46 protein-coding genes and 1 other RNA gene (1 of these 47 only partly in view) are annotated in these 47024 nt (G+C 48.5%); 6 read left to right on the forward strand and 41 right to left on the reverse strand.

The genetic code is table 11. The features are described from left to right. The 6 genes from C557_RS0117950 to C557_RS0117975 form a co-directional block, all read right to left on the reverse strand. On the reverse strand, nucleotides 1-278 hold the beginning of the coding sequence (locus C557_RS0117950) for an ABC transporter permease (RefSeq protein WP_018753267.1). 685 nt of this gene lie to the left of the window's left edge; 278 of the gene's 963 nt are visible here — the first part of the coding sequence; its start codon is at nucleotides 276-278; its stop codon lies off the left edge, out of view. 6 nt (nucleotides 279-284) lie between these two features. Further along, the gene (locus C557_RS0117955) at nucleotides 285-1217 is read right to left on the reverse strand and encodes an ABC transporter permease (RefSeq protein ID WP_018753268.1); all 933 of its coding nucleotides are present in this window, start codon (nucleotides 1215-1217) and stop codon (nucleotides 285-287) included. Between the two features lie 205 nt (nucleotides 1218-1422). Beyond that, nucleotides 1423-3132: a peptide ABC transporter substrate-binding protein gene (locus tag C557_RS0117960; protein WP_018753269.1), complete on the reverse strand. Its 1710-nt coding sequence runs from the start codon at nucleotides 3130-3132 to the stop codon at nucleotides 1423-1425. Nucleotides 3133-3353: 221 nt separating this feature from the next. Beyond that, nucleotides 3354-3737 (reverse strand): DUF3397 domain-containing protein, encoded by a 384-nt coding sequence (locus C557_RS0117965; protein WP_018753270.1) that lies wholly within the window; start codon nucleotides 3735-3737, stop codon nucleotides 3354-3356. 290 nt (nucleotides 3738-4027) lie between these two features. Continuing rightward, nucleotides 4028-4999 (reverse strand): ketopantoate reductase family protein, encoded by a 972-nt coding sequence (locus C557_RS0117970; protein WP_018753271.1) that lies wholly within the window; start codon nucleotides 4997-4999, stop codon nucleotides 4028-4030. 116 nt (nucleotides 5000-5115) lie between these two features. Further along, nucleotides 5116-5769 carry an RsfA family transcriptional regulator gene (locus tag C557_RS0117975; protein ID WP_018753272.1) on the reverse strand — a complete coding sequence of 218 codons (654 nt, stop codon included), beginning with the start codon at nucleotides 5767-5769 and terminating at the stop codon, nucleotides 5116-5118. Between the two features lie 338 nt (nucleotides 5770-6107). Here C557_RS0117975 and C557_RS0117980 point away from each other — a divergent pair, with 338 nt between their 5' ends. Both C557_RS0117980 and C557_RS0117985 read left to right on the forward strand, forming a co-directional pair. Further along, complete coding sequence (locus C557_RS0117980; RefSeq protein ID WP_018753273.1) at nucleotides 6108-6344, forward strand: DUF2626 family protein; 237 nt, start codon at nucleotides 6108-6110, stop codon at nucleotides 6342-6344. Between the two features lie 127 nt (nucleotides 6345-6471). Then, a complete protein-coding gene (locus C557_RS0117985) occupies nucleotides 6472-7548 on the forward strand; it encodes a coiled-coil domain-containing protein (RefSeq protein WP_018753274.1) in 1077 nt (358 codons plus the stop codon). A 16-nt stretch (nucleotides 7549-7564) separates the two neighbouring features. On the opposite strand, the gene C557_RS0117990 is transcribed toward C557_RS0117985, so the two are convergent. Continuing rightward, nucleotides 7565-8845 carry an extracellular solute-binding protein gene (locus C557_RS0117990; RefSeq protein WP_018753275.1) on the reverse strand — a complete coding sequence of 427 codons (1281 nt, stop codon included), beginning with the start codon at nucleotides 8843-8845 and terminating at the stop codon, nucleotides 7565-7567. Between the two features lie 187 nt (nucleotides 8846-9032). Beyond that, nucleotides 9033-10364 carry a PhoH family protein gene (locus tag C557_RS0117995; RefSeq protein WP_026263555.1) on the reverse strand — a complete coding sequence of 444 codons (1332 nt, stop codon included), beginning with the start codon at nucleotides 10362-10364 and terminating at the stop codon, nucleotides 9033-9035. A 134-nt stretch (nucleotides 10365-10498) separates the two neighbouring features. Between C557_RS0117995 and C557_RS0118000 the strand changes: the two genes are divergently transcribed. Then, nucleotides 10499-11086, forward strand: coding sequence for a YhcN/YlaJ family sporulation lipoprotein (locus C557_RS0118000; protein ID WP_018753277.1), 588 nt, complete (start codon nucleotides 10499-10501; stop codon nucleotides 11084-11086). 208 nt (nucleotides 11087-11294) lie between these two features. Here the strand turns inward: C557_RS0118000 and C557_RS0118005 are convergent, their stop codons facing one another. From C557_RS0118005 to C557_RS0118025, 5 genes are all read right to left on the reverse strand, one after another. Further along, nucleotides 11295-12383, reverse strand: coding sequence for an LCP family protein (locus C557_RS0118005; protein ID WP_018753278.1), 1089 nt, complete (start codon nucleotides 12381-12383; stop codon nucleotides 11295-11297). A 98-nt stretch (nucleotides 12384-12481) separates the two neighbouring features. Beyond that, nucleotides 12482-12781 (reverse strand): YlaH-like family protein, encoded by a 300-nt coding sequence (locus tag C557_RS0118010; RefSeq protein WP_018753279.1) that lies wholly within the window; start codon nucleotides 12779-12781, stop codon nucleotides 12482-12484. Nucleotides 12782-12865: 84 nt separating this feature from the next. Further along, entirely contained in the window at nucleotides 12866-14707 is a 1842-nt protein-coding gene (gene typA / locus C557_RS0118015; protein WP_018753280.1) for a translational GTPase TypA, read from the reverse strand. Nucleotides 14708-14866: 159 nt separating this feature from the next. Then, nucleotides 14867-15361 (reverse strand): hypothetical protein, encoded by a 495-nt coding sequence (locus C557_RS0118020; RefSeq protein ID WP_018753281.1) that lies wholly within the window; start codon nucleotides 15359-15361, stop codon nucleotides 14867-14869. A 105-nt stretch (nucleotides 15362-15466) separates the two neighbouring features. Further along, nucleotides 15467-16126, reverse strand: coding sequence for a TerC family protein (locus C557_RS0118025; protein WP_026263556.1), 660 nt, complete (start codon nucleotides 16124-16126; stop codon nucleotides 15467-15469). 130 nt (nucleotides 16127-16256) lie between these two features. Between C557_RS0118025 and C557_RS0118030 the strand changes: the two genes are divergently transcribed. Beyond that, nucleotides 16257-16958: a TerC family protein gene (locus C557_RS0118030; protein WP_018753283.1), complete on the forward strand. Its 702-nt coding sequence runs from the start codon at nucleotides 16257-16259 to the stop codon at nucleotides 16956-16958. A gap of 86 nt (nucleotides 16959-17044) precedes the next feature. Here the strand turns inward: C557_RS0118030 and thiI are convergent, their stop codons facing one another. The 7 genes from thiI to C557_RS0118065 all read right to left on the reverse strand — a co-directional run bounded on the left by thiI (nucleotide 17045) and on the right by C557_RS0118065 (nucleotide 24558). Next, nucleotides 17045-18280, reverse strand: coding sequence for a tRNA uracil 4-sulfurtransferase ThiI (thiI, locus tag C557_RS0118035; RefSeq protein ID WP_026263557.1), 1236 nt, complete (start codon nucleotides 18278-18280; stop codon nucleotides 17045-17047). A gap of 16 nt (nucleotides 18281-18296) precedes the next feature. Next, on the reverse strand, nucleotides 18297-19436 hold the full coding sequence (locus C557_RS0118040) for a cysteine desulfurase family protein (RefSeq protein ID WP_018753285.1): 1140 nt from the start codon (nucleotides 19434-19436) through the stop codon (nucleotides 18297-18299). A 131-nt stretch (nucleotides 19437-19567) separates the two neighbouring features. After that, entirely contained in the window at nucleotides 19568-20326 is a 759-nt protein-coding gene (locus C557_RS0118045) for a lytic transglycosylase domain-containing protein (protein WP_018753286.1), read from the reverse strand. 178 nt (nucleotides 20327-20504) lie between these two features. After that, nucleotides 20505-21452, reverse strand: coding sequence for a nucleoside hydrolase (locus tag C557_RS0118050; protein ID WP_018753287.1), 948 nt, complete (start codon nucleotides 21450-21452; stop codon nucleotides 20505-20507). 34 nt (nucleotides 21453-21486) lie between these two features. Next, the gene (locus tag C557_RS0118055; protein ID WP_018753288.1) at nucleotides 21487-22320 is read right to left on the reverse strand and encodes a carbohydrate ABC transporter permease; all 834 of its coding nucleotides are present in this window, start codon (nucleotides 22318-22320) and stop codon (nucleotides 21487-21489) included. Beyond that, nucleotides 22320-23201 carry a carbohydrate ABC transporter permease gene (locus C557_RS0118060; RefSeq protein ID WP_018753289.1) on the reverse strand — a complete coding sequence of 294 codons (882 nt, stop codon included), beginning with the start codon at nucleotides 23199-23201 and terminating at the stop codon, nucleotides 22320-22322. Before C557_RS0118060 ends, C557_RS0118055 begins: the two co-directional genes overlap by 1 nt. A gap of 4 nt (nucleotides 23202-23205) precedes the next feature. Beyond that, complete coding sequence (locus tag C557_RS0118065) at nucleotides 23206-24558, reverse strand: ABC transporter substrate-binding protein (RefSeq protein ID WP_018753290.1); 1353 nt, start codon at nucleotides 24556-24558, stop codon at nucleotides 23206-23208. Nucleotides 24559-24733: 175 nt separating this feature from the next. Between C557_RS0118065 and C557_RS0118070 the strand changes: the two genes are divergently transcribed. Continuing rightward, nucleotides 24734-25483 (forward strand): AraC family transcriptional regulator, encoded by a 750-nt coding sequence (locus C557_RS0118070; protein WP_018753291.1) that lies wholly within the window; start codon nucleotides 24734-24736, stop codon nucleotides 25481-25483. Nucleotides 25484-25554: 71 nt separating this feature from the next. Here C557_RS0118070 and C557_RS0118075 read toward each other — a convergent pair whose 3' ends face one another. The 3 genes from C557_RS0118075 to C557_RS0118085 all read right to left on the reverse strand — a co-directional run bounded on the left by C557_RS0118075 (nucleotide 25555) and on the right by C557_RS0118085 (nucleotide 26857). Continuing rightward, entirely contained in the window at nucleotides 25555-25965 is a 411-nt protein-coding gene (locus C557_RS0118075; protein ID WP_018753292.1) for a hypothetical protein, read from the reverse strand. A gap of 23 nt (nucleotides 25966-25988) precedes the next feature. Continuing rightward, on the reverse strand, nucleotides 25989-26264 hold the full coding sequence (locus C557_RS0118080) for a DUF1540 domain-containing protein (RefSeq protein ID WP_018753293.1): 276 nt from the start codon (nucleotides 26262-26264) through the stop codon (nucleotides 25989-25991). Between the two features lie 86 nt (nucleotides 26265-26350). Further along, nucleotides 26351-26857, reverse strand: coding sequence for a YpuI family protein (locus tag C557_RS0118085; RefSeq protein ID WP_018753294.1), 507 nt, complete (start codon nucleotides 26855-26857; stop codon nucleotides 26351-26353). A gap of 272 nt (nucleotides 26858-27129) precedes the next feature. Here C557_RS0118085 and C557_RS0118090 point away from each other — a divergent pair, with 272 nt between their 5' ends. After that, the gene (locus C557_RS0118090; RefSeq protein ID WP_018753295.1) at nucleotides 27130-29034 is read left to right on the forward strand and encodes a S8 family peptidase; all 1905 of its coding nucleotides are present in this window, start codon (nucleotides 27130-27132) and stop codon (nucleotides 29032-29034) included. Nucleotides 29035-29126: 92 nt separating this feature from the next. On the opposite strand, the gene rnpB is transcribed toward C557_RS0118090, so the two are convergent. The 18 genes from rnpB to yqfC all read right to left on the reverse strand — a co-directional run bounded on the left by rnpB (nucleotide 29127) and on the right by yqfC (nucleotide 46861). Beyond that, an RNA gene (rnpB, locus tag C557_RS24250) (RNase P RNA component class A) lies at nucleotides 29127-29529 on the reverse strand. Nucleotides 29530-29636: 107 nt separating this feature from the next. Continuing rightward, a complete protein-coding gene (locus C557_RS0118095; RefSeq protein ID WP_018753296.1) occupies nucleotides 29637-30752 on the reverse strand; it encodes a Nif3-like dinuclear metal center hexameric protein in 1116 nt (371 codons plus the stop codon). Beyond that, a complete protein-coding gene (locus tag C557_RS0118100) occupies nucleotides 30728-31489 on the reverse strand; it encodes a tRNA (adenine(22)-N(1))-methyltransferase (protein WP_018753297.1) in 762 nt (253 codons plus the stop codon). The genes C557_RS0118095 and C557_RS0118100 overlap by 25 nt, the downstream gene beginning before the upstream one ends. A gap of 216 nt (nucleotides 31490-31705) precedes the next feature. Then, nucleotides 31706-32830: an RNA polymerase sigma factor RpoD gene (gene rpoD, locus C557_RS0118105; RefSeq protein WP_018753298.1), complete on the reverse strand. Its 1125-nt coding sequence runs from the start codon at nucleotides 32828-32830 to the stop codon at nucleotides 31706-31708. Nucleotides 32831-32875: 45 nt separating this feature from the next. Then, nucleotides 32876-34696, reverse strand: coding sequence for a DNA primase (dnaG, locus tag C557_RS0118110; protein WP_018753299.1), 1821 nt, complete (start codon nucleotides 34694-34696; stop codon nucleotides 32876-32878). A 107-nt stretch (nucleotides 34697-34803) separates the two neighbouring features. Beyond that, nucleotides 34804-35253, reverse strand: a complete 450-nt coding sequence (locus tag C557_RS0118115) for a YaiI/YqxD family protein (RefSeq protein WP_018753300.1) — start codon at nucleotides 35251-35253, stop codon at nucleotides 34804-34806. A 146-nt stretch (nucleotides 35254-35399) separates the two neighbouring features. Beyond that, entirely contained in the window at nucleotides 35400-37481 is a 2082-nt protein-coding gene (glyS, locus tag C557_RS0118120) for a glycine--tRNA ligase subunit beta (protein WP_018753301.1), read from the reverse strand. Further along, the gene (gene glyQ / locus C557_RS0118125; RefSeq protein ID WP_026263559.1) at nucleotides 37474-38361 is read right to left on the reverse strand and encodes a glycine--tRNA ligase subunit alpha; all 888 of its coding nucleotides are present in this window, start codon (nucleotides 38359-38361) and stop codon (nucleotides 37474-37476) included. The genes glyS and glyQ overlap by 8 nt, the downstream gene beginning before the upstream one ends. A gap of 374 nt (nucleotides 38362-38735) precedes the next feature. Next, complete coding sequence (recO, locus tag C557_RS0118130) at nucleotides 38736-39485, reverse strand: DNA repair protein RecO (protein ID WP_018753303.1); 750 nt, start codon at nucleotides 39483-39485, stop codon at nucleotides 38736-38738. Between the two features lie 20 nt (nucleotides 39486-39505). Further along, complete coding sequence (locus C557_RS24565; RefSeq protein WP_018753304.1) at nucleotides 39506-39643, reverse strand: YqzL family protein; 138 nt, start codon at nucleotides 39641-39643, stop codon at nucleotides 39506-39508. Nucleotides 39644-39810: 167 nt separating this feature from the next. Further along, nucleotides 39811-40713, reverse strand: coding sequence for a GTPase Era (era, locus tag C557_RS0118140; protein ID WP_018753305.1), 903 nt, complete (start codon nucleotides 40711-40713; stop codon nucleotides 39811-39813). Between the two features lie 87 nt (nucleotides 40714-40800). Then, nucleotides 40801-41214 (reverse strand): cytidine deaminase, encoded by a 414-nt coding sequence (locus tag C557_RS0118145; RefSeq protein ID WP_018753306.1) that lies wholly within the window; start codon nucleotides 41212-41214, stop codon nucleotides 40801-40803. 16 nt (nucleotides 41215-41230) lie between these two features. Next, entirely contained in the window at nucleotides 41231-41602 is a 372-nt protein-coding gene (locus C557_RS0118150) for a diacylglycerol kinase family protein (RefSeq protein ID WP_018753307.1), read from the reverse strand. After that, on the reverse strand, nucleotides 41602-42099 hold the full coding sequence (ybeY, locus tag C557_RS0118155) for an rRNA maturation RNase YbeY (RefSeq protein WP_018753308.1): 498 nt from the start codon (nucleotides 42097-42099) through the stop codon (nucleotides 41602-41604). The genes C557_RS0118150 and ybeY overlap by 1 nt, the downstream gene beginning before the upstream one ends. After that, nucleotides 42096-44363: an HD family phosphohydrolase gene (locus C557_RS0118160; RefSeq protein ID WP_018753309.1), complete on the reverse strand. Its 2268-nt coding sequence runs from the start codon at nucleotides 44361-44363 to the stop codon at nucleotides 42096-42098. The genes ybeY and C557_RS0118160 overlap by 4 nt, the downstream gene beginning before the upstream one ends. A gap of 47 nt (nucleotides 44364-44410) precedes the next feature. Beyond that, nucleotides 44411-45382 (reverse strand): PhoH family protein, encoded by a 972-nt coding sequence (locus C557_RS0118165; protein ID WP_018753310.1) that lies wholly within the window; start codon nucleotides 45380-45382, stop codon nucleotides 44411-44413. Nucleotides 45383-45388: 6 nt separating this feature from the next. Continuing rightward, entirely contained in the window at nucleotides 45389-46570 is a 1182-nt protein-coding gene (gene yqfD, locus C557_RS0118170; RefSeq protein ID WP_018753311.1) for a sporulation protein YqfD, read from the reverse strand. Between the two features lie 3 nt (nucleotides 46571-46573). Further along, entirely contained in the window at nucleotides 46574-46861 is a 288-nt protein-coding gene (yqfC, locus tag C557_RS0118175) for a sporulation protein YqfC (RefSeq protein ID WP_018753312.1), read from the reverse strand. Nucleotides 46862-47024 lie beyond the last annotated feature (163 nt).

Consider the following 47024-nt stretch of genomic DNA (forward strand, 5'->3'; position numbering starts at 1 on the left):
TTGTTCGTATTCAGCAGATCGTTGGAATAATAGTTATAACCGTAAATTTTACCAACCAGCCACGGAGCAATCCAGGCTGCTAACACAACTAATATCAAGATGACCAATGCAGTCATGGCCAATTTATTCTCACGCAAACGTTGCCAAGCATCACGCCACGCTGAAATACTCTCGCGTTGAATAACCTCTGCTTCCTTCTCATCTGTTCCGATCTTGCGGAAATCCTCAGGTCTCAGGTCGGCCGGAGAAGGCATCACTTTCATCGGGTTCGTATCCATACTCCGTTAGCCCTCCTTCCCTTTTGTAAGCTTAATCCGAGGATCCACGAACACATAAGCAATATCCGTGATAAAACGGGCCAGCATAAGCAAAATACCGTAAAAGATTGTGATCCCCATGATGATGGGATAATCCCGCCCGCTAATCGCTTGCACAAATTGTTTCCCGATACCGCCAATACCGAAGATTTGTTCAATAACAACCGAGCCAGTTACGATATTGGCCGTCATTGGCCCCATATAAGTAATGACCGGCATAATCCCGTTCCGAATGACATGACGGGACAAGATAGCCATCCAGCCCAATCCTTTAGCTTTAGCTGTCTTGATGTAATCAGCGTGTAATACTTCCAGCATGCTTGAACGGGTCAGACGCGCGATAAACGCAATAGGTTGTGCCGTCAAAGCCGCCACAGGCAAGACATAGTACAAGGGCCCTTTAAAGCCCATGGTCGGCAACCAGTGTAGCTTGGACGCAAATACATACTGCAACAACGATGCAACTACAAAGCTTGGCACCGCAATCCCCAGCACCGCAAGCACCATCGCGGCATTATCGATTAACTTGCGATGATACAACGACGCCAGCATACCGAGCAGGACGCCAACCACTACCGCTACAACAATAGCTACCAATCCAAGCTTCAGTGAAGCGGAGAAGGTTTGACTGATAATTTTCGATACATCCTGGTTAATCATCTTCATGGAAATACCGAAGTCACCTTGTACAACATCACCCAGGTACTTAAAATATTGTTGATAAACGGGCTTGTCCAGACCGTATTGCTCATACAGACGTTCTTGAATCGCAGCGGGTACCTTTTTCTCCGATGTAAAAGGATCGCCCGGAATGGCTTTCATCAGAAAGAAGGTGGCTGAGATCAAAATAAACAGCGAGACCAACATGTAAAAAAACTTATTAGCTACATAACGTACCACGCCCGTCCACACCTCCTCAACTCAAAATTTTCGACACAAATCGATTTTAGGTGAAAAAACTCACTTTGTCTATTCCATATATTTGTACAAAGACAAAATAGCTGGAAGTAGACCACACACAAAAAAAACGGGATACATATGGAATACCCACATATATATCCCGAAATCTCTATTCAATTTATTGACGTTCAGCCGCTCTCACGGATTATTGCTCAGTAAGGTAAGCACGAGAGTAATCGACCGCACCGCTAAAGTCAAGCTGTACACCCTTCAAGTAAGGTTTTGTAGCCGATACGTTAGTGTAGTAGTAAATCGGCATCAATACTTGCTCATCACCAATAAGAATTTGTTCTGCCTTTTTAAAGTTTTCTTGCCGTTTTGCCAGATCTTCCTCACCTTTTGCTTCTTGAATCAGTTTGTCGTACTCTGCATTCGAGAAGAACGCATCATTGTTGCCACCATCAGTTACCCACATGTCCATGAAGGTCATTGGATCATTGTAGTCAGCTGTCCAGCCTGCACGTGCAACTTGATAGTTGCCGCTTTGGCGGTTCCCAAGGAACACAGCCCATTCCTGGTTTTCAGTTTGTACGTCAACACCCAGATTCTTTTTCCACATGTCCGCGACAGCCAAAGCGATTTTCTTATGTGCTTCACTGGAGTTATAGATCAAAGTAATTTCAGGCAATGTTGTGTAGCCTGCTTCTTTCATACCTTCTTCAAGCAGCTTTTTGGCTTCTTCAACATTTTCGGTAAAGTAATCGTCTTTGTTCTCTGTACGGAACTCATCTTCCAGTCCCTTGATACCCGGAGGAACAAAACCAAAGGCAGAAACCTGTCCACCCAAAGTTACGTTATCAACAATCGCTTGACGATCAATCGCCATGGAGAACGCCTTACGGATTTTTGCATTATCGAAAGGTTTAGCTGTTACGTTAAATTCATAATAGTACGTACTTGCAATCCCTTTAATTTGCAATTCGTCTTTTAATTGATCTTTCAGAATTGGAATTTGATCGGTTGGGATTTCACCATTAGGGTGACCTGCACGATCCAATTCTCCGTTTTGGTAACTTGCCAGCTCAGTAGCACTGCTGTTAACCAAAGACATATTAATTTTGCTCAGCTTGATGTTGTCTTTATCCCAATAGTTTTCATTTTTAGTCAACTCAATCGTTTGACCTTTAATCCAGCTTGTCAAGGTAAATTCGCCGTTCACGATCATTTTGCTTTGATCAACAGCCCATTTCGCATCATCCTTAACAGATTGATGTACCGGGAAGAGCGTATAGAAAGATGTCAGACCAAGGAAATAAGGAGTAGGTGCAACCAATTCTACTTCAAGTGTGTGATCATCCACTGCTTTTACACCAACTTGACTAAAATCAGTTACTTTTTCTTTATTATATTCTTCTGCATTTTTAATGTAATACAATTGGTAAGAATATGGAGGTGCCGGAGTTGTCTTCGGATTGAGCACACGTTCCCAGGCAAACACGAAGTCATTGGCCGTTACAGGATCGCCGTTGCTCCATACCGCATCCTTACGAAGATGGAAGGTGTATTTGGCACCGTCAATATCCCAGCTTTCAGCAGCTGCAGGAACGGATTGACCGGACTCATCCATACGAGTTAATCCATCATACATCAAGTTCAAGACAGTGTTAGCTTGGCTATCTTGAGCTTGGCCAGGGTCGAAAGTTGGCGGTTCAGCACTCAAGTTGATTCTAAGCGTTTGGTCGGCAGCCAGTTTTTCTTCACCGCTGTTTCCACTATCAGTGGCCGTATTGTTGCCTCCGTTTGCTGCGTCGCTATTAGTAGCACCATTTCCGCCATTCGATCCGCAAGCGGCAAGCAAAGTGCCCACTGCAAGAACGAGCGTCAGAAGAAGCAAAAGACTTTTGTTCTTCTTCATCTAGCAATTTCCCCCTTAAAATATTGTGGTATATGTTTTTAGATTATACAACCAGCGGTCAAAAAAATCCAACACAAATTTTAAGATTCTATATTTTATTTGACAAAATCAACGTTTTTCCTTAACAAAATAGTCCAATATACCATATTGACAATTGTTTTCCTTAACAATTAACCCCCTATGTCACTGATTTATTCGTCATTCGCTTGATCTAGCTTAACCTAAATTGAAGAAATATATGTAATAATGCTGATCATGAACAATAAAATATAGGCGATGCCCGTTCCGGCAAATGCCAGCCGCCATACGACGCGCAGCAATTTCCGTACATCGACTTTCCCCTTCACACGCGTCTGCATCCCTCCGATCAGCCCACCAGTGATCAACAATATGATTACAATAAGATAAAAACCGAAGGTTGAGTTAAATACATTGTTAAACAACGCCGATACGGAAAAGATTAAAAATAGCGTGGTGACATCCATCGCCAGCTTAAACGCCGCTTTCTTATCATGCCGGAGAGAGAAATGAATGAAATAAACCAGGAAGAACGGGACGAATGGGACGATAGCCAACACAATAAAGGAAGAGACTAAAGCTTTCAATGCCACACCTCCTTCAATAGAATATAAACGGCAAGAAAGACCTCACCTGATAAGTAAACGACTTGATTTTTATATACATGTTAGGTTATAAATATAAATCTATCCGATGACAAAGTATACGCTATAAGTATTTTCGACAAAAGGCCAGGAAATCCTGCCGTTCCCCGTGGGATAATCGAGTTTTTCCCAATCCTGGAGGAATCAAAAAGAGTCATTACATGGTATCTTGTAACTTTCCTTCATTAATATATAATTGAATCCATAATTATCCATGAATTCTCATTTCAGTGTTATTTACCCTCAAAACCACGAATTAATCTCCAAACCATATGATGGCCCGGTGCAGGGATATTTTTGGCACAAGCCATATCAACCAACCGTCCATTAATGTTATCAATTTCCGTAGGTTTCCCTTCCATTACATCCTTGAGCATAGAAGATGTATTCGCAGAAGTCGCTTCGCATACGGCTACGATCTGCTCATGCAGCCCTGTACCAATAGCAATCCCATAAGCAGCACATATCTGCTCGCCTTCATGACTTAACTGCCAGAGCATCGCTCTGCGTTCTTTCGTAGCCAACAATTCCCCATTGGGAACTCTCCATAAAGCGGTAAGCGGATTGATTGTGGCATTAATTATTAATTTCCGATAAATCTCTCTATTGATATCTTGGGATACCGTTGCAGTAAACCCCGCTTTTTGCAACAAATGTACTACAGTCTCTTCCGCAATAGCAACAGACGATAACTCTTTACTAGGTAACCCCTCAATGATTCCACCAATTTTTGTAGCTCCATGACCAGCACGAGTTACACTTCTGCTATCCGTCCGCTTCGCTCCCTCCGTTGTAATTGCAGAAAGCAATACAACTTCAGGCAGCACTTGCCTGATTTTCTCCAAATGGCCAATTCCATTTTGGAAACATACCCAATTGGTGTTAGGCCGACTTCCCTCTTTGAGCTTGCGCAATAAACGATCATCTATATCCCTTTGCTTTAGAGTGAGAAACAACCACTCCTCCTCCAATAGCGGCAACGCTTCTTCTGTGAACTGACTCAGACAATCAGCCTCGAATTTTTGTCCCTGAATTACCTGTGGTCTGCCACCTGCTTCAGTCAGGCGAATCCCCTCTGCCTTCAGAAGAACTGACTGTTCCGGGGTCCTTGTCCAGAACCTCACCTTTTCTCCCGCTGCTATCAGCTTGCTGCCAAACAGCAAACCTAGCGCTCCCGCCCCAATAATGTTTATTCTCATACCCATATCGCCCTCTCCATCAACATCCCCAACTCATTGCTTCTATTATTGTATATAACAGACCTGCCCCTCTGCACGCAAAAAAACCGCCTTGCCGGCGGATTTTCGCGTACTAACTTATCTTATTCAATACGTTCCAGATTTCCATTGGCATCCATCTTGAACCTCGACTTGCTCTCATCTTCTTCTTCATTCAAGAATGCCAGGCGTCTGGCTCGATCCATAATTTGAATCAATGCCTTGTAATCATCGTTCACAACCCGGTAATCAGTCTGAACCTCGCTGACATGAGCCGACAAGCGCTCATTCTCTTCCCTTAGGGCAGCAAGCTCCTCATCCTTCTCTTGAAGCTCTTTCTCAAGCAGCTTCACATGACGGTTCGTATCCTGAACCGTATTCTTCCACCCCCGCAAGAAACGGATAACTGCATCGATGGAGATCGTTTCTTCCGTGACGACATCACTCCGGTATCCCCCATCATCCACCTCTGTCGAAGTCAAAGAAGCAATACCCGAATTCGCTGAGAGCGGAGCCTGCTTCTTCAAGTAATTACGTTTTTGTCGCTGGGCCTTGGCGATACCAATGGCTGCTTCGTATTTCTTGCGAACACAACTGTTCCAACGAAACCCGCAAGCGGCAGCCGTTCTGCCAATACGCTCCCCTACCTCTTCAAAGGCTGTTAATTGTGTACTGCCCTCTCGAATATGCCGAAGCGTTACCTCGGCCAAAATCAAATCATCTTCGGTACTCCATGCATCTTGTCTCACCGCTGTCATGCTATAAAAACCTCCTAACGACATCCTAATCTGACCGTCTGATCACCAGTATTTGGTGAGCGTATGGATAAAATGCTTCTTATTTCATTTCTATGCCCCTCATAGAGTTCATAGAATCTATTTGATACTAAAATGTATTTCCAAAATCAAGGTTGTCCATACATGACATAAGCCGAAATAAAATTCCTTATATCATTTATCTATTGAGCAACATTACATAAATCACAATTGGCACTTAAATATCATTATAATATTGACTTTTCGTTTACACTTACCGACCCAAAGAGTATAATTAGGAAAAAATAGGTTGTCGTGATACATAAGAAAGGGGGATTTTCGTGGCACGCATGTTCCGTGTTCTTGGTTTCTTCACCCTGATCATTGGACTAATGGCGTTTGCGGGTAATCTGACAGAAATGGCTTTGCTTTTCTTCATGCAAACGGCGTTTTTCGTTCTCTTCGGTTACCTTAAGTTTACGGAAAAAACCTACATTTTGCTTTTTTGGGGGTACATGATTGTCGCTTTCACCGGATTTAGCTACTGGACGGTTTTCAAGATGGGCCTGCCACTTTAATTGAAAATTGGTACGCAGTAAAAAGACGCTTTGGTCTTAGACCAAAACGTCTTTTTTTATATCTGCTGCTATTTTTGATGCCTGCCCACATATATATAGTACAACTAAGAACAGGAGAGGATCGCTTTTGAGAAATCGCAGATTATCCTTGTTTCTGCTGCTATTCCTATTCGCTACCTATCCTTTCTCCACGACCCTTCTGGCCGCACCTTACTCCACACAGGAGCAACAAGTGCTTGAGCAAAGCTTATCCGTCAAAGAAATTGACCGGGAAATTCAACGGATTGAGATACAACAAAACCAAATACAAATCGATCTTGAGAATTTGGAGGAACGCCTGGAGATTAAAAATAAACAAATCCACACCAGTCGTGAACGGGCTGGAGCGAGACTACGCGCTTATTATATGGGAGAACAGCAGAACTTCCTGGTTGCATTGCTCTCTGCCGGCAGTTTAAAGGACTTCTTTGCCATAATCGATTACTATAACATCATTTTAGAACGTGATCGTGTGGTATTGCAGGATTATCAAAGCGAGTACGCCTCGCTATCCACCATTAAGCAGCAGCTGGGCAACCGTCTGCTTGAATTGGATCGTTCCAGAACCGAATTAGAACGGCAGCGAAGCAGAGCGGCCTCATTACGTCAATATATAGATGAATCAATTGCGCTTAGTGCAAATCCCGAGAAGCTGCAAGCCATGATTGAAGAGTTGACCGCCTACTGGGAGCATACCGGACTACTTGAGCTGCGCAAATATTTCCAGGCTCTGGCCTCTGCTATGTCACAGTTCCCCAGCTTTCTAACTCAGTATGAGAACAGTCTTGTCCCTGAGAAAGGCGGATACCAGCTTGTAATTCAAGAAAAAGAACTCAATGAATATTTACATGGCCAAAATAAACTGCTACAAGATATGTATTTTCAATTTGAGCAAGACAAAATTGTTGTCCAGGGCAGTCAAGAGGGATTAAAGCTTAGAGTTGAGGGCCATTATACAGTAGAACAGGAACCTGTCAATTCTATCACCTTCCATGTCGACCGCTTGCTGTTCAACGGGCTCGCCTTGCCTGATACGACACGCCAGGAATTGGAGCATGATTTTGACTTGGGCTTTTATCCTAAAAAAATAGTTCCCTTTGTAGAAGCAACCGCCGTGGCCGTCTCTAAGGGAACACTAATTGTTAACCTGAAGTTATCGTTATAATTGCCGTTACTCCATCCTATTTGCCAATCTGGATCAACGAAGCACGATATTGCTTTGCGTTAATCTCTCCCACTAGATAGGTTGATGTAGCTTGCGCCAGTTGCTGCATTTGCTTGGGCAACGAAGGCCCGGCAGGCAATGCCCCGCTGGAATCGGCAGCAAGCGAAGGCGGAACCCAGCTTGGCAACATAGGATTGCCCGCTTCATAGTACATCGTCTTTAAGACCGGGAGATGCCCGGTAGATTCGTACCAGCGAAGCTGATTCAATGCAGAAGTCATCTCGGAAATCCACATGCCAGCGGCTTCGGGATGCTCTGTCTGCGAGGATACTACATAACTTCTTCCCGAGATCCAAGATGTCCTCATTTTCGGCTGGATATCTGGCAACCAAATCGATATGGAAGCCGGGCCAGCCACATGCTTGCTTATCTCTGAAGCTCGCGTCAAAATGATAGGCAATTTCCCCGCCAATAAGGGCTGCCAAGCATCCCTGCCTAACGATGGCTCTCCGTTCAAATCAACCAAGCCAGGCCGCAGCAGTTCCAACTGCTGCACCAGCAGCGATACTTTTTCATCCGCCACAAAGGGGAAAGTCGTATGTTCTGAAGCTGCGCCTCCGCCAAGCTGCCACAATAAAGTCATAGCAGCATACGGGTCCTGGAAATCCAGGCCCAGGAGAGACGAGTCAGCATTCCCCTTCTTCTGATAAGCTGCGAGCAACGTTGTCCAATCGGCCTCAGAGATAGGAGCATGCTCCAAGTCGAATGACTTCAGTTGAGCAGCGTCGTACACAAACACATAAGGATCGATATCCAGCGGCACTCCCCATACATAGCCATTCCACTCATTAGGAAGTAAGGATAAACCAAGCACCTCCCCCGACAAAGAACCAGCGTAATAACCTTCAGTCGGGAGCAAGTATCCATCCGCGGCAAACTGGCGAACCGATGTATTATCCATTAGCAGAACATCAGGTGATTCTCCCAGCTTCATCAACCGTCGTTGATAAGTCTCATATGTCTCCGTAGAAGAAACGTTAATCAACTCGACTTCTACTGCATAATTGTCCATAAATTGACGGTTCATCTCGTCAAGCCGCCGAAAGTCAGGCTCGTCCATCTGTACAGCAACGCGAATTTGCCCCGTCTCTTCCTGGGTTTGCTGCTCTGGAGGGCGAACAGGCTGGGACTCTCCACGATCCTGGGAACGAATCAACGTTGTTTCTTCGCTAGGGGACAAGCTAATCAATGCGAGCAGCAAAACAGCAAATAGCAATCCATGGTTTTTTCGCTTCACACCAGTTCTTCCTCTCCGCAATGTAGGAGCGTAAGCCAATATGTTATCCGTTACTCCACATTGTAGCAAATCAAAGCTTGCCTTGTCCCGTAAATAATTGCTATATAGCCTAATAGATATAGCCCGACAAAGGCCATGCTGCCAATTTGCCGGGCTCGTGTGTTTTAGAGGTGGTTCAACAAGTCATTTACAGTAAATCGGCGGCTTGCTGCGCCAGCCTGGAGCGTTCGCCCTTCTCCAGTGTGATATGCCCGCTTAGACCTTGATCGCGGAAGCGATCTACAAGACTCGTTAGTCCATTACTGGAAAAATCAAGATAAGGATGATCGATCTGCTCCGGGTCGCCCATGAGAATAATTTTGCTGCCCTCCCCAACCCGTGATACGATCGTCTTCACTTCGTGACGCGACAGGTTCTGTGCTTCATCCACGATAATGAATTGTCCGGGAATGGAACGGCCGCGAATATACGTCAGAGCTTCTACCTGAATACTGCCCAGCCCCATCAATATTTTATCAATATCTCCGGATTTCTTGGTATCGAACAGAAATTCCAGGTTATCATAAATCGGCTGCATCCAGGGTCGCAGCTTCTCCTCCTTTTCTCCCGGAAGATAACCTATGTCCTTACCCATCGGGACAACTGGCCGGGCAATCAACAGCTTCTTATACTTGTGCTCATCCTCAACCTTAAGGAGCCCGGCGGCTAGGGCCAATAACGTTTTTCCCGTTCCCGCCTTGCCGGTTATTGTAACCAGAGGAATGTCATCATTCAGCAGCAACTCCAGGGCCATTCGTTGTTGTGCGTTGCGCGCGCTGATTCCCCAAACTGGCTCATTGCTCAAATACAGCGGCTCCATCCGTGTAGCATCTTCGTTAACCTTTAGCAAAGCGGATTTTCCGCTGCCCATTTCATCCTTCAGAATAACAAACTCATGGGGGTAAAGTGTATAATTTAAGCCCATTGGCTTGATCGGCAATGAACGGTAAGTATAAAATTCATCAATGACCGATGGGTGCACCTTAATGGTTGAATAGCCTGCATACATATCGCTTGGCCCTACGGTACGGTCCGATAAATAATCTTCGGCCGTCAGCCCCAGAACGTCGGCTTTAATTCGCACGAGGACGTCCTTGCTGACCAGCACGACCGCTCGCGGCTCAGGCTGCTCGGCTTCCTCCAAATGATAATTCAGTGCCACAGCAAGAATCCGGTTATCGTTCGTGGCCTCTCCAAACATCTCCTGAACCTTAACGAAGCTGCGATGATTCATCTCTACCTTGATTCGTCCGCCGCCATTAACCGGCACTCCATCATGTAAATGCCCCGTCTCACGAAGTCCATCGAGCAACCGGGATACCCCTCGGGCGTTGCGGCCAATTTCGTCCGCATTACGTTTCTTGGTATCGATTTCCTCCAGCACAACTGCCGGAATAACCACCTCATGCTCCTCAAAGGCGAATATAGCATTTGGATCATGCAGCAGAACATTGGTATCCAATACGAAGATCTTTCTCACCATTATCCCCTCCACCGCGGTCATTGCAGCCTCTTTGAATTCGTACATAATTTTTGCCGTCCCGGGAAATCTAAGCTTGAATGTTAGAGCCTTCTAATAACCCAATAGTTCAATTCCGAAAGGACGGATGAAATATGCGAATTTGGCTGTGTTTGCTATTGTTGGCTTCCCTGCTGACGAGCTGCGTTACTAATACTGAAAAGGCATCACCCTCTCCACAAGATCAAACGGAGAATGTTCCCCGCGCACAAAGTGCAGATTTAAATACCTACAATTTGGCGAACGAAGAGAACCTGAAAGATCGAGACAAACAAATCTATTTAGAGAAGCTTGTCACCAAGGTACCTGGCGTTAAGGGCGCACATTGCGTCATCATGGGCAAGACCGCCGTCGTTGGAATCGATGTAGACAGCAAGCTTGAACGAGCTCGCGTCGGAAGCATCAAATATACGGTAGCCGAAACTTTGCGCAAAGATAAACATGGTGCTAACGCCATTGTTACAGCAGACATCGATTTGAATCAACGCATTGCGGAGATTGGGCAAAAGATTCGGGAAGGCCACCCCATCTCCGGCTTTGCCACTGAGCTGGCAGACATCATCGGTCGAATCGTGCCGCAGATGCCTAACGATACCCAGCCACCGGAAGGTATAAATCCCAAGCAAATGCCTAAAACTCCTGGAGGAATACAGCAACAACAGAACCCTAAAAACCAACGTTAGTTAGTCCTTAACAGGAAAAAGCCCAGCAAATAAATCGCTAGGCTTTTTTCATTGAGGGACGAGCAGTGAATCGGATAATTGAGTAACCATTTCAGACATAACGACCAGCCCTCCTGTACAATATCCATTCATGGCTTGAACTGAAGACGTGTATCTGTCCTGTTAAGTTAATTGTATTATATCATGGAGCAAAACTTGCATTCAATCATCAGTTGCCTGCCGAGGGTTCAGCCGCTTCCGTATCATCAGTCACAGTTGCAGGCTTTGTTCCGGCAAGCTCATTTCTCAGAGCCTGCTTGGCCGCCTCCAGTTCACTCTCATGCAAGTATACATAAGGGCTCTTCCAATCCCCTGTTATCGGCATAAAATCAACGTTTTCCTTTGATATGCTCCAGTAAGCCTGAATCATATTTTTCATTTGCTGCGACTCCAGGTCAGTCTCCATATTCTTGCCAACTGACTCAATTACTTTTCCGGCTCCCATCACGCCATTTAATGATTTCGCCTGATCAATCAAGGCATGAAGCACCTCATTCTGACGACGGTTGCGATCAAAGTCATCGGAGCCCTTGGTCTTCGGCTTGCAGTTCGACTTGCGATAGCGGACAAAGCCAAGCGCATCTTCTCCGTTCAAATGCTGCAGGCCTTGCTTCAAGTTGATATCCGTGCCGTCAGCCCGATCCCGGTAGCACATATCCGCATCAACGTTGACATCCACACCACCCAGCGAATCTACTACATCGCGGAAGCCCTGGAAGTTTAGTACGGTGATGTAATCGATGGAAATTTCAAAAAATTTGCTCATCATCGCCTTCATTTCCTGCTCTGCAGAAGTCCCCGACTTCTTCTCGGCAGCCAGAAAGTTCGGATAGAAGGCATTAATTTTGTTTGTCTTATACCCGTCAAGCTCAAGCTTGGTATCCCTTGGCAATGAAACCACCGTTGCTGATTTGGTCTCCGGATTCATCGAAATGACCATCATCACATCGCTGAGATGCGTTCCCGTTTCCGGACGATAATCTGTACCCAGCAGCAGCATCGTAATGGGCTTGACCTTAGCCGATTTCTCCGGTGCCACATTCTCGGAAGTGCCGGTAGCATCTATCACCTGATCAGCGGTATAAAACAAATAACCTGCATACAGTCCAACCCCGATAATTCCGATGATCATAAGTGTCAGCGCAAACTTCAAAAAGCGAGCAAAGCCGCCGGATTTCTTTTTGTTTCTTCCCGTTTTTTTTGAAGACCCTTTGGGCCCTTTGCCCCGGGGAGGTAGAGCCTGATGGTTAGAACTCATGAAATCAAACACCTTTTTCTTTGGAATTAGTTGCAATTATAAAGACGTGATGAGCATCGGAAAAGTTACCGGGTGCACTGCAGGGTCACTCATACGCTCTAACTGCCGGAAGCTGAATCCGATTTGCCCCGTTTGCTTCGGCGCCCTTCGACAAAGTAGCGAATTCGCACCATTAGCATAAGAATAACGGCGACAAGCAGACATTGAATAATCGGCAGCTTGTCGATTTGGAAGATAAGCAGCATAAATGAACCAAGCGCCATCAGAAGGTACAGGATCGTCTCTTTCCATAGCGGAAGCTTCTGCTGAGCGCGGAATACTTTGTTGTATACAAAGACCACTAGCAAGAATATCAACACGTAGGAAATCACCGGATGTTGCGCAAGCCATGCCTGCAAGACAATCCCCCTCCTCCAAAGAGCGCATCAAGCTTGAGTTATAGCGTTCAACACGTCATCTATACTCGAACTTATATATAGTTATTATAGATTGGACTCTGACATTTTGCGATGTTTTTCAGCCCGTTCACGTTCGTTCTTGTTCAGAATCTTCTTCCGCAAGCGAATGGATTTTGGTGTAATTTCGCAGTATTCATCATCGTTTAAATACTCCAGGGCTTGTTCCAACGAGAACAACCGTGGTGTTTTCATCTTGACTGTATCGTCCTTGGTAGCGGAACGAATATTAGTCAGTTGCTTCTCCTTGCAAATGTTGACGACGATATCATTATCACGGGTATGCTCACCCACAATCATACCTTCGTAAATATCTGTAGACGGCTCTACAAATAAAATACCGCGATCCTCAATCGACAAAATACCATATAGTGTAGATACACCATTATCGTTTGAGACAAGAACTCCTTCATGACGGCCGCCAACCTGCCCGCCAACCAGCGGACCATAGCTATCGAAGGCATGGTTCATGACGCCGTAGCCACGGGTCAAGGTGAGAAAGTGAGTTCTGTATCCAATCAGGCCGCGAGCAGGAATCAGGAATTCCAGACGGACCTGGCCAGTTCCGTTATTGACCATATTAACCATTTCGGCCTTACGGGACCCCAGGCTTTCCATGACTGCACCCATGCTCTCCTCGGGAACATCAATCATAAGACGTTCAATTGGCTCCATCTTAAAGCCATCGACTTCTTTCACGATAACCTCTGGCTTGGATACCTGCAGTTCATAGCCTTCACGGCGCATATTCTCAATCAGGATACCGAGGTGAAGCTCGCCACGGCCGGATACGATAAAGGCATCGGGGCTGTCCGTTTCATCCACACGCAGAGAAACATCCGTTTCCAGCTCTTTGAACAAGCGTTCGCGAAGCTTGCGGGAAGTTACCCATTTGCCTTCACGGCCAGCAAACGGACTATTGTTTACGAGGAAGGTCATTTGGAGTGTAGGCTCGTCAATTTTCAACACCGGTAAAGCCTCCGGCTGATTCGGATCGGCGATGGTTTCACCAATGTTAATATCCTTAATCCCGGCGATAGCCACAATGTCACCGGCTCCCGCTTCTTCAACTTCTACACGGCGCAGGCCCTGGAAGCCAAATAATTTCTCGATGCGTGCCGATTTCTTCCCGCCATCACGAGTCATGACCACGACGGATTGCCCTTGGCGAATAACACCACGATTAACGCGACCAATCGCCACTCGACCCAGATACTCATTATAATCCATCAACGTTACCAGGAACTGCAGAGGCTCGTCTACGTTCTCTGTTGGAGCCGGAATATGTTCAATAATGGTCTCATACAATGCCAGCATGTTGTCATCTTGCTTCTCGGCATTCAAGCTTGAAGTCCCGTTCAGGCCGGACGCATAGACTACCGGGAACTCCAATTGATCGTCACTGGCTTCCAGTTCGATGAACAGATCCAGCACTTCGTCAATAACTTCAGCAGGCCGTGCAGCAGGACGATCGATTTTGTTGACCACGACGATCGGTGTCAGATGATGCTCCAGAGCCTTGCGCAATACGAATTTCGTTTGCGGCATACAGCCTTCGTAAGCGTCAACGACCAGCAACACGCCGTCAACCATCTTCATAATCCGCTCCACTTCGCCACCAAAGTCGGCATGTCCAGGGGTATCCACGATGTTGATCAAAAAGTCTTTGTAAGTGATCGCCGTATTTTTGGCCAAAATCGTGATCCCGCGCTCCCGCTCAATATCATTGGAATCCATAGCTCGTTCCTGAACCGCTTCATTGTCCCGGAAAATACCAGACTGTTGCAAAAGCTTGTCAACCAGGGTTGTTTTCCCGTGGTCAACGTGGGCAATAATCGCAATATTGCGAATTTGTTTTCTTTCATACATAGGTTTATCTCCAAATCCTTTCCATCTATCTGTATTTGACGCCAACTGACAAAATGTATCAACACAACCACAAAACAAAGCGTCGACGAAAATGCCGACGCTCTTCACATCCCCTATATTATACGCGAAATTTTGAATAATTCAAGAACTTGGCAACCATCACCAGAAATTTCTACGGTTTCCGCGAGCCGCAATCAGCCCAATTCCTCCAATGATCAACAAGGCTGCCAGTATATAGATGACAGGCAAGGAAAACAGCGTCCAGCCCAGCAGAATAAAGGACAGAGCACCCAGGATCAATGCAGCTATCAGGATGCCGTTTTGTCGCCGAGGCGAGAAGTAATCATATTCGAATAACCCTGCAGCGATCCCGAACACAAAGAACGGCCAAGTAAAATTCAAGGTTTGAAAGCCGCCAAACGTCCCGATCAAAAACACCACGCTATAAACGACCAGCACTGCGCCAGGCAACAGCAGTTCTGAGGGGCCCTTCCGCCAGAAATACCATAGATGCAGCAAGATGCCCGGAATCAGCAACAGCAATGGCCATAAAGTCTTTGCAATGAAGCTGAACACCCCTAATTTTCCGAGCAGGATAAAAACTCCCGCAGCCAGAATAAATACACCTGTCATCAGCTTGTTGTTGTCGGACATACCCACCACACACCTTCCAGAAGACAATGAGGAACAAGCCGCAGCAAAAATGCGACACCCTCTTTACTTCCAGTCTATATGAATTTGAGTCAAAAAACCACTATCCTAGTCTCGCCCCATATTATATTTCTTCATCCACCCGACGCTAATAACGATCACGGCCAGCAAGGACGGAACCGCCTGCTCCATCCGGGGAGCTATTGATGCTATGAGGGGCCCAAGCCGAGGATCCTGCAGCAGCATATCGCCGGCTGTATAGGCAAGTATCCCGGCCCCGGCGTACGTCAGAACGGGAAAGCGCTGCAGCCAGCCCGCAAGCACATTGCTGCCCCACACTACAATCGGGATACTGATGCCAATTCCGATAACCAAAATGGACAGGTCTCCCTTGGCTATTGCAGCTACAGCAAGTACATTATCCAGGCTCATAATGAAGTCAGCCGCCAGAATGGTGCGTATGGCTCTCCACAAAGAATCTGCGTCCGTAACCCGGGACTGTTCTTCTTGAGGCAGTAACAGCTTGAAGGCAATAGCGGCCAGCAGCACTCCGCCTGCAGCATGAATGAATGGAATTTTTAACAATATAATCGCAATCCAGGTCAATACACAGCGCAGCAGCACCGCCCCCATGGCCCCCCACCATACCGCCCGCTTTCTTTGCTTTAGCGGCAGGTTTTTGCTGGCCATCGCTATGACAACGGCATTATCGCCGCTTAGCACTAAGTTAATAATGAGTATCTCAGATAACAATAGTATATGTTCCACGCCCATCCCTCCCCTACAACTTGTATGAGTAAATGGACCAAGCTATACCAATTTCAAAAAAAGATCACTGGACAAATGAAGCCTTTTGATCAATAAATACGTATATACGTCATAGAGGAAGTGACCTAAAGTGGAATTATTTAGTGCCGCATTTTTTCTTTCGCTGATCAACATCGTTTTTATTGATCTCATCCTGGCGGGAGATAATGCAATTGTCATCGGAATGGCAGCGAGAAAGCTCCCCCATTCGGTGCAGAAAAAAGCGATTTTGTATGGAACGGCCGGGGCCGTTATCCTTAGAATCGCGGCAACGCTTGTCGTCGTCTGGCTGTTAAGAATCCCCTGGCTGCTGGCTATTGGCGGGTTGTTGCTCGTTTATATCGCCTACAAGGTATTAGCCGATGATGGCAACCATGACAACATTGAAGCCAAGGACAAGTTATGGCCGGCCATTCGCACCATCGTCGTGGCAGATGCCGCTATGGGACTGGATAATGTTATTGCTGTAGCGGGCGCCTCTCAGCAGCATACGGTGCTCGTTGTTATCGGCCTGTTAATCAGCGTACCTATCGTTGTCTGGGGAAGCACCTTGTTCATCAAACTGCTGGACAAGTTCCCCTGGATTGCTTACCTTGGAGCAGCGGTGCTTGCCTACACTGCCGCCAAAATGATTACCGAGGAGCGGCATTTCCTGCATTTCTTTGAAGCGCATTTGGTTTTGCGTTATCTGATGATTGCTGTGGTAATCTTGGCCGTCCTGCTAGCCGGATATCTCAAGAAACGTCAGCACCAGAAGGTAGCCCACAGCGAGCCTCAACCGGTTGCGCGGTAAACACCATACTTATGATAAAACCCCGTTTGGACACATCGTATGATGTGATTTCCAAACGGGGTTTTCGTCATGTTTGCCATCTGTTTCTAAAACCAATTCTCTTGAATCACTTTATCTTCGGCGGCTTCGCGGCGTACCACGCTTCGTCCGGGACGAATAACCAGTGTTTCGGTATCGTCCACCGCCTTGATGATCATCCGTTCCAAATCGGGCAGCGTTTGCTCGATGTTCTCCAGGACACGCAAATTAGGATTGGTAGAAGGAGATTTCGGAATAAACAGTGTGCAGCAATCCTCATAGGGCAAAATCGACAGCTCATAAGTACCAATTCGCTGAGCCATTGCAATAATATCCGTCTTGTCGGTCATAACCAAAGGACGGAGCAGCGGCAATTCTGTCGCTCGTCCTATGGCATTCATGCTGGACAAGGTTTGGCTTGCAACCTGCCCTAGACTATCTCCGGTGACCAAAGCCAACGCCCCGTTTTGCTCCGCAAGCCTACTCGCAATTCGCAGCATGGCTCTTCGCATCAACGTAATGATCAGGCCCTCTTGTCCGGTTTGCGCGAGCGAGGTCTGAATGTCCGTGAACGGCACCAGATGCAGCTTGACCGATCCGGCATAGCGGGCTAATATCTCGGCCAGGTCGATCACCTTCTGTTCCGCCTTTTTACTGGTGAACGGGTAGCTATGGAAATGGATGCATTCAATCTCCAGGCCACGCCGTAGCGCAGACCACCCGGCCACCGGACTGTCGATTCCTCCGGACAGAAGCAGCATCGCCTTGCCATTGGTTCCAAGTGGGAAGCCCCCTGCTCCCGGAATAATTTCACAGTACATATACGTGCCTTGCTCGCGAATCTCTACACGCAAATTCAGCTCAGGATTATGCACTTCCACCTTAAGCCCAGGGCAGGCATTCAGAATAGGACTGCTAACCAGCCGATTCATCTCTTGCGTGGAGTGAGGAAATGGCTTCCATACCCGGCGGGCGCTCACCTTGAAGGTCGTGCCCGGGGCTGCATTAACCTGCTGTATAAATGCTACAGCCGTTTGCAGGATATCCTCCAGCCGGGAGGGAGTTACTTTAACTGGCGAAATAGATGTAACGCCAAACACATTTTTCATAGCCTCAATTATGGGCTGCACAGGTTCTCCGTTCAGCACCACATAAATCCGGCCATATTCTTTAATAATCTCTGTCCGGGGAAAGGGATGCAGCAACGCCTTGACATGGTTATAAGCTACCTTCTCAAAGCGCGAACGGTTGCGTCCCTTAATCGCAATCTCACCAAAACGCAACAGCAGCATATCATATTCCAGCATATTTATTTCTCTCCTATCGTAAAACCTGCAACCGCTGAATCGATTGTCTCAGCGCGGCCAACAAGGCATCAATATCCGCTTGCTCATGCTCATCCCCCAGGCTAATACGTATGCCCGACGAAGCCACTTCCTTAGACTTTCCCATCTCCAGCAAAATCCGGCTTGGTTCGCTTCGCTTGGAAGAACAAGCCGAACGGGTTGATACGTAGAATCCTTCCTCCTCAAGCATATGAAGCAAGACTTCCGCCTTCATGCCCGGATAAGAAAAATTTACGATATGTGGAGCTCCCTGCTCCGGCGAATTTAACGTCAGTTGCGGAAATTGCTTCAACCCTCGCAGCAGTTGATCTCTTAGCCGGTAATATCGCCGTGCTCTCCCTTCCTGTCCCTCCGCGGCCAATCGCAGCGCCTTGGCAAAAGCTACGATGTAAGGAACGTTCTCCGTTCCCGAGCGGACGCCGCCCTCTTGGCCTCCACCCGCCATCAATGGCATCAGCTTGAGGCCCTCCCGAATGTACAGCAGTCCAACCCCTTTAGGTCCACGCAGCTTATGCCCGGAGAGGCTATACAAATCTATAGCACTCTCTGGAATCGACAGGCCGAGCTTGCCAAACCCCTGCACTCCATCAACATGAAACAACACTTTTGGCGAACAGCTCTTAAGCATGCGTCCGATATCTCCAACAGGCTGAATCGTGCCTGTTTCATTATTAACATGCATGATGGACACCAGAACGGTATCCTCGCGCAATGCCGCCCGAACTTGTTCAGGGAGAACCTGCCCTTCAGCGTTGACCGGCAAATAGGTCACTTCCCAGCCCATGGACTCTAGCTGCTTCATGCTTTCCAATACGGAGGGATGCTCTACACGAGTAGTCATCAAATGCTTGCCCCGATGGATAAACTGCCAGGCAGCTCCCTTGATGGCCAGATTATTACTTTCCGTCGCTCCGCCGGTAAATACCAGCTCGTGCGGCTTCACTCCAAGGGCCTCCGCACTTACTGCCCGCGCCTTATTAAGCAGCTTCTCGCTGTCTTCGCCTAGCCGATGCAGAGATGAAGGATTCCCATAATGACGCGTCATCACCTCTGCTACGGTCCGAATGACCTCTTCATCAGGCGGCGTTGTGGCGGCATGGTCGAAATATAGCATGATCAACTTCACCCCTTTATTTAATTATCTCAAAAAAAGATCAAAAGAAAAAACGCAAAAACCTGAAAGAAGCCGGTTTTCAAACGTTTTCTCGATTGATCTTCCGTTAAACTCCATATCAATCAAGCATCTTAGACTTCAAATTTAGCCTGGGCATTCACAATTTTACCAATGTAGTTTTGCGTTTCTTGCGGCAGTAGATGAAGCTTTGCCATCAATTGCTCATCATTGCTGATGCCCAGGCGCTGCACACGTCCCGGTCCGGCATTATAAGCCGCCAAAGCGGTTTTCACTTCACCGCCAAAGCGGTTTAACTGATAGGATAAGTATTTCGTCCCGCCGTCAATATTCTGTGCAGGGTCAAATGGATTAGTAACGCCAAGTCCTCTGGCAGTTCCGTCCATAAGCTGCATAAGCCCCTTGGCTCCCGCCGAAGAGACAGCCTGCGGATTAAACGAGGACTCCGTCGCGATAACCGCCTTAATCAAACTCTCCGGTACACCATAATTGCGGCTGGCATTGGCGATAAGCTCCTGCAGATCTCCTGCACCCGCATTAGGCCATCCGGCACTTTCCTCATTGGAGAAATTCGGCATCCCGGATACGGATGACAGCATACCAGACAGCACGTCCTCCCGATTGGAGGCATCGTCCAGCCCGGCAGACAACATATAATTCTGCAATAAAGAAAGCATGGATGAGGAATCAGGCCCAGTAGAAGCGTCTACTGTATCCCCTTGCTCCGAAAGCATCATTTCTTGCAGCAATATATCAAACAATGAACCATCGGCATCACCGGTTTGGGTTGGTACCGCAGTTCCTTGCAGATCGATCTGGTTCATCGATTGAAGCTGAATTACCTGTCCTAGCGTACGCGGGTCTATTTGCATCGAACTAAAGCTCCTCTTTTTTGTAAATGGCAAGCTTGATGCTTTCATTTTACACGTTATCGGCCTTGTTCACCACCACTTTTTTCCGTATAAAACCAAGACAGGGTTATCCAGCTTGGTCAGCTTTACCTGCCTGCCGGATAACCCCCAACTACAATTATCTTCTTGAGAATCTCGTCTAAGCCAGCACGCTGGTCATAACGAGCTTTAAAAAGCGCCGGTAGTCAGCTTCACAGGCCACCTTTACGTCCGGCAGGTCGTTCCAGACATGATGATGGCGGGAATCCATGACCGTCATCCCCAGCGTCAATTTGCCCTGCGTCTCGACACCAACCTTTGCGGTAATGTACTGAACCAGTGTTGGATCGATGACGGCAGCAACCGCCATGGAATCAATCAATACACAATAGGATTCAAAGCCCCGGCCTACTACGAAGGATATCATTTTCCGCAGCACGTCAGCCTCCGCTCTTGGCGATGCCTCCAGCTCCAGCAGCTCCGTTTCGGTAAAGTTCACATCGAAGTGAGTCGATACGTCCAAGCCGATAGCCTGTAACGGGATACCCGACTTGAAGATCATTTCCGCGGCTTCCGGATCAACGTAAACGTTCCATTCGCTTTGCGGATTATCACCGGTAGCATTAGCCGTGGAGTATTTATTCAATCCATAGGAACCAGCAATGGCTGTGATGCTGGCGATCATAGGTGCAATTTCCGGCGCCTTCATCAACGCCATCGCAATATTGGTTAAGGGACCAAGAGCAATCAAATGAATTTCGCCGGGATATTGCTTAACCTTCTCCACAATCAAATCAATGGCATGACCAGTATAGAGCGGGGTTGCCGGCTCTGGCAAATGCACTTCAGCCTGGCCGTCGGAGCCATGAGAGAATGGGTCTGAAGCCAAGTCGCGGACCAGCGGCTTGCCCATCCCTTTGGCAACAGGAATATGGGTGCGTCCCATCAATTCCATAATTTTAAGAGCATTGGCGCTCGTAACGTCAATCGGATAATTGCCTGCAACCGTCGTAACTGCTTCAATTGACAGCTTATCGGATTTTAAAGCCAGAATAAGAGCCAGAGAATCGTCCATTCCCGGATCACAGTCGATAATTACTTTTTTCAATGATTTCATCCTTTCAGGTGCCTTATCGAGATGACTACTTCAAGCTGCCTTGAGTCAGCCCGTTAACCAGATAACGCTGGAAGAATACCGTCAGCAATACGATCGGCAGGCTGGATACGACACCGCTTGCCGACATCAATCCGCGATCCAGACCTTTCTGACTGACAAACGTACTGGTCAGAACCGGCATCGTTTTGGTCTCCTGTCCGGTTAGCGTGACGGCAAAGAGGAATTCATTCCAGCAAAAAATGAAGCAAATAAGTGCGGTTGCCGCGATCCCGGGCATAACAACAGGCAGCACAATCCGCCAGAAAGCATGCAGGCGCGAGCAACCGTCAATCATGGCCGCTTCCTCCATATCGGCTGGCAGCGAGGCAAAAAACGAACGCAGCAGCCAAATAACAAGTGCCATATTCAAGGCCGAATAAGCCGCGATGATGAGAAAATAAGTGTCCAGCATTTGTGTGCGAAATGCCATCAGAAAGATCGGCACAATAACAACCACAGGCGGAATCATTCGGGTCAGCAGCAGCAAATTAGGCAGCAGCGTCCCGCCGACGCGGAAACGCTCGATTCCATAAGCGGCCAGAGCTCCAAACACAACCGTAATCAGCGTGGCTGTTCCGGCAATCAGCAGACTATTCAGCAAGCTTGTCACAAAGTCAGGATGCCGAAACAGCTGTAGATATGCATCAAATACCGGGCTCTCCGGGAACCAGACGGGCGGAATTGCCATCTGATCTACGGGCCGTTTGATCGAAGTCAGGAATACCCAAAGAATTGGCAGGGTAAAGAACACAAGAAACAGGCACAACACGGCGGTTCTCAGTCCCGTGCCTAGATTTCTGCGAATAGCTTTGGCCTTCATTATCTCGTCTTCCCTCCCCGGTTCGCCAAGCTGAGCAAGGCAAAAATCACGATTCCGACCACAATCATCACACCGGTCGAAACAGCAGATGCGTAACCCATATCATAGCGGCTAAATGCAATCTTATAGTTGTAGATGGAGACCAACTCTGTTGCCGTTCCCGGGCCGCCACTGGTCAAAATATATACAAGATCAAATGTCCGCATCGCATCCATGGCGCGCAGGATACCTACAGATAACATGCCCGGCAATACAAGCGGCAGCGTAATCCGCCAGAATTCCCGCCATTTGGATGCTCCATCCATTTGCGAGGCTTCATATATCTCGTGTGAAATGCCCTGTAAGTTGGCGAGCAGAAGCAGCATAACAAACGGCGTCCACTGCCATACATCAGCCAGAATAACCGAGAACATCGCCCAGCCGGGTTCAGTCAGCAGCCGCGACGGGTCAAAGGGAATGCCCAGCCAATCAAAGATAGGCCCAAGCGGTGTGAAGTCCGGCAACAGGAACAAACGCCAGGCTACCCCGACCACTACAGGAACCATCATCATCGGAATCATAAATGCCACCTTGAAGATGGACTTGCCCCATACCCGGCCGTTCAACAGCAATGCCAGTATCATGCCAAGAACCAATTCACCAGCTACAGCACCTAATGTGAACAGCATGCTTTTGCCTAACGAGTTGGTAAAGCTGCGGTCAGACATCAACTGGATAAAGTTATCCAGCCCTGTAAAACGAACGCCCAGATCAGGGCGTTGAAGTGGATAAGAGAAAAAGCTGAGTCCGAGCGCTGCTCCGATCGGAATCAGCAACACAATCACAATAATGAGAACACCGGGCAGCACGACGCCCCATTTTTTCAGCGCTTTTGATGACACGATTCTAATACCCTCTGGAGCTCATGAGCTCGTCATATTCCTCAGCCGCCTGCTGAAGTGCATCTTCAGCCGATTGCTCTCCGTTCAGGAAGCGGGAAACAGCACTTGGCAGAATATCATTGGTCACGGTCGCCCCTTCAGGAATGAGCGGCAATGGCTCAAGGCGGAAGGAATTCATAATATCCGCATGTGGCTTATAGAAGCTGTATTCGGAAGCCAGGGTGCCTGTAAGTGCAGAAGTTCGTGCCGGAATATTGCCAACCGGAGCCGCCTTCTCCATCATTTCCTGACTAGTTGCAAACTCAATCCAGTCGAACGCCTCCTCCTTCAAGTCCGAGGAGCCGGCAACCACAAATCCGTACGGCAGGTAGAAGCGTTTCACGTCTGCCGTGTTCTCATCTACACCCGGAATGGCTGAGAAACCAACCTTGCCAACGACTTTGGATTGATTAGGGTCTTGAGCGACCTGGGCAATCGTCGTGGCCATTTCCGCCATAGCGCTGCGTCCTTGCAGGAATTCACCTGAAGCATCGGACCATCCATATTGCTTGGATGCAGCCGACGTGAACTGGAACAGCTCCTTCAGATCGTTAAGCGCCTTTACACCCGCTTCGTTGTTGAATTGCTGCTTGTAATCCGCGTCGTACAGATCTCCACCGTAATTAAAGAGACGATTGTAGAAAGCGAAGCCCAGCAAAATGCTCTTCTCGCCCATCAGGGTTACGCCGCTTAAGTTTTCATCTGGACGATTGAAAAATTCAGCGATTTGCTTGTACTGCTCCATGGTAGCTGGAGGGGCCAGTTCATAACCGTATTTCTCCCGGAAGGCCGCCTTCTCTTGCTCATCCTCGAACAGGTCCGTCCGGTAAAGAATACCGTGGGTTTCATTCATATAAGGCACGAAATACAACTCGTTGTTGGCGCCAAAATAGGCATTTTCGATACCTGGAAAATCGTCCAGCTCCAGTTCGGCCAGTTTAGCCTTATCTGTGCTAACAGGTACGATATAGTTCGGTACTTGCAGTTCCGGCACCCAACCGATTGGCACATACGCCAAGTCAAAATCAGCCGACCCGGAGGTGAATTTCAGCGTCAATTGCTGATGATATTGATCATAAGGCAACTCCACTAAGTTGACCTTTACGCCAGTTTTAGCCTCAAAATCAGGAATAATACTCTTGAACGCGTCAGCGTGTGAGCTACTTTCCGCCACAATCGTCAAGGTTTTGGACTCTCCGGCATTCGAGTTGCCTGCAGCTCCCTCACCAGTCGATGCGGAATTGCCTGAGCATGCGCTAAGAACGACCGTTAAGCCGAGCACAAGCGACATCATCCATCCCATTTTCTTTTTGTTCATTTCTGCCCCACTCCTCATGTCGTTTACAATGTAAGATTAGCTTACATAAAACCATTATTTATTGCGGTTTTTTGAAGCAACTGATAGGATAGTACCAATAAAACGCGTTTCAAAGTACCCCAATTCGGCCGCTTTTTTTCATTATTCGGCTAACCTATGCTTTTGGAGGCCCAATATGGATAAATTATTGTTTCTGTTTCACACAAAACATTCCAAAAACACCTATATACAGATGCACCACCACGAATGCTACGAATTGGTCTATTATTTCAGTGGCAACGGAATAACCAATATCGGCTCAGATAGTTACAACATCAAGCCCGGGAGCTTTGCTTTCATTGCTCCGCGAGTCCTGCATGACGAAAAGCATGATGCCGAATCCGAGCTGCTTTTCATTGGCTTTCACAGCCAGCAGGATTTCGCCATTCGGTATGGCAACAAGCTGTTTGAAGATGACGAGAAGCAGACGATCCGCCAGCTACTCCTGCGGATGGAACATGAATTTAATGAGCAGCAGGAAGGATATTTTGGGATGTTGAATCTGCTTGTTTCGGAGCTTACCACGCAGGTTCAACGACTATCCCAGTGCAATAAGCCGGTTCGCCCATATGGCGAAAGGCTGCAATACGTCATCAACTTTATGGACGAGCATTTCCGGCAACCGTTATCCGTAGAGACACTGGCGAAAATGTCCGGTTATAGCTACGACCGCTTCCGGCATCTTTTTAAGGAAACGGCGGGCGTTCCGCCCCAACAGTATTTGCAGCGCAAACGGCTGGAGTACGCGAAGCTGATGTTGCTGCGAACCCAGCTTCCCGTTTCCGAAATAGCGCAAAAGTCTGGTTTCGTTAAGGATTCCCAATTTTGCACCATTTTTAAACGGGAAACCGGTCTGACACCGCTTAAATTCAGGAAAGCAAATTAGTTATATTGCAAACGGACCGCTTCGCAAGAGAAGCGGTCCGTGCAATGAACGGCTGCTTGCCGTGCCCCATATTAACGAGTAAACGGCATGAGTACAAAATAACTTAAGGTGGATACGATGCCAAGCCCAATCCCCCAGGCTCCGGATGTCTTTTGGCCTTGATTATAGGCGTAGAAGCCCATCACTGCCGCTAGCGGGCCCAGTATGATCGACCACATGAACAATGAGACGATCCCCAAGCCTACACCGACATAACCCACCGTACGTCCCGTTTGGCCTGCCTGCACGGGTTCATGTGAGTCTGTATCACGGGCCTCACGTTCAGTCCGCCCATCGCCAATAACATTGCCGCTGTACGTTCCCGCCGGCGTTACCTCGGCAGCGTATTCTTCCAGATGCTGTCGATCCGCTTTACGGGGATAATCCACGCGTTCTTTGTCCGCCGAAGACGGGTTCGGCTTGTCATGTTTGGATTCAGTCATTCCCATTTACCTCCTTTCTGGCTTTACGAATATGCTGCTGCTTTAGGCTCAAAAGTGTGGCAACAGGTGGCGGAAGATGTAGATGCCTCAGACTGATGCTGCGTGTCAAAGCTCTCACCTGCAAATTCTTCCTGATAACGGTTGTCCGCATGTCGGTCGATATCAATCATGATGACATCGGCGTTGCATACGTTTTTTTCTCCCCAATAGCTGCAGTTGGCTACACTGCATTTAACCATCGGTTTATCGCCATTTGGCATATTGATCACCTCGGATAACATTTTCCCCGCTTGGACCATGCCTTATGCAATTTCCCACTTAGTAAATGGTACAAAAAAAAAGATGCCGCTCCGGCATCCTTTGTACACTTCGATTATGCTGCTATTTAACTGGAGGCCGCCTTCTTCAGGCGAAGCTGGGTCAAATAATCACTCTCATAGTAAGCCAGGTCATCACGTAATTCCTCAAAAATACTAGTAATCTCCAAAATAATGTCCCGCACCGGTCGCACCGGCTTCTTGCGAAAGCGAATCGCATCCTGCCCGGTATAAGCATATCTGCCATCCTCAGCGTAACATTCGTGTTTGGGGTAGAAGAACGTATTCACACAATCATGATACACCTGATATAAGACTTTCTCGGCAGCTTCTTCATCAAAAGTACCACGCCTCAGAGCTATCCCCAGCTTCTCATAGCAAACCTCCGAGAAAACCAGGAGATGTCGTAAATCCGATAAAAATCCGGAATAAAACAATATTGTCTCCTCATTCTCTTCTGTAAACTGTGTTAATGAAAAATGATTCAAGAAAGCTTCGAGTTTACCCTTCGCGCTGTTGAGCTTTTGCCTCGTGGCTTCACACAGCGGCCTGATGTTGTTATTGGCTTGTGGCATGCGTACGATTCTCCTTCACTTGTAGTGATCGGTATGCTCATGTCAGTGGTTGATTTTTGTTGAAAACATCGTAACACAATTCATGAAAATACGATATCCCTTGAGTGCGTATTCAAAAAGTTGGGTTAGCAGGACCAAGAAGGTTGGATGAAGCCAGAGAACAGCTTCGTTCTGGGAAGACGACTTTTTGAACATCCTCTTTAAGGAATAAAATTGGCTGGTTCACCTCACGCTATAGCCAATACCACTAACCCTTGTAGGAGGTCTTGTCGATGAACAGGCGCAAACGCATCCTGAACAGGGCAGCAAGCATCGTCGTACCGATGATGGCGCTCTCCCTGCTACTCTTGCCTGCATGCAGCCATCGATTCACACAGCAATCCAGGGAACAGACGGTTCCTAAGCCGGCAGAAGAGCAGAGACTGAAGCAGAATATGCTAAGACGGGACATGACAGCCACGGAGCGATTATCCCGCATGGACGCACGTGGGCATCTTCGCGAGCTTGCCGGTTCCCTTAACCCGGGTGTCCATGAGAAGCTACCTGCCTTGGCCAAGTCATTGCAGAAGGATCATAAACAGTTCCAGGCGATCTTGTCCTATAATGCAGCGACGGGACAGGAAGATGAGTTCCGCCGTGCGGATTTCTCTCCCGACACCAAGCAGCAGCAGGAATTAACTACGTATTTGACTTATGCCAAGCGAGCGTTAAAACAATCGAAATCCTATGAATCACCAGCCTTTCCGGAGGATCAGCCCAAATATTTTGTTGCGGCAGAACCATCCAAACAAGGGAAGCAAGGAATCATTGCAGTGATGGATGTCCGAATTCTCCAGAGAGTCCAGGATCACCAGCACAAAAACCTGCGTCTGATCCCTTATCCCAAGGAAGGTAAATTCAAAATTGAATCGGTACATGCTGACACCTTGCAGGATATTACGGTCAAGACCGGACATGACAATGAAAAAGCCAGCCATTATTATGAAAATGAGCTTGTAGTCACCTTCCGCAAAAGTCCGGATGCCGCGCAAATGCAACAGATTCAACAGGATATTCAAGGCTCTGCGCCAAGTCAATTACGGAAGACTTACATTTTCCGGTCAAAGACGATGAGCATGCAGCAACTTAAGCAGTATTTCGAGAAGCGGTGGAATCCGCAATATGTTGAACCCCATTATTTATATCTGACTAACGAAAGTACCGATAGCCGATACAGCTCAGCCCTTGAGGAATCGGCACCGGAAATTCCTAACGATCTGTTATTCTCCGAATACCAGTGGAACCTGCCGGTCATCGAAACCAACCGGGGCTGGCAGTTGTCCAAGGGTAACGATGATATCATCGTTGCTGTAGTAGATACCGGGGTTGACCTGAACCATCCCGATCTGCAAGGGCGGCTGCTGCCAGGCTACAATGTCATCAATCCTGAGCAGAAGCCCTTCGACGATGTGGGACACGGCACCCATGTAGCAGGAATTATCTCAGCTAATGTCAACAACGGAGAAGGGATTGCCGGCATGATGTGGGGGGGCAAGATTTTGCCCGTCAAAGCGCTTGACCAATCGGGGGCCGGTACGACCTATTCCGTCGCCCAGGGTATCATCTGGGCCACGGATCACGGAGCCAAAGTCATTAACATGAGCCTTGGCAACTATGCGGATGCCGAGTTCCTACACGAAGCTGTCAAATATGCCCATGAACGCGATGTTGTCTTGATTGCTGCGACCGGCAACGATAACACGGAGCGCCCAGGCTATCCTGCTGCTTATCCGGAGGTTCTGTCAGTATCGGCAACTGATTACAATCTGCAAAGAGCTGCCTTCTCCAATTATGGGGATTATATCGACGTGATGGCTCCCGGAGAAAGTATAGCGAGTACCTATCCTGATAATCAGTACGCGGCACTGTCAGGCACCTCCATGGCAAGCCCCCATGTCGCTGCTTTAGCCGCATTGATCCGTTCGGTCAATCCCGATCTGAAAAATACAGAGGTCATAGAGCTGATTCGCAGCAGTGTCATCGATCTGGGAGCAACCGGCCGAGATAAATATTACGGTTACGGGCAAATTGATGTATATGCCGCACTGCAATCGGCAGGAGGCGGGGAAGCTCCCTTGCAATTCTGGCCTCAATCCATTCAGCGCAAGATGGAGCGCGTGATAGAACGACTTAAATAGCATTCCCCCAAAAAAAAGCCTTCGCTTACCGGAACAAAATTCCGAAAAGCGAAGGCTTTACTCATAGATAAAAGCATCATGTTCCCTTTAGTGTTGAAAGCTTGCCGTAAGCCGGGTTCTGTGCTCATTGCGGTATAACGGGAACTACCCTCCCGCAGTCAAGCGACAATCATCTATCTAGGCCGCACATTACTGGGCGGCTCCAGCAACCAACCCGGACGCGCCTCGGGCTAAGGCTGCTTCAAGAGAAGCTGCGTCCCATTAGGTCTTGCTCCAAGTGGGGTTTACCAGGAACGAAGTCGCCAGCGTTCCTCGGGGTCTCTTACACCTCGGTTCCATCCTTGCCTGTACGCACCTTAAGCGCGCCATCGGCGGTCCATTTCTGTGGCACTATCCTTCAGCTCGCGCTGACTGGACGTTATCCAGCACCCTGCCCTATGGAGCCCGGACTTTCCTCCCGCGGCTAGCGCCGCCGGCGATTGTCTGTCAAACTTTCGAAGGCAACACTTGTATAGTATACATACATTGCAAGGCATTGACAAGAGCGATTAAATGGAAAAACTCCATACCGGCTCTACGGGCTTGTTCACCAGAATCTGATGCTACATAAACTGAAACGGCTCGGTGTTAATCGCAGAGATATGCACCTGTGTAGCATATTTATTTGCCTTCAACTGCTCCTTAAGCCAGGCCGCCACACGCGGCTTCATAATCTTCTCTGCATTATGGCCGGGATCAATCAAAGCAATCCCCGCCATCTCGGCATCCTGGGCCGTGTGATAATCCACATCGCCGGTGACCAGCACGTCCGCACCACGAAATTGAGCGTTCTTCCAATACCGGCCGCCTGAACCGCCCAGTACTGAGGCTTTCTTGAGCAACCGGGTCGGGTCGCCAACCACTCTCACCACCGGTACGTCGAATTGTTGCTTGACCTGCTCTGCAAATTCCTGAAGGGTTACCGGCTCCTTCAGCTTGCCGATCCGGCCTAGCCCCAAAGTGCGCCCTTTCAAATCCAAGGGATAAAGATCATAAGCCACCTCTTCATAAGGATGCTGCCGCAGCATCGCCTGAACAACCTTGCTTTTCAAGCTTTGGGGTACAACCGTCTCAATGCGGACTTCCTCGGTTCGCTCCAGCTTGCCCTGGCTGCCGATATAAGGATCGCTCCCTTCACCAGGCTTGAAGGTGCCATATCCCTCCAGGTTAAAGCTGCAGTGGCTGTAGTTGCCGATGGCACCGGCCCCCGCATGCAGCACAGCATCCAGCACCTTCTCGTGATGCTCCTTAGGCACGAATACAACAAGCTTGTACAGCTTGTCCGTATGCAGGTCCTCCAAAGAGCCTGTGCTTTCTATTCCCAGCACCTCAGCCATCCAGTCATTCATCCCGCCATCGGTGATGTCGAGGTTCGTATGAGCAATATAAACCGCAATATCATGCTTGATCAGCTTCTCATACACTTTCCCCATCGGAGTATCACTTAGTAAATGCGCCAGTGGACGATAAATAATGGCATGATGGGCTATAATCAGATCTACTTCTAGCGCGATGGCTTCATCCACTACAGCTTCGTTCACATCCAGAGCCACCAGCACGTGCTTGATCTCCTTCTGCAAACTGCCTAGCTGCAGACCAATCTTGTCTCCCTCCATTGCTACATGCTTGGGAGCCAGCTGCTCCATATACTGCACTACGGTTTGACCTTTGGCAAACATGCCAGCACCTCCTTAAGCTGTCCCGCTAATCGGGCTAATTCTGCTTCTTTCTTGCGCGATGCTTCTAGATCAGAAGCCACTAAAGAGAGGCGAATCTTCTCCAGCTTCTCCATCTCGGAATTCCATTTGGCAACGAAGGCTGTATTAGGCTGCGTCGTCAAATGTGGGCCCATCATCAAGAGCAAATCCTTCGTAAGCTGCAGCTTACTCCCCGGTATGTCACGCTCCTGATACAGCTCTTCATTTTGCCTGGCCGCATCAGAAGGCCTCTCTGCCATCATGACTTCATAAATTTTACCGTCTTCCTCCAAAATTGCTTCCTTGGCCAAATACCAATCGTGGTCAAGCAGCCAGCGCCGCACAAACTCTCCGCCAACATTGGGCTGCAGCACAAGGCGCTTCACCCCTTCAAGTTTATCCTTACCTTCACCAAGGATCGTAACGATCAGAGCACCGCCCATGCCCGCTATCGTAATGGCGTCTACTTCTCCTGAAGCAACAACGGCCAGACCATTTCCTTTACGAACCGAGATTCTCGCTCCTTCACCGGCAACCGCTACCTGACGGCGTGCCGCTTCCAGAGGTCCGTCGTTCACTTCTCCGGCAATGGCAAAGACCGCTTTGCCGCTCTGTACCGCGGATACGGGCAAGAGCCCATGGTCCGAACCGATGTCGGCAAATCGGCAACCACTCGGGAGCCAATCGGCAATAAGCTGCAATCTAGCTGATAATTTCATGAAACGATTTTCCACCACCCATTAATATCATTTTTCCCATGCTCTAATACCAACACAAGCCATTTGCATTGCCCGAAAAAAAGCGCTAAAATAAAATCAATAAAGAAAAAGAAGGAAAAACATCCAGAATATTCTTCCGGCGTATTCCTTCTAGGAGTAACAAGATGACCTTGCCGCTGCGCAGCAGAAGGTCGAAATAGCCTGCCCGCAGCCAGCTTATTCGAGGAAATCCTTCAGCCTTTTACTACGGCTGGGGTGACGCAGCTTACGCAACGCCTTCGCTTCAATTTGCCGAATTCTTTCGCGCGTCACGCCGAAGACTTTGCCGACTTCTTCCAATGTTCTTGTCCGTCCGTCATCAAGGCCAAAGCGCAAGCGAAGTACGTTTTCCTCACGTTCCGTCAGCGTATCGAGTACGTCCTCTAATTGCTCCTTGAGCAATTCGTAGGCGGCTGCATCCGCAGGGGCGAGTGCTTCATGATCCTCAATAAAGTCACCCAGGTGAGAATCATCCTCCTCACCGATGGGGGTCTCTAAAGAGACCGGCTCCTGGGCGATTTTCATAATCTCCCGTACCTTCTCCACACTGAGCTCCATCTCCGCTGCAATCTCTTCGGGTGCCGGTTCACGACCCAACTCTTGCAACAGTTGCCGGGATACCCGGATCAGCTTGTTGATGGTCTCTACCATGTGAACAGGAATCCGAATCGTTCTGGCTTGATCGGCAATGGCCCGGGTAATCGCTTGGCGAATCCACCAAGTAGCATAGGTACTGAACTTAAAACCTTTCTTATGGTCAAATTTCTCCACGGCTTTGATTAAGCCCATATTTCCTTCCTGAATGAGGTCAAGGAATAACATGCCACGACCCACATAGCGTTTGGCAATGCTCACTACCAACCGCAGGTTAGCTTCAGCCAGACGTCGTTTGGCCTCTTCATCACCGTTCTCAATCCGTTTGGCAAGCTCCATCTCGTCATCTGCCGACAGGAGTGGAACCCGCCCAATTTCCTTCAAATACATCCGAACGGGGTCATTAATCTTAATTCCCGGGGGCAGCGACAGATCATCATCAAAAGTGAACTCTTCGCTCTCATGGGCATGATCCCCATCTCCACGCCGTCGTTCGTCGTCGCCCTCACCCGTGACGTCAACCCCAAGGTCAGCCAATTGCTCAAAAAACTCATCCATCTGGTCAGGGTCCTGATCAAAAGGCGAAAGCTTCTCCATAATCTCTTTATAAGTTAAAGAAGAACTCTTCTTGCCTTGTTCAATCAACTGATCCTTTACCTGATCAAGCGTTAATTCCGTTTCCAATTCCGTATGCTGGTCATTCGTCATATCGGGCTCCCTCCTCCCTAGAAACATCATTGAAACTCCATCGTCTTATTGTCTCTCTAGGGCAATAATTTCACTTGCTATTTGTGCCGCACGTATAAAATCCCCGGCGCGTTCGGCCGATACCATTTCTTCCTTCTTCTGTTTAATCTGTGCCAGCAACGGTACCCGCCTGATCTCCCGAATACAACCATCCAGTTCTTCAGTCGTCCAATCGGCCGGGATTTCCATCATTGCGATAGAAATTGCCGTCTGCTCCAGCCGTTCATCCTGAAGCGTCTGAATGAAGCGGCTTGAATCCGGGGTCTTCCCTTGTGCATAATAGGCGTATAGATAAGCGGCAATAGCCACATGATCTTCAATGTTAAAGCCGGTACCCACCTGTTCGCTAACATAGCGAGCCACCTCTTCGTCCTGCAACATAAAAGCGAGCAGCCTCCGTTCCGCTACATGATAAGCAGGTAGTAGAGTTGGCATTGACGGCTGCCTTTTTTTATGCCTACCATTATTCCACCTTTCGGGCTTATTATCCCCAGCGCTTGCCTTTTTTTGCATAACGCTCCTAAGTTCATTGCATTCCTGCTTCAGGCTGTCGAAGGAGACCTGCAAATCGGCAGACAATTCCTTTAAGTAAATTTCCCGTTCACTGGGTGATGAAAGAGCTGCAATAACAGGCATCGCTTCTTTGATATAAGCAACCTTTCCGTCTTCTTCTAGCAGTATATGGTTCTTTTTGAGATATATAAGCCTAAATTTTACGGATGAAACTGCACCAGCCAAGACCTGCTGCCGGAACCTCTCGTGGCCATGCTTCTGAATAAATTCGTCGGGGTCAAGGCCCTCGCTGAGAAGTGCAATCTTGACTTGGAAGCCAACAGCTTCCAGGATCGGAATGCTCTTCAGTGCAGCCGCTTGTCCGGCAGAATCCCCATCATAGCAGACCAGTACTTCCTCGGCCATCCCTCTCATAATAGCTGCATGGCTCTCCGTCAATGCGGTTCCCATGGTAGCCACACCATTATGAACTCCGGCTTCCCAGGCGCTGATAACATCCCCATAACCTTCAAACAGCACGATTTGGCCTGTTTTGCGAATTTCATTCTTTGCCTGATGCAGGTTGTACAGAATGCGGCTCTTGGTGAATAGCCGACTTTCCGGCGAGTTCAGATACTTGGGTTGTCCTTCGCCCAATACTCTGCCAGCAAAGGCAATGACTTTGCCGCTTCGGTTGTGCAATGGGAAAATGACCCGGTCCCGGAATCGATCCACGAATCCCGAACCATCCTGCCTGGAGGACAACAAGCCCCCCTTCTCCATCTCTGCCAGATCGAAAGAGCGTTTCTCAAGAAACTGCACCAGTGTATCCCATCTGGAAGGGGCGTATCCGATCTGAAACATGTCAATCGCTTTGTCCGTAAACCCTCGGGATTTCAAATAATCCATCGCCGGCTTACCGAACTCCGTATTTTTCAGCAAATAATGATATAGCTTGGAGGTCCATTCATAAGCCTGCAATAATTGCTCAAGCTCCCTACTTTGAGGCGTATCCTCAAAGCTTCTTCCCTTATCCTCATAAGGGATATGCGCCTCGTCCGCCATGATTTTTACGGCTTCGGGAAAGGTTAACCCTTCGATTTCCATCCTGAATTTGATGGCGTTCCCGCCTTTGCCGCAACCATAGCAATGAAATATTTGGCGATCGGGAGTCACAGTAAATGAAGGGGTTTTCTCCGAATGGAACGGACATAATCCCTTCATGTACTTGCCCTGCTTTGTCAGATGAACGTGCTTGCCGACGGTATCGACGATATCATGCTGTTGCAAGACGGCTTCGATAACTTCCTCCGGTATACCACGCCCGGTACTCATCCAAACCACCTACATCCTTTGCAAAGAGAATCGTTAAAGAGGTCGTTCAACAAAATCAAACCGTTTCAGTTTCGATGCTCCTTGACGTAAATAGTAATTCGCTAAAATTATACATTCTCCTGCAAATGTTCCAAAAGTTTTGTCAGTTGGGCCGAAAAATGCTCACGATCTGCTGCTGTAAAAGGCTTGGGGCCTTTGGGATAACGTCCGCTGCGACGCGCTTTGGCGTGAAGGTGCCGACTCTCTAATAATTCGTCAATTTGCTCAGGACGATACAAGCGGCCCCGTGGAGAGACACACTGGCAGGATTTGGCGATCACCAGAGCGGCCAAGCCATAATCCTGAGTAACGACGATATCTCCCTTGGCTACATGATTGGCAATGTACATATCTGCACTCTGGCTGCTTCGATCCACCTGAACCACTGTAACGCCTTGTTCCGCCTGAAGCACATGGTCATAAGAGGAAACCATCAATACATGTACACCAAATCGGTCAGCAATTTCGACAATTTTCGCCTTTACCGGACAAGAATCCCCATCGACGACAATTTGCACCTTCTTTCCTCCATTTCCCGCGCGCTCCGCTTGCTTAAGTCCGCTTAGAAGTAGGATGAACCTTTTTGATGCTCCATACTTCTAAGCAAGACAAGCCCAGTGACTGAGCTAATCCCAGCCACCGAGCAAAACTTGCTCATTCATTGTTATGCCCAAACCAGCTTGCTGAAGTCAGCAAATGCCTTCAAATCATCATTGATTACGGATAGCAAGGCCAGCCGATTTGTACGTACTGCTTCATCTTCAGCCATGACCATAACCGCATCAAAGAATACAGTGATCGCTTCCTTTAACTCGCTCAGCTGTTCCAGCGCGCCAACCGCATCACGTGTAGCCAGAGCTTCACGATAACGGCTTGATATGGACTGCCAAGCCGCATACAAGGCCTGCTCAGCCGACTCAGCCAGAAGATCTGCACGGACCTTTTCCCCGGTCGCTTTGGCAGCAAGGTTGCTAACCCGTCCAAAGGATTCAACCGTCAGCTTGAAATCCTCCTTGGCCTGAACCGCCTCCATCAAGGCATGGCCTCTTGCAACTACGGAGACGACATCGTCATAGCCGGCCGCGATAACCGCATCAACCACATCATAGCGCAGGTCACTGTCCGATAACGCCTTTTTGACACGAAGGCCAAAGAATTCCATCATGTCCTTCAGAATTTCCTCTTCCCCTCGCTTCAGCGCGTGGAATTGCTGATGGGTTTCCAAAGCCAGCTTGAACATATCGCCTAAAGAAATCGACAATTGATGTTCAAGGATAATCTGCACGATGCCTGCCGCCTGGCGGCGCAGTCCGTAAGGGTCCTGAGAGCCGGTCGGTATAATGCCAATCGAGAAGCATCCGGCAATCGTATCCATCTTATCAGCGATACTTACAATAGAGCCTACCGTTGATGCAGGTACCGCATCATCGGCAAAGCGCGGCTGATAATGTTCGAATACACCGCGCGCAACGGCCTCGGCTTCCCCGGCCTTGCGGGCATAGTCCTCGCCCATAACCCCCTGCAGCTCGGGGAACTCGTATACCATTTGCGTAACGAGGTCAAATTTACAAATTTCTGCTGTACGTGCCGCTGCTTCGGATGTTCCCGAGTCCACCTGAAGCATGTTCGACAGCTTCTCTGTATTGCGGCGAATACGCCGAACCTTATCACCTACCGTACCCAATTCATCATGGAATACGATGCTTTTCAGCTTGGACAAGGCATCCTTGATCGCCAGTCTCTGATCTTCTTCATAGAAGAATTTCGCGTCGGACAGCCGCGCGCGCAATACCTTCTCATTCCCACGGGCAATGACATCAAGGGAAGCATTATTTCCGTTGCGCACCGTGACGAAGTAAGGCAGCAGACTGCCCTGATTGTCCAGGACAGGGAAGTAACGCTGATGCTCACGCATAGAGGTAATCAACACCTCCTGCGGGATGTTCAAAAACGATTCCTCGAACGTACCAAAGAGCACGGTTGGCGTTTCGACCAGGAACAAGACTTCCTCCAGCAAATCCTCCTTGACTGCGATATCCCAGCCTTTTTCTTCCGCAAGGGCTGCAATCTGCTGCTCAATTAATGCCTGACGCTCGTTCATATCAGCAATAACGTGCTGAGCACGCAGCGTTTCCACATAATGAGCTGGCTCGGAGATAACGGCTTCACTGCCCAGGAACCGATGGCCACGAGTTACATTGCCAGACTTGACTCCGGTCATCTCCAAATCGATAATATCTTGTCCGAACAAGGCAACCATCCAGCGAATCGGGCGAACAAATTTGAAGTCATGATTGCCCCAGCGCATATTTTTGGGAAAATTCATCGCCTGTAAAATCCCAAGTAATCCTTCTGCCAAAATACTGGCTGTCTCAACACCAATGCGGCTTTTGTTGACATACACATATTCTGTGCCGCCAAGCTCCCGGAAGATAAATTGTTCGGGACTGGCTCCCTGACTGCGGGCAAAGCCCAGCGCTGCCTTACTCCAGGCACCGTTCTCATCCAGAGCGATTTTACGGGAAGGTCCCTTTACTTCCTCATGTACATCATCCTGCTTCTCCGCAACTTCCTTAACCAGCACAGCCAAACGTCGCGGAGTGGCATAAGTCTCTACCGTACCATGAGCGATGACGGATTCATCCAGCCATTTCACCATACGATCCTTCAATTGCTCCGTTGCACTGCGAATGAAGCGGGCCGGCATTTCTTCCAAACCGATTTCAAACAATAATTCTTTAGCCACGAGCGGTTCCCCCTTTCTGAAGCATCGGGAATCCGAGCTTCTCACGCTCTTCCAAATAAGTAGCCGCCACCTGACGAGCCAGGTTCCGCACCCGGGTAATGTAACCTGTCCGCTCCGTCACGCTGATCGCTCCTCTTGCATCCAGCAGGTTGAACGTATGCGAGCATTTAAGCACATAATCATAGGCGGGGAACACCAGCCCCTGCTCCATGGCTTTACCGGCTTCCTGCTCGTACATGTTAAACAGAGTGAACAGCATCTTGACGTCGGAAATTTCAAACGTATATTTGGAATGCTCGAACTCGGCTTGATGGAATACGTCGCCATAGGTTGTACCATCCACCCATTCCAGTTCAAATACATTTTCCTTATCCTGAATGTACGAAGCCAAACGCTCCATACCGTAAGTAATCTCTACAGCCACTGGATTCGTTTCAATTCCGCCAACCTGTTGGAAATATGTGAACTGGGTAATCTCCATTCCATCCAGCCATACCTCCCAGCCAAGTCCCCAGGCCCCCAGGCCCGGATGCTCCCAGTTATCTTCAACAAAGCGGATATCATGCTCCAGCGGATTAATACCAAGGCGCTTCAAGCTCTCCAGATAAATCTCCTGAATATTGTCCGGGGACGGCTTCAGGATTACCTGAAACTGATGATGCTGATACAGACGGTTCGGATTCTCTCCATAACGACCGTCAGCAGGACGCCGGGAAGGCTCCACATAGGCCACATTCCAAGGCTCAGGACCAATCGAGCGCAGGAACGTCATTGGATTCAGTGTTCCGGCCCCCTTCTCCACGTCATAGGGCTGCACGATAATACAGTTCTGCTCGGACCAGAACTGCTGCAGCGTCAGAATCATTTGCTGAAAGTTAATACTCATTGAATCACATCTCCTAACCTCAAATGGAATCAGCTAGCTGTTTCGAGGCAATATAAAAAGCTCACGCCTCTACGCCTGCTGTCAGACGTAGGGACGAGAGCTGTAAGTTCCCGCGGTTCCACCCTACTTGATTTGTCCCGCTGCAAGCAGCAGCTTCCTGGACAAATCCGCTTTTCAAGTTCCATTCATGCTCCCGGGATGCCATGTTCACAAGGCGGCTTGACCGGGCTCTCACCACTCCCGACTCGCTAGATCAGCACGCTAGGTCCTGATTTGAACAAGCTTCAGCCTTATTACTTTTCCCGTTCAACGCATGGGTTCTCCATGAAGAGAAATCTTATATATATTAACTAATATTATGCCATTCGTCAAATGTCATATTTATCGAGCTGATCAAGAAAGTGCTGTGATTTTAGCTTAAGCCCTAGCTGCATGTCCATAAAGGCACGCATCACGGTTTGCAGCTCCCGCTTGGATTCCTCCTTGACCTCCACATTCCCCAGCCGCCTTAAATCTACCCTCTCGAAAAGCATCAGCAGCTTCAGCACACCGGGCGAAGCCTTCAAGGCCGCCGGATCCTGATGCTTGCACCTCAAGCATAACCTTCCCCCAAGCCTTGGACTTATGTAGGGCGAGTCATCGCTAACTCCACAGGACACACAGCTTGCAATGGAAGGACCGTATCCCGCCGCCTGCAATATCTTCATTTCGAACAAATGCATCACAATCTGCGGGTCCTTACCTGCGGATAAGCCCTCAAGACAAGCCTTCAATTGGGAGAACCAGAAGCTCCCCACCTCATCATCCTGTAGGGTGCGGTCCAGCAACTCGCAGGCATAAGAAGCATACGCCGTGAGGAAAAGATCTTCACGCAAAGAAAAGTGAGATTCAATGATCTCACCTTGATTCAGCGTCCCCAAGCCACCATTTTGCCGAAAAAACATATATTCCCCATACGTAAAAGGCTGCGTCAATGCGGCATGGCGGCTCTTGACCTTTTTTGCTCCCCTTGCCAAAATTCCGATCTTGCCGTGTGTATCCGTGCTTAAAGTAATGATTTTATTACCCTCGCCATAGTCCATGCTACGGATGACGATGCCTTGCACCCTGTAGAGCATGTCTCTTCCCCCAAACGGAATTACTCGGCCTCTTCCACCGCTGCTAATTCATCGGCAGCAGAAGTTTCCTCTTCAGAATGGCCATCGATTTCTTTGTAGAACAAGTAAGCATCGACATCTCCAGTTATCGCAAAATACTTCCACGAAAAATCTCGCATTCGTATTCACCCTTTCTTCGGAAACGACGACTGCATCTTCAAAGATAGGATGTGCGCATAGAAGCGATCTATGCGTTGCAATAACTCCCAGCACCGGAGGATCCGGGAACGGATAGGTTAACCGCTTAAGCTGCCTGGCTATACTTATTGACCGCTTGACCGGACTTTTAAGCATCCTTGTGAAAGCCCAAATCCTTCAATACACGGTCTTGATTGCGCCAATCCTTTTTGACTTTAACCCAGAGCTCCAGAAAGATTTTCGAGCCAAGCAGCTTCTCAATATCATGACGAGCCAACTTGCCAACTTCCTTCAACAAAGCACCTTGCTTGCCGATAATAATTCCCTTCTGCGAATCACGCTCTACAAAGATAACCGCGGAAATATAGACTACTCCGTTCTCCTCCGCTCGCATATCCTCAATCGTAACCGCGATGGAGTGTGGCACTTCCTCGCGAGTAAGATGCAAAATCTTCTCACGAATCAACTCCGCACACACAAATTGCTCGGGGTGATCCGTCACTTGATCTTCCGGGTAATATTGCGGGCCCTCCGGTAAATATTTGCCGATTTGCTCCATTAATGTGCTAACGTTGTTGCCCAGCATCGCAGAGATCGGCACAATTTCGGCAAAAGGGTATAAGTTGCTGTATTCCTCAATCAAGGGTAAAAGCTGCTCCGGCTCAATGCGGTCAATCTTGTTCATGACCAAAATAACTGGAGTCTTCAAATCCTTGAGCCGCTCAATAATGTAGCGGTCTCCTCCTCCTAGCCCCTCAGCAGCATCTATAAGAAACAGTACCGCCTCCACCTCGCCAAGGGTGCTCAAAGCTGTTGTATTCATATAATCACCCAGCTTCGATTGACGTTTATGAATTCCTGGCGTATCCAGGAATACGACTTGCATCGCCTCAGAAGTGAATACCCCATGAATTTTATTCCGTGTGGTTTGCGGTTTATCCGACATAATAGCGATTTTCTGACCTATAATCTGGTTCATAAGCGTAGATTTCCCAACATTTGGCCGTCCGATAATCGCCACAAAGCCTGATTTAAATTTTGTTTTTGCCATTAGCACACAATTCCTTTCTATTCATAACGGCTCTTCAACCAGCGTTGCACTTCTCTTTGAGTGCATGATGACTTTTTTGAACACTTTTTAAGGTTGAGGCTGGTCCAGATGGGACGGAGCAAACGCGTAAGGCAGCAGTTCTCCTACTGTCGTTCGGCGGATATCCCCCTTAAGATTGCCCAAAATTACCGGCATATCCGGCCCGCATAGTTCTAGTAGCACCTGTCGGCAAACACCACACGGCGCAATGGGTTCGTCTGTATCTCCTACCACCGCCAACGCACGAAATGTTCCCGGACGATGACCGTCAGCGATAGCTCGGAACAGAGCGGTGCGCTCGGCACAATTGGTTGGACTATAAGCGGCATTTTCTACATTGCAGCCGCGATGAATCCTGCCATTTTCGTCCAGCAAGGCAGCCCCTACACCAAAACCAGAGTAAGGAATATATGCCGCCTTGCGAGCTTGTATCGCTTCCTCAATTAATTGAACATCATCCATGGATTTCTCCCTCTCCTCACAACCCCAGCAGGCGGGTTACCGGTTCATAAAATAACAGAAGGCCGATCACTACGGCAAAAACCGCAGCAACCAGCACAGCTCCGGCTGCAGCATCCTTGGCAATCTTCGCTAAATGATGCCATTTCGGCTCGGCTAAATCCACTGCCGCCTCAATAGCCGTATTTACCAGTTCCAGCGAAATGACCAACGCGATAACCAACAGCAGCACCGCAACATCTTTAACAGGCAAGGATAAAACGATAGAAGCAATAATTACCAGCACCGCAACTACACAATGGACTCTTAAGTTACGTTGAGTTCTGAGGGAAGATACAATCCCCTCCAGCGCATAACGAAAGGTTGAGCTCCAGTGGCGGTCCGGTTTCATCAGCGCGTCAACCCGACGCTGGCCAATGCCGCTTCTTGCTTGCCCATCATTTCCGCTTCGCTCTCGGCATCCTGATGATCATATCCAATCAAATGCAAGAAGCCATGAACAAATAAAAAACCGATTTCCCGTTCCAGGGAGTGCCCATAATCTTCACTTTGCAACTTGGCCCGGTCCACTGAGATAATGATATCCCCCAGCACATCGGTCAACCCAGCCACTTCCTCGCCTTCTTCCAGTTCGTATACAATTTCCAATTCGTCATCTTGCGATTCATTCATGGCAAATGAGAGCACATCGGTGGGTCGGTCGATTCCCCGGTAGTCGCGATTTAATTCATGAATAGCCTCGTCATCCACAAAGGTCAACGCGACTTCACCTTCTGTAATACCTTCCGCCTCAGCGGCAATTTGCAACGCTTTATTGAGCAGATCAATCAGACGCTCATCGATCTCTATCTTATTCTGCTCATTGCTCCAAGCCAGTTCCAGGCTCATTTTAGCTTCTGCCCCCCGTCTTTCTCCTCGTTCTTCTTTTGCTTCTTCATTTCCTCCGGATATTCAATTCGAGAGTGGAAGATCCCCATTACCGTTTCTTTCAACGTTTGAGCAATCAAATCAAGCTCTCTCATCGTCAAGTCACATTCATTAAATTGATGGTCATCAAGACGGCTTTTGATAATTTTCTCAATCATCGATTCTACTTGCTCCACCGTAGGCTTGCGCAACGATCGTACCGCGGCTTCCACACTGTCAGCGATGCCAACCACAGCGGCTTCCTTGGATTGTGCCTTGGGACCCGGGTAACGGAAATCTTCCTCGGTAAAATCAGGCTCCACCCCTTGCTCCTCCGCCAGCCGCAACGCCTTATGATAGAAATAGTGCAAGAACGTTGTTCCGTGGTGCTGCTCGGCGATATCCCGAATCGGCTTCGGCAATTTATAATCCTTCTGCATTTCCACGCCATCCCGGGCATGGGCGATAATAATCGATTTACTTAGCTTCGGATCGATAAAATCATGCGGATTTTCCATATTGTTCTGATTTTCAATAAAGTAGCTCGGCCGCTTCGTCTTGCCGATATCGTGATAATAAGATCCTACTCGGCAGAGCAGGCCATTAGCGCCAATCGCTTCCGCAGCCGCCTCAGACAAATTACCGACCATAACGCTATGATGATACGTTCCCGGCGTTTCCGTCAGCAGCTTGCGAAGCAGCGGATGGTTCGGATTCGACAGTTCTACGAGCTTAAGCGCGGAAAGAATGCCAAAGGATGCTTCAAAGAATGGCATCAGACCGATGACCAGAATGGTGGTCAGCAGGCCGCCCGCAATGGAGAAGCCCAAAGCATATAAAGTGCTCTCCTGCGTCCAGTCCTTATTCCCGATCAACAGCATCGTAAAGATCGATAATGAACCGAACAGACAAATCATAATCCCCGCCTTAAGCAGTGAGGAACGCTGGCTTGCCCGATGAATCGCAAAGATGGAAGCAAACGAAATCACAAAAGCGAAAAAGCCAAATTGAAAATCAAAGATTTCGTTCTGCCGCTGATTCAAAATAATACTTGCCAGAATGCTGAACAAAATTGAGCAGATATAGGCCAGCGGCAAATCCAGCAACAAGGTAATCAGCATAGCTCCGGTAGCAATCGGAGCCAAATAGCCGATATATGACCGCTGCTCATTCTGCAAAATATTTATGACATGCATGGAGGAGATGGTGATTAAAATAATCAATAACAACATCACAAACTGTGAGTTGTTATACTTGAACCGACTGGCCCCCTCCGACTGACGGATATACATGATGAGTCCGGTAGCCATCAAGAGCGAAAACAGCGCCAGACCAAATTGCGGCGAGTAATCCACTTCATCCTTCAGCAGTCCGTTTTTTTCCAGCAACGTGTACATTTCCTGGGTAATTTTCTCACCCTTGCCGACAAGTACATCCCCTTGCTTGATATAAACGGTTGGCGTGTTCTCGCGTGCTTCTACCTTCGCTGCCTTCGTCGCCTCTTCATCGTAAAATTTGTTAGCGGTAATGGAAAGGCGAGCCAGTTCTTGTACAACTTCACGTGAGGTCCGCTTGCTCAGCGAGCTTGTACTCACCATCTCGGCTACCTTGGCCCGTGCGGCCTGGGCCTCCACAATCGGATCTGCGGTCAGTCTGGCAACGATATCTGCAGCAACCGGCTTCATCTCATTGATATCCTCCGCCGTCAGGCGTGGAATCTTGATAAAGGTTTCCTCTGAAATGTGATATTGCTGCTCATCAACTCGTTGTGTAACCTCTTCAAAGAGCGTAGCGGAATATGTACTGGAATTGCGATTGTTCATAATAAAATTCTGAACATGATCCTTGACACGCTGTGGCAATTCCTCTCGATAAATCTTGATCTTGTCATCTACAGACACTTGATCATCCTGATTCAAGCGGAAAATCCGATCAAGCATTTGCCCCACCAATACTTCATTGCGAAGAGGAAGAATCGTAAAAACCTGGCCTTCCTTCTCAGCCGCTTCCTCCTGCGCCTTCAGCGTAGCCTTGGTATCCGGAATGTCCATAGGCGCCAATATTTCTTTGTCGCTTGGCATGCCTACCGCAATATCATAGGTTTCCGGAAGCAGCTTGGGGGCCAGACTGACATATAGCATAATAACAAGCAACACAAACAGAGCATAGCGTACCGCTACACTATGTTTCCACCCCGTAATTTTGGGCGTAAACGTTTTTTTCTTTTGCTGATCGTGATTTGTCATAAAGACAGCCCTCCTAAACAAAGCAAACCTCTGGCCAATGCCGCAGCTTACCCTTGATTTTCGGCAGCACGATCGTAGGCAACGATAATTTTCTGCACCAGCGAGTGGCGAACAACGTCGGATTCGTCAAAATGCACAAATCCAATCTCTTCAATCCCGCTTAAGATCGTCTTTGCCTCAACAAGCCCGGATTTCTTCCCCTTGGGCAGATCGATTTGCGTTACGTCGCCGGTAATCACCATTTTGGACCCAAAGCCAAGACGGGTCAAGAACATTTTCATTTGCTCCGGCGTGGTGTTCTGCGCTTCATCCAAAATAATAAATGAATCGTCCAATGTCCGTCCACGCATATATGCGAGCGGTGCAATCTCAATCAATCCACGTTCCAGTGCCTTGGCCGTCTGCTCCAGTCCCATGACATCGTATAACGCATCATAAAGCGGCCGCAAATAAGGGTCTACCTTCTCTTGCAGATCGCCCGGGAGAAAGCCAAGGCTCTCACCAGCCTCTACGGCAGGGCGAGTCAGGACAATCCGCTTGACGGAACCCTCCTTGAGCGCTGTGATCGCCAAAACAACGGCAAGGTAGGTTTTCCCCGTTCCAGCCGGCCCGATGCCGAAGACGATATCACGTTTCTTGATCGTTGTCACGTAATGCTTCTGACCAATCGTTTTCACCCGGATAGGCTTGCCACGGTATGTAACGGCAATTTCACCTTTATATAAATCCAGCAGTTGATCGACCCGGAAATCCTTGGCCAATTCAATGGCATAAAGCACATCTCTTTCGGTCAGAATATAGCCGTTCCGAATTAATTGGAGCAACACCGCAAACAACTGCTCCGCCTTCTCTGCCTCACATTGCTCCCCGCGAATCACAATTTCGGATTCCCGCAAAACAATATTCGCTTGCATATGCTGTTCGATTAATTTCAAAAAAACATCCTGAGGGCCGAACAAAGAAAGTCCTTCAGCCGCACTCTGAAGCGATAATTTAAGGTTCACCAGTTGTTCCGACAAATAGACTCATTCTCCTTGATCTTTTACTATCGGCACCTCTTCAGCAATATTTTGCTCTACTTCGAAATGCACTTTCATATAAACTTTACCATTGTCCGTCTTCTCATGCAAAATTTTTTGGTTCATAATAACGCTATCGACCCCATATTTAGCCAAAATATCGCGTTTCACCCGCTCGATTCCCTGCTGTTTGGCCTGCTCTTCTGTACGCTTTAATTCCATTACTGTCGTTTCCATGATTTTTTCCGACATCCAGCCTACCGGCAGCTTGAAGCTGCGCCAGGTTAACGGGTCCAGTTCGGTCAACGTTTCTGCTTGGGCAAAGGGAACCTTTCCGTATCCCGTTAACTGAACAGCCGTCTGGCCAAAATATAAATAACCGCGTTGCTTGCGTTCGCCGGTATATACCTTTTGTTTATACACCAGCGGCACCTCAATCTTATATTCATGCCAGACCAGGCCGCGGATTTCCGCCTTGGATACCACAGCCTTTCCGCCTTGAATTCCGGATACAAGCACCTGGCCTTTCTTCACCCGATCATGCTTGCCTACTTCGGGTTGTCCCTTCTCCGCATAAATATGCGTAATAACAGCATCATGTTTGCTAACCAAGTGATTTGGATTACGGAGCGCCTGCTCCTTCGGCCGAGTTGATTCTACCAATTGAATCGTAATCCGGGTACCACTTCGTGTCACCCCCACCCAGGAAGCGCCAGGCAGCTTGCGTGTCAGGGTTGCCGATAGCTTGTCCTGCTCGGGCAAGCGAAAAATCCATTGAAATGGATATACTCCTTCCTGCTTCGCCACCTGAAGCACGTCCTCCGTAGGAATCAACTCATTGCCTTTCACCTCGATGTCCCATACAAGTGAAGACAAGCCGATTACAACCACAAGGAACATCGCAATGCCTGCGATAAATCCCTTACGTTTCCATAGCTTAGCCAACATGAACGGCAAACCCGAGCGATGGCGTACTCTCATACGACAGCCTGTCCCTTTCAACAGCGGCCGCAAGCGAAAGAAGTCAGCAAGCGGCAGCTTCATGTTCATCCGCCCTTCAGACAAAGGCTTGACATCCCACACGCCGATCCCTTGCTTGGACAGCTCATTGACAAACCCTTCAAGCGACTCTCCGCGAACTGTGATGGTAACGACGCCTCGGACTAAAGAAAGAATGGATGATTTCACGGGTTATTCCTCCGTTTCACGATATTTAATCCCAAAGATTCGGCCCTCCACGACCACCTCTTCAGGCATAATTGCCTTGATCACCAAGTCCTGTCCCTCTACTTCCAAAGTCCCTTGACGAAGTGCCAGCTGCAACACCTCGGCAGAGAAGTGAATCACGCCCCGATGATTTTCTATGTAAAGCTGCCGACCGCCAATTAAGGTGAGCCTGGGCAGATCAAATACGAGATCACTGGGCAGGTCGAGCGCATCGACCGTCCATTTACGGATTTTCCGGGCAAACCGGCTCATATGAGGCAATCCTCCTTCCCCTACTGTACAAATTATGCAAGGCCCCGCAGATTTATGAGAAACGAGTGCAAATCGAGTAGGAGGGGGCGGCAAGCCCCCGTCCTCTCACACCACCGTACATGCGGGTCCGCATACGGCGGTTCCAAAAGGTTAACAAAGCTCT

The organism is Paenibacillus sanguinis 2301083 = DSM 16941 (assembly GCF_000374825.1).
GTDB classification, from domain to species: Bacteria; Bacillota; Bacilli; order Paenibacillales; family Paenibacillaceae; genus Fontibacillus; species Fontibacillus sanguinis.

Excerpts from the sequence above, each read along its gene's own strand:
- C557_RS0118040 (WP_018753285.1), bottom strand. The coding sequence starts at position 19,436 with ATGCTATATTTCGACCATGCCGCCACAACGCCGCCTGATGAAGAGGTC.
- ybeY (WP_018753308.1), bottom strand. The coding sequence starts at position 42,099 with ATGAGCCTGGAACTGGCTTGGAGCAATGAGCAGAATAAGATAGAGATC.
- C557_RS0118065 (WP_018753290.1), bottom strand. The coding sequence starts at position 24,558 with ATGAACAAAAAGAAAATGGGATGGATGATGTCGCTTGTGCTCGGCTTA.
- C557_RS0118005 (WP_018753278.1), bottom strand. The coding sequence starts at position 12,383 with ATGAGTTCTAACCATCAGGCTCTACCTCCCCGGGGCAAAGGGCCCAAA.
- typA (WP_018753280.1), bottom strand. The coding sequence starts at position 14,707 with ATGTATGAAAGAAAACAAATTCGCAATATTGCGATTATTGCCCACGTT.
- rpoD (WP_018753298.1), bottom strand. The coding sequence starts at position 32,830 with ATGACGAATGACCAGCATACGGAATTGGAAACGGAATTAACGCTTGAT.
- yqfC (WP_018753312.1), bottom strand. The coding sequence starts at position 46,861 with ATGAGCCGGTTTGCCCGGAAAATCCGTAAATGGACGGTCGATGCGCTC.
- C557_RS0118145 (WP_018753306.1), bottom strand. The coding sequence starts at position 41,214 with ATGGATGATGTTCAATTAATTGAGGAAGCGATACAAGCTCGCAAGGCG.
- C557_RS0118095 (WP_018753296.1), bottom strand. The coding sequence starts at position 30,752 with ATGTTTGCCAAAGGTCAAACCGTAGTGCAGTATATGGAGCAGCTGGCT.
- C557_RS0118020 (WP_018753281.1), bottom strand. The coding sequence starts at position 15,361 with ATGTCCGACAACAACAAGCTGATGACAGGTGTATTTATTCTGGCTGCG.
- C557_RS0118055 (WP_018753288.1), bottom strand. The coding sequence starts at position 22,320 with ATGAAGGCCAAAGCTATTCGCAGAAATCTAGGCACGGGACTGAGAACC.
- C557_RS0118080 (WP_018753293.1), bottom strand. The coding sequence starts at position 26,264 with ATGGTCCAAGCGGGGAAAATGTTATCCGAGGTGATCAATATGCCAAAT.
- C557_RS0117975 (WP_018753272.1), bottom strand. The coding sequence starts at position 5,769 with ATGACAGCGGTGAGACAAGATGCATGGAGTACCGAAGATGATTTGATT.
- C557_RS0118000 (WP_018753277.1), top strand. The coding sequence starts at position 10,499 with ATGCGAATTTGGCTGTGTTTGCTATTGTTGGCTTCCCTGCTGACGAGC.
- C557_RS0117970 (WP_018753271.1), bottom strand. The coding sequence starts at position 4,999 with ATGGGTATGAGAATAAACATTATTGGGGCGGGAGCGCTAGGTTTGCTG.
- C557_RS0117960 (WP_018753269.1), bottom strand. The coding sequence starts at position 3,132 with ATGAAGAAGAACAAAAGTCTTTTGCTTCTTCTGACGCTCGTTCTTGCA.
- C557_RS0118090 (WP_018753295.1), top strand. The coding sequence starts at position 27,130 with ATGAACAGGCGCAAACGCATCCTGAACAGGGCAGCAAGCATCGTCGTA.
- C557_RS0118075 (WP_018753292.1), bottom strand. The coding sequence starts at position 25,965 with ATGACTGAATCCAAACATGACAAGCCGAACCCGTCTTCGGCGGACAAA.
- C557_RS0118160 (WP_018753309.1), bottom strand. The coding sequence starts at position 44,363 with ATGACAAATCACGATCAGCAAAAGAAAAAAACGTTTACGCCCAAAATT.
- dnaG (WP_018753299.1), bottom strand. The coding sequence starts at position 34,696 with ATGAGTACCGGGCGTGGTATACCGGAGGAAGTTATCGAAGCCGTCTTG.
- C557_RS24565 (WP_018753304.1), bottom strand. The coding sequence starts at position 39,643 with ATGCGAGATTTTTCGTGGAAGTATTTTGCGATAACTGGAGATGTCGAT.
- era (WP_018753305.1), bottom strand. The coding sequence starts at position 40,713 with ATGGCAAAAACAAAATTTAAATCAGGCTTTGTGGCGATTATCGGACGG.
- recO (WP_018753303.1), bottom strand. The coding sequence starts at position 39,485 with ATGCTCTACAGGGTGCAAGGCATCGTCATCCGTAGCATGGACTATGGC.
- C557_RS0118100 (WP_018753297.1), bottom strand. The coding sequence starts at position 31,489 with ATGAAATTATCAGCTAGATTGCAGCTTATTGCCGATTGGCTCCCGAGT.
- C557_RS0118045 (WP_018753286.1), bottom strand. The coding sequence starts at position 20,326 with ATGCAAATAGACCCGCGTACGCTAGGACAGGTAATTCAGCTTCAATCG.
- C557_RS0118150 (WP_018753307.1), bottom strand. The coding sequence starts at position 41,602 with ATGAAACCGGACCGCCACTGGAGCTCAACCTTTCGTTATGCGCTGGAG.
- C557_RS0118070 (WP_018753291.1), top strand. The coding sequence starts at position 24,734 with ATGGATAAATTATTGTTTCTGTTTCACACAAAACATTCCAAAAACACC.
- C557_RS0118085 (WP_018753294.1), bottom strand. The coding sequence starts at position 26,857 with ATGCCACAAGCCAATAACAACATCAGGCCGCTGTGTGAAGCCACGAGG.